This window comes from Pseudovibrio sp. Ad26, assembly GCF_001623285.1.
In the GTDB taxonomy this organism is placed as follows: Bacteria; Pseudomonadota; Alphaproteobacteria; order Rhizobiales; family Stappiaceae; genus Pseudovibrio; species Pseudovibrio ascidiaceicola.
Window position 1 is genome coordinate 169,824 of record NZ_LMCE01000095.1, and the last position, 57,671, is coordinate 227,494.

Consider the following 57,671-nt stretch of genomic DNA (forward strand, 5'->3'; position numbering starts at 1 on the left):
TTACAGCTTAGGCACGATCAGCTGATTTTCGCTCAGGTGGCTCACGCCAGCCGTTACGATCATCTCGCCGTCTTTCAAGCCCGAAAGCACTGGAATGAAGCTTCCAAGCACAGTTCCAAGCAGAACCTTACGACGACCAACCCGCTTTTCGCTTTCATCAACAACCCACACATAAGGGCTCTTATCTGGAGAAGACCCAACTGCAGATGTCGGTACGAAGAAGGCGGTGCTCTGAGCTTTATCAAGACCGTTGAGCTTAACTTTTACGCTCGCAGTCATGCCTGGAATGATGTTGTAACCATCGTCATTGTTCATAGCCAAAGTCACACGATAGGTCTGAGCAACCTTGTCTGCTTCCGTGCTGTGCTCGCGATATTCCAATGGGAACACCTTACCTGGATGGGAAGGGAACTCAGCAGTCATCTTAAGAACAGAGGATTCAGTCGCCTGAGCAAACAGAGTTTCAGGAACGTTGATATCGATGCGAACTTCACTCACATCCTGCAACCGGGCAATGCTGGTGCCAGCATTGATGATCGCATAATTATCAAGCGAACGAGAGGTCACGATTGCATCGTAAGGCGCAACGATCTTCGTATAACCAAGGTTTTGCTTGGCTTTATCAAGGGTCACTTCGGCAAGATCAAATGCAGTCTTTGCATTATCGTACTGACCTTCAGAGATAACCTGCTTGTCTTTCAGTGTTTCAAAGCGCTTCAGGTCTTTCTTCTTTTGTTCAAAGTTGACCTGAGCTTCGCGAACAGTGTTTTCGTAGTCAGTTGGATCAAGCGCGGCAATCAAATCGCCTTTTGCAATGCGTTGCCCTTCAATGATTGGCATTTCAACAAGCTGACCAGACACACGAAACGCCAGATCGACGGTCTGAACTGCATCGACACGACCAGTGAAATTACGCGTAAAGAGATCATCAATCTCAGAAACAACCATGACACGAGCAGGACGAGGAGCAACCGTTTTCGGCGCTTCAACAATTTCTTGCTCCTGACAACTTGCAAGCAGCAGAGCAAGTGCCCCAACAAAAACAGGAGCACTCAGGCGTCCTATTCTACTTTTTCCGCTTATTTTTTGCATTTTACCTTAGTTTCCAGCTTCAGCGTTCAATTTGGCGTACCGGTCATTCTGGGAGGTGATTTCCAACACGCGATCAATAAGTCCATCGATTTCGTCAGTGCTGCAGTGTTCAATGCCCAGCGCCTGGCGATAATAAAGTCCGTCAATTATGAGCAAACACATGTGGCCCATAACCGGGTCACTAACCTCACCACTGATTGCACGTCCGAACTCAGTACTCATATCCTGAAATTCAGCAACCAATTCGGGCTCTTGAGCTGCAAGAGCAAACAAGGCTTTCGGAGCAGTTTTCTCTCTGTATTCCTTGTAGATCTGGAAGCTTGCCCGCAAAATGGGACAGGCAACTCCCTGCTCTGTCAACTTGTCGCTCAGCGTGTACGTCCGTTCGCGAACCTCAGAGACAACTCTGCGGATCACACCCAGCAACAGCTCATGCTTGCTCCGGAAATTGTAAAGCACTCCGCCTTTGGACATGCCGGCCTCAGCCGCCACGGCATCAATGGTCAGCTTACGAGTTCCTTCAATGCAAACCAGACGCTCGACTGCATCCAGGATATGTTCTGCTGTTGTTTCCACGCTGGTATCCCTCTCCTCTAACCGGAGCCTGTACCGTCTGGTCGGTTTTTGTACCGTCCAGTCGGTTTTTGTACCGTCCGGTCGGTTTTAGAGGAAGACCAAAAAAAAGACAAGTTCGAATTTTGAGAAAATTGAGATAGCTGCCCGTGGGAAAACGCATATCAAGAATTAGTTCACGTAACTGTGACTTGAAACACAAAATGCCGACCCTTTTCAGAGCCGGCATTGTTTGTTTTCCGCCAATAACGAAGGTTATTCGGCTGCTTCTTTAAAGGTGACTGTTGTCGGGTCTTCTTCAAGTCTCCCAAGAAGCTCTTCGCGCCTGAGTTGCGCAAGCTTCAGGTTCTCGTCCTTGATCGGACCATAGCCCCGAATAGAATCGGGCAAATTGAGAAACTCACGTAACAATCCGTAATTGGCCGTACCAAGTTTTCCACCAGCCAAAAAGAGATCTTCCTGGTACTGCTTGAGCAATGCTCGCTCGTCTTTACGCTCCCGTGCATACCCAAATGGATCAAGCGCAGTACCGCGAAGGCTCCGCAGGGAAACAAGCATCTCGAATGCCTTGAAAATCCAAGGACCAAACGCCCGTTTCTGAGGTCGACCAGTCTTTGGATCTGACTTACCTGGCAGGAACGGAGGAGCCAGCATCAACTGCAACTCACCTGGATCCGCGAACTGGGTTTCAAGATTCTTACGAAATTCTGGTTCACTATAAAGACGTGCAACTTCATACTCGTCTTTGTAAGCCATCACCTTGTAAAGCATCTCAACCGCAGTATGCGTCACCTCAAGAGAGCCCGGACCAAACTCTTCATCCCGCGCTCTGATCTCTGAGATCTTGTCGAGATACTTATTGGCGTAGGCTTTGTTCTGGTAGGCGGTAAGCTCTTTCGCGAAGAAGGCAGTCTTCTCGTCCAGTGACATCACCTTCACAGCTTCCTGACGTGGAAGAGCTGCAAAAATAGCATCTGGATTGGAGTAAAGAACACGGCCTGCATGGAAGGCATTGATGTTCTTCTCAACAGCTGCACCATTCAATGAGATAGCATTCTCAATGGCTTGTGCTGTAATTGGCAAAGTACCAGCCTGATAAGCCAACCCGATGAGCATCATGTTGGTGTAGATCGTATCACCCAGCAGCTTCTCAGCAATGTTCGCCAGATCATGCGCTCTCAGATCAAGCGTCCCCTGTTCCAGCGTCCGCTTCATCTTATGCTCATCAAAGGAAAGCTGCTGCTTCATCACAAACTCAGAGGTCGGCGTGACGTTTGTATTCACAAAGCCATGCGTCCTGCTCTTATGATAAAGGGAAAGCTGCTCAGCCTTACTTGCAACCAGCATATCACTTGCAATCAGCACATCCAGCTGTGCAGGCGGCACACGCGGCCCTTCAATTGTGTCACTCGCAGCAGCAAAGCGCACATGGGACGTTACAGGTCCCCCCTTCTGAGCAAGACCAGTCATATCGAGCGTAGACGCTTTGATCCCGTCAATATGTGCCGCCATTGCGATAATCGCGGAAATGGTCGTAACACCCATACCACCGATACCGGCGACCAGCAGGTTGTGCGTGTTCTCCAGTGATGGCAGTTGAACGTCTGGCAGCTGCTTCACAAACTCATCAAGCGCGAAATCAGCAGGCTTTGCCTGACGCAGCTTCGAACCCTTCACATAAACAAAGGATGGGCAGAACCCCTTTACACAAGAGAAGTCCTTGTTACAGGAAGACTGATTGATACGGCGCTTTTCACCAAACACCGTCTCAACTGGCTCAACAGAAAGACAGTTGGACTGCACAGAACAATCACCACACCCTTCACAGACACGGTCATTGATGAACAAACGCAAATCCGGATCAGGGTACAACCCTCTCTTCCGGCGGCGGCGTTTCTCGGCAGCACAGGTCTGATCAAACACGATTGCAGAAACACCTTTGAACTCTTTGAGTTCGTTCTGCACCTTCATCAGATCATCACGGTGATGCACAGGCTCGGTAACGGCAAGATCCTGACGGCCAGAGTAGTCCTCTGGGTTCTCGCTAAGCAGAACAACCTTCTCAACCCCCTCAGCATGCAGCTGATTGAGAAGCTGCGGCACGGTAAGAGACCCATCGATCTCCTGACCACCCGTCATCGCGACAGCATCGTTGTAAAGGATCTTGAAGGTGATTGGCACACGCGCAGCAACGGCCTGACGGATCGACAGAATACCGGAGTGGAAATAAGTTCCATCCCCCATATTGGCAAACACATGCTCATCACGCGCAAAGTTCGCTTGTCCCACCCAGAGAGAACCTTCACCGCCCATGGCAATCTGGCCATCAGTGGTTCGGCCATTAATCTCGGTCATCGCATGACAGCCGATGCCCGGCATCGAGCGAGACCCTTCAGGCACCACAGTCGATGTGTTGTGAGGGCAACCAGAGCAAAAGTAAGGGGAACGCGCTGCAAGTTCGCCATTTCCCTGAGCCCACATCTGTTGACGCATCATGGAATCAGCAACAGAACGCATCTCGTCATTGACGTATTCCTGAGGCAGGAAATTCATGATCACGCGGATCATCTCATCAATGGATAGCTCCAGAACATCAGAGAGCAAAGGCTCCCCTTGTGCATCTTTCTTACCAAGGATCTTCGGCTGCTGATCACTCGGCCAGTTGTAAGCAATCTCTTTGATTTGTGGCTCAATAAACGCACGCTTGTGCTCCACTACCAAAATCTTTTCAACGCCACGCGCAAAACTTGAGAACGCTGTTGGCTCCAGCGGATAAGGCATACCAACCTTATAAACCGCCAGCCCAATCTCCTTGGCCCGCTGATCTGTAATTCCCATAAGGCGAAGCGCCTGACACAAATCACGAAACGCCTTACCTGTTGCAACCATGCCAATACGCGGCTTCTGCGCACCATAGGCAACATGGTCGAGACGATTCGCCTTTGCATACGCCAAAACCGCAGGCATGCGGATGTCACGCAATAGTCGTTCTGTCTCCAGCCTGTTGCCAAGCAACAGCACTCGGTTCAACTCAGCATTCTTACGTGGATCAAACGCAGCAGGGCGTGAGAATGCCATACGCCTTGGATCAACAGAAACAACACCAGATGCATCCATCGTATCTGCAAGGCAAATCAATGCACTCCACAGGCCGGTGTAACGGGACATCTCAAACCCATGTAAGCCAAAATCCAGAACTTCTTGAATGTCAGCCGGATTGAGAACCGGAATTTCTGCGTGCTGGAAAAAAAACTCGCTTTGAGCAGGCAAAATGGAAGATTTTGCCAGATGGTCATCGCCCGCAAGTGCCACAACTCCGCCATTTGGGTCGGTTCCAGAAGCACTTGCCTGATGCAGCACATCACCTGCTCTATCTACACCTGGTGCCTTCCCGTACCAGATGCCGTAGACGCCATCAAAGGCTGAGCCCTTGCCGTGCTGTCTGACTTTTTGAGATCCCCACACCGCTGTGGCGCCCAGTTCCTCATTCACTCCCGGTTGAAACTGAATATCCAGCGGATCGAGATATTGACGTGATCTTTGAAGCTCCGTGTCGTAACCAGCAATTGGAGAACCGCGGTATCCTGAAATAAAACCGCCTGTTTTCAATCCCTTAGCACGATCTAATCGACCGCGATCCAACGCCAGTCGTACCAGTGCCTGAATACCATTTAGGTAAACATTGCCTGTTTCAGCTGTGTATTTGTCATGTAAGCTGATCGGTGGCACACTTACGTTCATTCAATGAGCTCCTCTCCCATCATGGCTGTGGACGGTCCCCCCCGCCAAAACCAATTCTTTCGTCCTAACCCATAGTGATCCTTTTTTTGCGTGCTTTCTGTGCTATCCTACCGACAAATACGTACTCAGTCGAAAAATTATTCCTAAGAGGGCACATGAGCGAAAATTCCTTATTGGACCCATCCGACATCCGAGTTCTGCGGATTCTGCAAAAAGATGCATCCCAATCCATCGCAGATATCGCTAAAGAAGCCGGTATGAGCCAAACTCCTTGTTGGAGGCGAATTAAGAAACTCAAGGAGACTGGCGTTATCAAGCAGACGGCAGCGCTGGTTGATCGCGAAGCAGTCGGTCTTGGCTTTCTCGCATATGCTTTTGTTAAGCTCACTGTACCCAGCCGCGAGAACATGGAAACATTCGACAGGCTAATTGGGGTATGGCCCGAAGTTGTTACATGCGAACGCATCACCGGCGCAGTGGACTATCTCATCAAAGTGGTCGCCACAGATATAAAGTCCTATGACGACTTCCTCCGTTTGAAACTTCTGGACAACGCTCTGGTTTCAGATGTTCAGTCACGCATTGTAGTTTCGACAATTAAGGAAACAGTTGCGTTACCTCTTAAAGAGTTTGTCAGCTAAGGTTTCTTGTCCAACCTAATCGGAGTTAGTTTACGCGCAGTCGCCGAAACTCCGAAATGTTTGCTCAAACTCGACTGATATGGTTTAGTCGCGCGATCTCTTGCACTTAAGTTTTCGCGTGGACTAAACATTGCCTTCCCCCACATTCGTTATAAGCGGCCTCAAGCTGATCAACTCACTCCTGCGGTTTCTGGGGCGAAACGGCACCAATGCAGTCGCCATCTCTATCTTCCTTGGCCTTTTCCTGCCCGGAATTGCCGAAGCCCTGCGTATCCTTCTGACGCCCGCAATCTTTATTCTGCTAACCCTGAGCTTTATTCGTGTAGACAACGCGGCTATCGCGCAACAACTCACACACCCTCTTCCGGCAATTGCCGCAATGTTATGGCAAATGCTTATTCTTCCACTGTTGGCAACTCTCACCTGTCTGATGATCGGACTGGATCAGATCGACCTCGGAGTGCTCACAGCACTATTTATGGTGTCCGCAGCTCCACCCGTTATGTCTACGCCGATCTTTATCTGGATGTTTGGCCTCAACGGAGCCCTCGCCCTCACTATTTCAACCCTGTCATTGATCATCGCTCCACTCAGCACCGCTTTGTTTGCCTATCTATTGCTGCCGGATACACTTCAGGTCTCCCCATTATCACTGGCAACCAACCTGACGATGTTCCTGATCGGCTCTGCGGGGCTTGGGCGTCTCCTCTATTATCTTCTTGGTGCCAAGCGGATCACCGAGGCGACAGATCACATCAACGGACTAAACTGCATCGTTCTTTTTATCTTTGCGGTTGCAGCGATGGATGGTGTCACCAGCTTTGCACTCACTGCGCCTTTCAAAGCCGCTGCTCTGTTTGTCGGCGTATTTGCCATTGCCGCCCTGCAGTTGCTCGTGACCTTCCTGATCTTCTCACCAGCCGGACGGCAAACAGCATTCATCGCAGCTTATGGCACTGGAAGCCGTAATCTCGGTTTAATGGTTGCGGCACTCGGGGGGACAATTCCAGAATTGGCTTGGCTCTTCTTCGCCTTTGCTCAGTTCCCGATTTATCTGCTTCCATGGATCCTTAAACCCGTTGCGATACTCATTGGTAAGGCAGAGACGGCAACAACCTAGGCATAACGGGGGCAAGCTGCGCTGTTCGCACCACTTGCTTCTCATGTGTGTCCATGTTAGCCGCACAACAAATTGGGCACATCTAGGAGAATCCCTGCTATGGCACAGCCGCTCGTTATCGCCCCTTCCGTTCTCGCCTCAGACTTTTCTAAGCTGGGGCAAGAAGTTCGTGATGTTGTTGAAGCTGGAGCCGACTGGATCCATCTGGATGTCATGGATGGCCACTTCGTTCCAAACATCACGTTTGGTCCGGACGTCATTGCAAAGCTCCGCCCTCACACTGATAAGGTCTTCGACGCTCACCTTATGATTGAGCCATGTGATCCGTACCTTGAAGCCTTTGCAAAAGCAGGCTCGGACTACATCACAGTTCACGCCGAAGCCACCACCCACCTGCACCGCTCCCTGCAGGCAATCCGCAACCTGGGCAAAAAAGCAGGCGTTTCTCTAAACCCAGGTACACACGAAAGCTGCCTTGAGTACGTTCTGGACAGCGTTGACCTGATCCTCGTCATGACCGTGAACCCCGGCTTTGGCGGACAGAAGTTTATCCATTCTCAGATTGAGAAAGTCGAGCGCATCAAGAGCATGATCGGCGACCGCCCAATCCGTATCCAGATTGATGGTGGCATCACCCCTGAGACAGCTCCATTGGTCACAAAAGCTGGCGCTGACACACTGGTCGCAGGCTCCGCGGTCTTCAAAGGCGGCACTGTGGAGAGCTATCGCGAAAACATCGCAGCAATCCGCGCAGCTACCCAGGTCTGATTTTTTGATCCTGAAATGCAAAAGGCCGCCCCAGAGGCGGCCTTTTTTGTAGGTATAGTGACCTTCTTAATCCAATGAACTTGCAGCTTCTGCAGCCGCATTGATGAACAAGGTCGAATCCGTCCCAAAGGTCATAAACTGATAACCAGCCGCCTTTGAATGCTGAAGATGCCCTTTGGAAACACAATAGATCCCGGCAATCTTCCCAGCTGCACGAGTTTTCTCGGCTATATCTTTCTGCATTGCCAGAGAAGCATCAGAAACAGGTTCCACGCGCTTCCCGCCAGAAACAGTCAATGACAGGTCAGCAGGCCCAACAAAAATGCCATCCAAACCATCAACAGCCAGAATGTCTTCAAGCGCTTCATAGGCCTCTGGCGTCTCAATCATGGCAATTGCGAGCGTCTTTTCATCAGCCGCAGCGAAGTAATCATCCATGGAAACACCAGTTGCCATAGTTGCCCCAACAGCACCATAGCTACGCGCACCCAACGGCGGGTACTTGCAGAATTCCACCAGCTTCTTTGCGTCGTCCACTGAGTTGATCATCGGCGCGATAATCACTTCAGCACCCACATCCAACAACCAGCTGGCATTTTTAAAGTCGTCGACACAGATTCGTGCAACAGCATGCCCACCACCATTGATGACCTCTTTGATAGAATCACGTGCTTCAGCGGTGGTCAGCAAACCATGCTGCAAATCCAGCGTGATTGCTTTGTAGCCGCCTCTTAAAAACAGATCAGAAAAAATTGGAGAAGGCAGGCTTGCCCAAGCGCTTACAATGGTTTGCCCTGCTCTCAATTTCTCCGCCAGACACTTATTCTCAGTCATCCAATGCCTCATCTGATTAAGCACAGGCACCAACAAACCACGCAGCACCAGCTCTAAAACACAATTATCATTCAAACAAAAAAGCCGTCTCCCTGACAATATCAAGGGAAGACGGCAAATTCTCTAGTTAAGGGCTCTCTTAGTGAGCCTGCTTAAGAAGTGCAGCTTATGCTTCCTCAGCAACTTCCTTTTTCGCAACAGCCATCAGCTCTTCCATAGTGCGGCGAATCTGGTGTTCAGACTGCTCAACACTTGCATCTGCAAAATCTTTGGAAATACGAGCAAAAATGTCTTCGTCGCCTGGCTCTTTAAGATCCGTTTGGACGATCTTTTTGGCGTAATCTTCTGCGATGTCTCCGGCCAAACCAAGCTTCTCAGCAGCCCACTGGCCCAGCAGCTTATCGCGCCTTGCAGTAGCCTTGAAAGCAAGCTCAGAACCCATTGCGAAACTGCCTTCAAACGCATCAGCTCGTTTGTCAAACGTGCTCATCTATTCCCTCCTAGCTCAGACAATGTAAAAAGGTCCCTCCCCTCTTACAAGCCACGCTATAACTTACGTAAATCATTGTACGCAACTTCTATTTGCAGGTCAAAAGCCATTAGTTGTAGTCAGCAGCATTTCAGAGAGCGTTGACGCCATTCGAATTACCCATTTGTGCTTTATCAAAAAGTCGGTTAAGTTCCGCGCCGCATAGCGGGATCGCGATTTTCGCAATGACGAAAGATGCGAAAACCAGTGCTGGAGGGTCATTCGCAGCATTTTTGCTCGAATGTTTTGCAAGGCAAGTGGTTTTAGCCTCGACGTCACCCGTACGACTTGTTCTACAAACGCAATGGTAAGTGCCTATGAACCGCCGTCGGCGAATTTACGAAGGCAAGGCCAAGATTCTCTATGAGGGTCCTGAGCCGGGAACGCTGATTCAGCACTTCAAAGATGATGCTACAGCCTTCAACAACGAAAAGCATGAAGTCGTTGATGGAAAGGGTGTCCTGAACAACCGGATTTCTGAGTACATTTTCAACAATCTGAATAACATGGGCATTCCAACCCATTTTATTCGCCGGTTGAACATGCGCGAGCAGCTGATCCGTCAGGTCGAAATCATTCCGATCGAAGTCGTTATCCGCAACGTTGCTGCAGGTTCTCTGTGCAAACGCCTGGGATTGGAAGAAGGCACTCAGCTTCCACGCTCCATTATCGAGTTCTACTACAAGAACGACGAACTTGGAGATCCGCTGGTTTCTGAAGAACACATCACCGCTTTTGGTTGGGCCGCTCCTCAGGAGCTTGATGACATCATGGCACTCGCCATCCGCATCAACGACTTCCTGTCCGGTCTGTTCATGAGCGTCGGTATTCGCCTCGTTGATTTCAAGATCGAACTTGGACGTCAGATCGAAGGCGACATGATGCGTATCGTCCTCGCGGACGAGATCTCTCCAGACAGCTGTCGCTTGTGGGACACTTCCACAAACGACAAGATGGATAAGGACCGGTTCCGCCAGAACATGGGCGGCATGGTTGAAGCCTATCAGGAAGTAGCCCGCAGGCTTGGTATCCTGATCGACAACGACCGCCCGGGACATTCTGGACCAGTGCTAGTCAAATAATCAATGAACGGGCCCCTGCGGCCCGTTTTGCATTTTTGGGGCAAGCAAACTACCGCACGGGTATTGAACTATCTCACTACCTGCGCTCATTTTCACTTCCCCAGTATAGATTCCCGCGTTATGAACGCGCGCAAAGAACGGATTTTCGCGGCAGGCGCAATGCAAACCGCTTGAATCTCTCATTTTGGTAAGGAAGGACCAGTTAGAACCATGAAGGCACGTGTGACCGTCACTCTTAAGAACGGTGTTCTCGATCCCCAGGGCAAAGCAATCGAAGGCTCCCTTGGTTCTCTTGGTTTTGAAGGCGTTGAAGGCATCCGCCAGGGTAAAGTGTTTGACCTTGAACTGGCAGATCGCACCGATGCTCAGGCAAAAGCTGACATTGAAGCCATGTGCGAGCAGCTACTGGCAAACACCGTCATCGAAAATTACTCGATCGAGCTTCTCTAGAGCGCGTTCCATGTGATTGAACTCAATCACATGACAAGAATTCGCTCAAAAGTAAGTTGTAACCGATAGCAGAATCTGCGAGGGCATAAACGTGCAAGACGATACAGGCCGGATCATCCGGTTCATGGTTATCAAAGCGATCATCTTTATTGGCTTGCCCGCTGCCCTCTCTGTTCTTGCGGTGTTTTTACTTCTGTAAAATCTCGTCTGTAACAAGCGGCCCTCCATCCAAGAGGAAACATTCATGAAATCCGCAGTGATCCTATTCCCCGGTTCCAACCGGGATCGCGATATGATCAAAGCGCTGGAGCAGATCTCCGGCCAGTCTGTTGCCACGGTATGGCATACTGAAACTGAACTGCCAGAAGCAGACCTTTATGTCCTGCCAGGCGGCTTCTCTTACGGCGATTACCTGCGCTCAGGTGCGATTGCAGCACGCTCCCACATCATGCCAGCTCTCAAAACTGCAGCAGATCAGGGACGTCACGTTCTCGGCGTATGTAACGGTTTCCAGATGCTGACTGAGGCAGGCCTGTTGCCAGGTGCGCTGATGCGCAATGCATCCCTCCACTTCGTGTGTAAGGAAGTTATGCTGGAAACCACCAGCACCAACAGCGCCTTCACATCGCACATGGAAAAAGGCAAAGTTTGGCGCTGTCCGGTGGCACACCATGACGGTAACTACTTTACTGATGCTGAAACCCTGAAAGAACTTGAAGGCGAAGGCCGCGTCGCATTCCGCTATGCTGACGGTACCAACCCAAATGGTTCTCTCAACGACATTGCAGGCATCACCAGTGCCAAAGGCAACGTTCTCGGCATGATGCCTCACCCGGAAAATCTTATCGAAGATCTTCATGGTGGCCTCGAAGGCCGTGCTCTGTTTGAAAGCGTAATGCAAAGCCTCGCTGCTTAATCAGCAAAGCAAACAAGTTTTAGAACCCGGGATGCTCAGCACTCCGGGTTTTTTATTTTCTGAAGTCCTTAAATGAACGCAAAGCCAATCCCGGTCAGGCCGAGCAGCACCACAACCACCCATGGCGGCGACTTGAAGGAAACCAGCAGAACAAATCCGCAAAGCGCAGCTGCAAAGTCTTTCGCCTCAAGGATCGCACTGGTCCAGACAGGCGCATATAAGGCCGCTCCAAGAACACCAACAACAGCCGCATTTGCACCAGCCATGACGCCACGTGCAGAAGGTGTCTGACGCAGCACGGCCCAGTAAGGCAGACCGGCAATCAGAAGCAACGCCCCCGGCAGGAAGATGCCCAGCAACGCTATGCTTGCTCCAATCCACGCTGCATAGCCAGTCTGCATTTCAGCGCCCAGATATCCAGCAAATGTAAACAAAGGCCCCGGCACGGCTTGCGTCGCGCCGTACCCGGCAAGGAAAGAGCTCTCACTCACCAGCCCTTTACCAACCACCTCGGCTTCCAGCAGTGGCAACACCACATGCCCTCCACCAAACACGAGCGAACCAGAATGGTAAAAGCTGGCAAACACACCCAGCAACGGATCAACAATAACATCACTCAGAACGGGCAGACCAAAAAGCAACACAGCAAATAAAATGACAGAAAGCAGCCCAACCCGACGTCTAGGAGCAAATAGAACCTCATGCACCTCGGCTTTGGGTTCTGAGCGACAAAACAAGAAGCCTCCCAGCCCACCAGCCACAATCGCCGCGATCTGCCCGCCGGCACCACCGAAGGCAACAACAAGAACCACGGCCAAAACAGCCAGTCCGGCTCTGAGTTGATCCGCACAAAAATTGCGTGCCATCCCCCAGACAGCCTGAGCAACAACGGCAACTGCCACCAGTTTGAGGCCATGGATAAGCCCCATGCCGACAGGCCCTTCAAAAGCACTTGCCCAATAGGCGAATCCAAAGAGCAGCAACGCTGAAGGAGCCGTAAAAGCGAAGAAAGCAGCCAACGCGCCCAGAGGTCCGGCCCGCATAAGTCCAAGTCCAAACCCAACCTGACTGCTTGCCGGCCCCGGTAAGAATTGACACAAAGCAACCAGATCGCCATAGGCTTCTTCAGAAAGCCATTTCCTGCGCTTTACGATCTCTTCACGAAAATAACCCAGATGAGCAATCGGCCCACCAAATGAGGTTAAGCCCAGCTTGAGGAAGGCAAAAAAGACTTCCGATGCATGACCTTTGGCAGGTTCTTCCATCAGATTAGTTGGACGTTCTGTAAAACTCATGGACAGCTCAATCGTATTCTCAAAAGAAAGCGGAGCAGCATATAAAGCAGAGATGTGACATTAGGACAAACACGCAGAGTGCATCTGCACTAAGCAGCCACAACTGTTTTCAATGCAACATTGCGAGGAAGCTCATTGTAGCGCCGTTGATAGGCTCGCGACAACGCCGTCGGTGAGGCAAATCCAACCCTTGCAGCAACACTTTTCAAAGGGCGCCCAGCTTCCAGATCCAACTTAGCTAATGCCAGTCGCCAGTTACTCAAATACGACCCCGGCGTCTCACCCATGATCTCCTTGAAGTGCACAGCAAACTGTGTGCGCGACATGCCAGCAACCTCAGCAAGACTTTCCAGACGCCACTGCTTGGAAGGGTCTTCGTGGATCGCAACAAGCGCTTGCGCCAGATTGGGGTGAGCCAACCCGGCAATCAAACCACTGCAAGCAACACCGGATCGCACAGCATGCCGTAGCAACCGGATCACCACCACTTCACACAAGCGGTTGATCACGGCAGCACTTCCGCACCGCGGTGAAAGCACTTCTTCCACCACCAATGCAGCAAGGCTTTCCAATTCAGGTGCATCCTTGAGATAGATCTCCACGTAGTCAGGCAAAGCAGTGCTCAACTGAGATCCCGGCCCGCCGAACTCAACCCGAGCACCGGCAAGAACAACAGTATCCTCGCAGATGCGCTTAACTTCAGTGGGGTTGTGAGGGCTAGCAGGAAGAAACACAAGTTTCCGGAAACCTTGCATACACCGAAGAATAAAAAAGTTGCCCTGAAGCACTTCATCCTCAGTGTTTTTAAGAATATGAGCCTCCACCTTAAAGCGTTCAATAAGCGAAGAAAGGCGATCGTATCGCAGTTCTCTCGGTTTCACCTCAGCTAGCTCAGTGGCCATATCCGAACTCTCAGTCAGTTATTTCGAACAAAAAGCAATTAAACGTTCAATACCATATTAGGTACAAATCGACCACTGCTAATTGCCCTTTCAAAAAATCGAATTGAGCAAAGCTACAAAAAGAAAATTTAGCTCAGGAGAATAAAAATGCTTATCCCTCGCAAGCCAGTCCCAAGCTTATCTGCGAACCTCGTTGGTGGTGGTACATTCGATCTTTCAACCGACGCTTCTGACTTTGCCACTCTGGTTGTTTTTTACCGTGGCTTGCACTGTCCTATTTGTGCGACCTACCTGAAAGAACTGGAACGCCTCACACCAGAGTTTGAGGAACGTGGCGTAAAAACCATCGCCCTCTCAACCGATACAGAGGACCGCGCCCAGACATTTTCCAATGCGATTAAAGCAGACAAACTGCGCGTTGGTTATGGCGTTACTCTGACAAAAGCACGTGAATGGGGTCTGTTCATTTCAGCAGGTCGCGGAAAAACGTCTATCGGTATCGAAGAACCAGGTCTCTTTGCTGAACCAGGTCTGTTCTTTGTAAGGCCTGACGGCACACTCTACTTCGGGAATGTGCAGACTATGCCATTTGCACGTCCTGACTTTAAACCAATGCTCGGTGCTCTCGACTTCTGCATCAAGAATGATTATCCCGCTCGCGGTGAATACACCGGGGCTCTTTAATCAATTGTACCACAAACACTTTTCTTGATGCACAGAGAGGCTGCGATTTCGCAGTCTCTCTTTTTTATGGCCTTTTGGCTGCAGCCTTACGAGCCTTCTTGCGGTTTATATGCTCAATGTCAGGAAAATCTGCTCCCTGCCAGATACGAACAACAACCAGAACAATAATCGCAATAACAGCCCCCAAAATCACTCCAACAAGTCGGTCGATTACTTGATTGAAATTATCGACCGGTCCGGCAGAGGCCAGTGCCGCGATAACAAATGCATAACCACCCTGGGTACCTGCATAGGCCCAATAGCTCTTGCCATGATGCACCGATGCAAGAAAAAACAATCCAATTGCTAACAACAGGGCCCACCAGAAAAAAGATTGCAGCCCAAGACCGATGAGCCCAAATCCCATAAGCCCTCCAATGAAACAGCCTAGACATCGGTTCAGGGCAAATTTCTTCACTGACACCACCGGCCCGTAGAGCACGACAAGCGAAGTGATGATGATCTGCACCATGGCTGCTAAATCGTGTCCCACGTAAACAATTGGTGCAATCATCGCGACAGCCGCACCACTCAGGCACAGCGCAAACACCCAACTCTTGTCCATACTATCAATATTGGGTGTCAAAAAAGGACCAACGCCCACACCAATTGAGGTCTCTTCTAGGAAGAAATAGGAGACCACGGCCGCCGTAATAACGCCAATTGAAACTGTTATCGTCCGGTCAACCATCAAGTAGAACAGTCGATCAATTTCGATGAGCGAGATGTAGATAGCCAACATCGCAGTCACAATACCCATCAACCATGCATAGGCGTAGTTTGGACTCGCCATACGTTTATAAATCGCAAGTGCTGCCAAAGAACCTACCGCAATCATCTGAAAAATCTCGTAGTTTTTGACTGCAACTGCTATCCAGTATCCAGAAAACCCACCTGAAATCGTCCCAATGACACGCTGCATTCCTTTGCGCCATACATTGGTCCAGTCTGCATTCGCCACCGTCATGGCTGACATGGCAGCCCACCACGGATCATCTGCATCCACCAGCAGCGCGATGATAGAGGCCAGAGTAACCATCAGACTTGTGCGAATTCCAAAGGCATAATTGAAGAACATCGCGCCTCCCTAATGCAGAAGGAAGATGCGCGCATCTCCCCCATGCATTGGTTTGTGATCCTTCAAATACGCACCCATGTCGATCTCAACAGGAAATCTTTGTGAGAGTCTGATCCAATCAGTTGTCAGAGGAATATATGGCAGCACCCGCGGCCTCTCATCCATGCGCGAAACGCCTCGTCCAATGGACCTTACCGTACCTTTGTGGATGCGATAGGGATCACTGGAAACCTGGAAATAGACTGTCTGACCGGGTGTCAACCTTGCTGCATGTCGCTCAATCAGGTTAGCGATAATCCTCCAGTTGCTGTTTGTGATAAGTGCCAGTTGAGGCACACCTTCCAGCACATAGTTTCCAGGGTTAACCGAGTACTCGCTCACAACTCCATCAACCGGAGACAAAAGCGAAGATTTGCGAAGATTATATTGCGACAGAGCAGTGGCAGATTTTGTTGCGTCATAGGTGGACCGCATCACTTCAACCTGGTGTGTTGCTGCACGCAGCATATCTCTGGCAGAATCTGTTTCTGCATTCGCCTCTTCCAGAGAAAGTGTAATGTTGTCAAGACGTTGCTGGGTCACGAAGCCGTTGTCTGTCAGCTCTTCAAAACGCTGCTGTTGTGCAGATAGGTTAGCAACCTTTGCAACAGCTGCCGTCACAGATGCCTCAACAACCTGAACTTCCGCTTCAGAACGACGAAGGTTTGCAAGAGCAGTCGCTTCATCAGCACGGGCTTGTTGAACCGCCAGAGCGAATGGTTCCGGGTCAATCTGCATCAGCAGCTCACCCGCTCCCACTTTCTGGTTCCGGTCAACAGGAACTTCGGTAACAAACCCAGAGATTTCAGGAGATACCAAAACCACATCTGCGGAGACATAAGCATCAGCGGTGTAGGTGAAGAAGTAATCTATGATCATATAAGCGCCGATCAAGGCGCATGCGCCTATGATCACCTTGATCGGACCACTTATTTGATAAATGCCTCCAGGCACCCTTTATCTCCGCTCACCTGACACTACGCAAAACATAAATATCGGCGAATTCTTGTTAGACAAACCAGCGTTAAGCACCGGCAAAAGGCGCCCATTTGGAGGCACGAGAAAGCATCGCAAATGAGGGTTTTAAAAACGTGAAAACCATCCCTCTAAATTCAAAGTAGGTAGTAAATACAGCAATTTAACGAATATTTCTAAAGTGTAAATTTTAAACACACGCTCATTGCAAGCTACGAAACAGAAAGCTAACCAGCTCTCAAAGCTTCCATTGAAAACTGTTCAGTGGATGTGATTGCATCTGTCAAAGAGTATGCAGTTTACGGAAAACAACCCAACACCGAAGAAAGAAAACCAATGGCCCACTTTCGGAAGTCAGTCTCTGCATCATCAACGTTTGCAGCAGTGTTTTTCTTCTTGATAGCCTCATTGGTCTCCGCTCAAGCTGAGCAGATAGATGTTCGAGCAGCAAGTTTCGCACAGACAGGACAACTGGCGACTTTTGGACTCTATAACAACGCAATTATTACCGACCAACTCAACCTTAAACGCATCAACGCAGACTACGTTTTCATGGGGGCAAATCCTAAAGATCCGTTCGAGCTGGTTTCAGGTAGCTGCTTTGGTGGCGCACTCGTGCAGAATTCAAAAATTCAGGGCGGTGGCGTGTGCAGCCTTAAAGACAAAAATGGGGCCCCTTTTGCCATCAGCTTTGAAGTCTCCACGATTGAAGGTGGCAAATATTCCGGGACGTGGGCAATTCTGGGTGGCAGTGAAAAATGGGCCTCCGCTAAGGGCAGCGGTACCTGGAGCCGTTTCCAACTTCCCAACATGCACCTTTCCGTTACTGACTTAAAAGGCGAAGTCACTTTTTAAGGGTTACGCAACAGCACCTCTATGGTGAATAATTTTGCAGGTAGGTCAAAAGTTTGGCACTTGCATACTAAAGTACCTGAAGTGTACTTCCAGACATCATTTTATCGCGGTTCTGGCGCAAAAATCGCAAAAATTCGGTGTCCTGATGTTTCCTTTTCACTATGAATCCTGTTAAGCAGCCCGTGACATTTGGCCCCGGCGCACTGCGCCCAAATTTTCTGAGTGTGATGATCCAAAATAGCGTCAAGATCACCCCCGAACTCATTGAGGCCCACGGTCTTAAGGAAGATGAATATGCTCGCATCCTGGAGCTGATTGGCAGAGAGCCAACCTTCACCGAGCTTGGAATTTTCTCCGCAATGTGGAACGAGCATTGCTCCTACAAATCCTCCAAGAAATGGTTGAAGACACTCCCAACCACCGGACCTCGTGTTATTCAAGGACCGGGCGAAAACGCAGGCGTTGTTGACATCGATGATGGGCAGGCAGTCGTCTTTAAGATGGAAAGCCACAACCACCCATCCTACATCGAGCCATATCAGGGCGCGGCAACTGGCGTTGGTGGTATTCTGCGCGACGTGTTCACCATGGGTGCACGTCCGGTCGCAGCCATGAATGCCCTGCGCTTCGGTGAACCAGATCATCCACGTACCCGTCACCTCGTGTCAGGGGTTGTGTCTGGTGTAGGTGGATACGGCAACTCCTTCGGTGTCCCGACAGTGGGCGGTGAAGTTGAGTTCCACAAATCCTACAACGGAAACTGTCTCGTCAATGCATTCGCAGCTGGCCTTGCCGATTCCGACAAGATCTTCCTGTCTGAAGCAAAAGGTGTAGGCCTCCCGGTCGTGTACCTTGGTGCAAAGACAGGACGCGACGGCGTAGGCGGCGCCACAATGGCATCCGCTGAGTTCGACGATTCCATCGACGAGAAGCGTCCAACCGTTCAGGTCGGTGATCCATTCACTGAAAAGTGCCTGATGGAAGCCTGCCTTGAGCTGATGAAGACCGGCGCGGTCATCGCTATTCAGGATATGGGCGCTGCTGGCCTCACCTGCTCCGCTGTAGAGATGGGCGCGAAGGGCAACCTCGGCATTGATCTGGACCTCGACAAAGTCCCTGCCCGCGAAGAAAACATGACTGCCTACGAGATGATGCTCTCTGAAAGCCAGGAGCGGATGCTCATGGTTCTTGAGCCATCCAAGGAAAAGGAAGCCGAAGCCATCTTCACTAAGTGGGGACTGGACTTCGCAATCTGTGGCGTAACAACAGACACCCTACGCTTTGTAGTGAAGCAGCACGGTCAAGTCATGGCCGATCTGCCAATCAAAGAACTTGGTGACGAGGCTCCTGAATATGACCGTCCATGGACGCAGTGGGCTGAGCCAGAAGAACTTGCAGCTACCACCGTTGACGAACCAGCAGACTACAAAAAAGCCCTGCTGAAGCTTATCGGCGGAGCTAATGGCTCCTCCCGTCGCTGGGTCTATGAGCAATACGACACCCTCATTCAGGGCAACTCCGCAGCAACTCCGGGCGGCGATGCTGGTGTAATCCGCGTAGATGGCACTGATAAAGGCCTCGCATTCTCCGTAGATGTGAACCCGCGCTACTGCAACGCAAATCCTTATGAGGGCGGCAAGCAGGCGGTTGCAGAAACCTACCGCAACCTGTCAGCAGTTGGCTCCCTTCCGCTGGCAATCACTGATAACCTGAACTTCGGCAATCCTGAGAAGCCAGAGATCATGGGCCAGTTCGTTGGCTGCCTGAAGGGCATTGGTGAAGCGTGCGAAGTGCTGGAAACCCCAATCGTCTCCGGTAACGTGTCTTTGTACAACGAAACCTACGGCGAAGGTATTCTTCCAACACCTGCAATCGGTGGCGTTGGCCTGCTGAAAGACGTAACCAAACGCGTTGGCAGTGCATTCGTTAGCACTGGTGAAACAATCGTCGTGCTGGGTGGCAAAGGTAAACACCTCGGTTCATCTCAATATCTGCAGGAAATTCTGGGCAGCGATGAAGGCGCCCCTCCTCAGGTAGACCTTGAAGTTGAGAAGCTGACAGGTACGTTCGTACGCGAAGTTATCACCGAAGGCCGCATCACAGCAGCTCACGACATCTCATCTGGTGGTCTTGCTGTTGCACTTGCTGAAATGGCAATCAAAGGCAAGCTCGGCGCTGATGTAAAAATCACTGGCGAACATCCTCATGCCATTCTGTTTGGTGAAGATCAAAGTCGCTATGTTGTGACTGTGGCAGAGGAAAAGCTCGCTGCCTTCTTGGAAGATGCGATCGACGCTGGTATCAGCACAGAAGAAATCGGTAAGACAGGGGGTGATACTCTTGTTCTTGGTGATAAAATCAGTGCGTCAGTTGAAGAGCTGAACAATGCTTTCGAGGGATGGTTCCCGCATTTTATGCAGGCGAGCTGATACTCGTCCACCGAACTGCTAAACTGAGTTCTAAATAAGATTCGCTTCCCTCCTCATTTGGGTGAGGGAAGCAGCCAAACAGAAGTAACCCAGTCGGGCAAGGAGGCATACCCATGGCCATGGACGCAGGCGAACTACAAAACCTTATCAAAGAGGCTTTGCCAGACGCACACGTGGAAATCAGAGATCTGGCAGGTGACGGCGATCATTACGCCGCTGTCGTTATCTCGGAGAGTTTCCGCGGTAAATCCCGCGTACAGCAGCACCAGTTGGTGTATCAGGCTCTTAAGGGTAAAATGGGCGACGATTTGCACGCATTGGCGTTGCAGACCTCCGCTCCGGAATAACAAAACTAAGGCAGTGCGACCTTTTTCTTGCATTATCTCTGCAAGTTCCCATATGAGTGCCGCACTACGAACAATATACAATCACGGTCACCGGGCTTTGACCCCGGTCGAGCGAAAGGAACTCGACGACATGAGCGATATCCAAAGCTGGATCAAAAACGAAGTAGAAAACAACGATGTAGTGCTCTTTATGAAAGGCACTCCAAACTTCCCACAGTGTGGCTTTTCCGGCCAATCTGTGCAGATTTTGGATTACATCGGCGTAAAATACGTCGGTCATAACGTTCTGGAAGACGATAGCCTCCGTCAGGGCATCAAAGATTATAGCCAGTGGCCAACAATCCCACAGCTCTACGTCAAAGGCGAGTTCGTTGGTGGCTGTGATATTATCCGTGAGATGTTCCAGTCTCAGGAACTTCAGGCTCTGTTCTCAGAAAAAGGCATCGAGATCGCACCAGCTGCGTAAATCTCTGCTGAACATAAAATTCATAAAACGGGCCTTCCATTGAGGGCCCGTTTTTTGTTGTCAGACGATTGGAAATCGTTAGGCTATTCTACCAACTAGCTCAAATAAGCAGGCACCATATGTTTAAGACCATTGTTTTCGATCTGGACGGTACTATTTGCCACCACAAAGCGTCCTACCCTAAAATGTTCTTTGAGATTTTTGGCGAGCAGTTCAATAAGCACAGCGACACTTGGCTACGCCATATGTTGCACAATGGTGAGCACACGGGTTTTGAGGCTGTGCAATCCTGTTTCCCAGACATGCAAGCTGACAAACAGGTGCACGCGCTGGCAACGTTCACCCAGAGGTGGGCGGAAGCACAAGCTCCTTTCTCTGGCATTTTTGAAGCAATCGCACTTTTGAAGGCAAACTTTGATTGTCAGGTTGGTGTCATGACCAATGGCCCTTCAAGTTTCCAATGGGCTGTCATGAACAAGCTTGAAATTCTGGATCACGTCGACTTTGCTTACGCCAGTGGTGATACATTCCCAGCAGAGAGCAAACCAAGCGTGTCCCTTCTTCGCAAGCTTGAGAACAAACACGACTTTGTCGCAGAAACAGCTCTGTTCATTGGAGATAATCTGGAAAAAGACATCAAGCCCGCCCGCGAGGCAGGTTGGAGTGCACTCCATGTTGCTCCCCACGATCAAAAAACTGATTCACTGCCCCTGAAGAACTTCACAGAAGCAACAGCGCAGGCAGATTGCTTAGAGGTTAACTGGAGCAGCCTGACCACTTAACCTTCCTGAACGCTAAATGAACACACCTCTCAGAGCTCTCTCACATTCCCCTTGCTAAAACAGTCTCATCAACAGTTCATCGGGGGATGAGAGATGCAAGTTTATCTGAGAGTTTTGCTCCTAGGCGTAATCACAGGCACCACGATGGGTGCAGTCGCCGCTGGCATTACGCCAACCACGAGAGAAGGGCTCGCTCGCTACGAGTGCAACCACATAACCGTTTTTCAAAAACCGTCTCTACTGAACGGCCCTGATGCCTGTAAGTACTATGGGGGGATGAAGTGAGAACTCAGCTACACTCATACTGTTGCTTCACCACGGTAATAACACCGTCTCGTAAATTGAAGCGCTCAGTCAGCTTGCTGCAACGATCACATAATGGAACGATCTGAGCTCGACTTCCGCTCAGCCATCTTACGTGTGTTCCTTGGGTGGGTTTTTTGCCGCAATCTACGTTGCTGCATGTAGACGGCCAGTCCTGCTTGGAATGCCTGATCCAGTGCAGCTTCCAAGAGCCGCACCGACAGGACTGATCAGCAGTATCGCTCTGCTTTTTCCATCCAAGGCCGTTCAAGCCATCAATCACCATATTCATAGTTACCTCCAATGCCTTTGGTGGAAAATTCACATCGAGAAACTAAAAAATTATCGCCACGTTAAACCGAGGCCTGACCGTCGAAATGTCTGTCCTAATTCAACTTTAGTTATAGGGTCTGGATACAATCTTTATTGAATAGGTAAAATGACGTAGTTTTTGCAATTATTTCTCACAGTTTACGTATTTTTATTACCTAACAAGAATTTAAAATACCGCAGGGAATCCCCAGTAACATTGGAGATCAAACACCATTGAGACGGCGATACTGGTTGATTTGCTCTGCTATTTCTTCAGGAGACTGCTTGTAGGTGCCTGGCAGCACCCCATCAACACCCAACCCACGCACAGCTTGAGCATAAGGAAACTTCCGCTTTCCCTTCAAGTCCAGCACAACACGCTTGGCCAGCTTGATGCCCATAAAACTGAGTTGCTTTACATCCACACTTTCAATCTCACTCCAAGCCAGTCTACGCTTGATAAGAGCACGATGATAAACAATCCCGTCTTTTCCAATTTCGGCATAATTAAGTGAGGGAAGATAAAAGATGCAGGCAGTGCCAAGTGCGATCGTGATGCCAATCAGAAAGAACGTGGTGATGCTTATGCCAAGCACCTCCTCAAGCAGTGGGGAGAGATCTGCATATCCGCGGAACTGCGAGAACACTACAAACATCAGTGCGGTAAAAACGTTCTGCAGGACTATGGCTGTGTTGCGTGCCCGAAATCGAAGGGGTGTCATATCTCAATCCAATGCAGTCGATCAATCTATCGGGGAAAAGCAAAAAACCGCTCCATCACCGGATGCAACGGTAAAGCCAATTGCCTAAAACTCATTACCAAACAGCTTTTCAGTCATCGCATCAGCAGCGGCACAAGGTTCCTGATCACTCTCCCCCTGCTCACCCGTATTGGGGCGCAGGCCAACAAAGTCAAACGCCTGTGCATCATGTAAGTGAGATGGACGCACATGCGCCAGAGCACGAGCCATAATGCCCAGCCGACCCGGCGTCTCCTTCTCCCACTGTTGCAGCATCTTCTTCACTTGAACACGCTGCAAGCCATCCTGTGAGCCACACAGGTTGCAAGGAATAATTGGGAAGTCCATTGCCTTGGAGAACTTCTCGATATCCACTTCAGAGGAGTTCATCAGCGGACGCAGCACCATCAGGTCACCTTCATCATTCACCAGCTTTGGCGGCATGGAGGCCATACGTCCACCAAAGAACATATTCATCATAAAGGTTTCCAAAGCATCGTCCCGGTGATGCCCCAGCACAATTGCCTCACAGCCCAGCTCACGAGCAGTGCGATATAAAATACCGCGGCGTAGGCGAGAACACAGGGAACAATAAGTAGACGTTTCAGGCAGCTTGTCTGTCACAATGCCGTAGGTGTTTTCACGCACAATCTTGTTAGGGATTTGGTAGCGCTCAAAGAACTCAGGCAGAATGTGCTGCGGAAAATCTGGTTGGGACTGATCAAGGTTGCAGGCGATCAGGTCAACAGGAAGAAGACCGCGCCACTTCAGATCCATCAGAACAGCAAGCAGAGTATAGCTGTCTTTACCGCCAGAAAGGCAAATAAGCCATTTGGTTTTCTCCGGGCTCGCCCCATCCGGAATCATCTTATAGTCAGAAATTGCCTGACGAGTTTCACGCAGCAAACGTTTACGCAGTTTTTTGAACTCAACCGAACTTGGCACCTCACGGAAAAGTGGATGACACTCTGAATCGAAACTCTTGTCCTCAGCGGCTGTATCAGTGGCGTGTTCTGCGCTTAACTGGCTCATGGCGTTATCTTATCTTCACTCGTTCTCAATCAAAAATGGCGAATGCATTATGCTGCGGGAGGAATAGCACCACCAAAAGAAAAGGGCCACCCAAAGGGCAGCCCAAATCAAATCCGTCAGGATCAAACCTATTAGCGGGAATAGAATTCCACAACCAGGTTTGGTTCCATCTGAACTGGGTAAGGCACGTCGCCAAAAGCAGGAACACGAGCAAATGTCGCGGTCAGCTTGTTGGTGTCAACGTCAAGGTAGTCAGGAACGTCACGCTCAGCGGACTGTACTGCTTCCAGTACGATTGCCAGCTGCTTGGACTTTTCACGAACTTCAATAACGTCACCAGGCTTACACATGTAAGAACCGATGTTTACACGGCGACCGTTTACGTTCACATGACCGTGGTTGATGAACTGACGAGCAGCAAACACAGTGAGAACGAATTTTGCGCGGTAAACAACTGCGTCAAGACGGCACTCGAGAAGACCGATAAGGTTTTCAGAAGTATCACCGCGCTGACGGGAAGCTTCATCATAAGTCTTACGGAACTGTTTCTCAGAGATGTTGCCGTAGTAGCCTTTCAGCTTCTGCTTAGCGCGCAGCTGCACACCAAAGTCAGAAAGCTTACCCTTACGACGCTGACCGTGCTGGCCTGGGCCATATTCACGACGGTTAGCAGGGCTTTTAGGGCGACCCCAGATGTTTTCACCCATCCGACGGTCTAGTTTATACTTGGCGCTCTGGCGCTTAGACATCGCAGTTTCCTTAGCGTTTATCTGTAATTTTAAAGGAAACGCGCCCTCCTTTTCCTTCACAAACCCAAAGGCTCACAAAGATTGACAGCGATCCTGGCAAATAGCGCATGCCGAACCACACGGGTGCGTAAAATCAAAGCGGCCCCAAAGGAACCGCAATGAACAGCGCATTCCTATTGAAATTACACGTAAGAGTCAACGGAATATGACAGCAAGCACCTGAGAAATAAGAGCACTATCAATAGCGTTTTTGTGCTTCTTCACCACGCTCTTTGCTCCAGATCGTGGCATCAACCCCATCCGCAAGTTCAGGATGCTCGGCAATGTCAAACATTGGCTCCTTCCCTTCCTTCAGCTGCTTGATGTAGTCCTTGGTGATCAAAGTCACTTTTGGTGCCAGAAGCACAATCGCGACCAGATTGATAGTCGCCATCACAGCCATCGCAGCATCCGCTGCATTAAACACAGTGCCGACTGTCTGCAAGGTACCCCAAAACACCATTGCCAACGAGAGAAGGCGAAGGATTGTAAGCCCCGGTTTCCAGCCGTGCTCCAGATAAATCATGGCATTCTCCGCATAGGAGTAATTTGCCACGATCGAGGTAAATGCGAAGAAAAAGATCGCGATAGCGATGAAATAAACACCAAAATCACCCACATGCGCTTCTGCGGCTGATTGTGTCAGCGATATACCGGTCACACCTGTTGTTGGGTCGTAGATGCCGGAAAGCAGAATAATCAATGCAGTCGCAGTACAAATCACGATCGTATCGATGAAGACACCCAGCGCCTGTACAAAACCCTGAGAAGCAGGATGATGTGGGTCAGGAACGGCTGATGCGGCAATGTTTGGTGCAGATCCCATTCCAGCTTCATTTGAATAAAGACCACGGCGGACACCGTTCAACAGCGCTGCCATCACACCACCGGATATCCCGCCAACCGCTTCTTCAAGGCCAAAGGCGTGCGCAACAATACTCCACAAAACACCAGGCACTTCTTCGTAGTTCGCAGCCAGAATACCAAACGCAATCACCACATAAGCAATCGCCATAAACGGAACAACAACCTCTGCAAAATGAGCGATCTTCCTCAGACCACCAAAGATGACCAGCCCAGCCGCCAGAACAAGCACCACACCTGTGACGATCTCCGGCACATCAAAAGCGCTGCTCATAGCATCAGCGATGGAGTTGGACTGCACTGCGGAGAACACGATACCAAAAGCAAAAATCAAAGCAATTGCAAAGACATGACCAAGCAGCTTGCTCTTCAAGCCTGCTGCCATGTAGACCGCTGGACCACCGCGAAACTGGCCATCGTCATCTTCGACTTTATAAAGCTGGGCTAACGCGCTTTCGGCATAAGCCGTCGCCATACCAACCAGAGCAACCATCCACATCCAGAAGATTGCCCCCGGCCCGCCCAGCGTCAGCGCGACTGCAACGCCGGCGATGTTACCGGTACCAACTCGTGACGCCAGACTGGTACATAAGGCCTGAAACGGGCTGATCCCATTACGGTCCTCATGCCTCGATTTAAGAAGAACACTGAAACACTGTCCAAAATATCGAAACTGGATAAAGCCCAATCGGAACGTGAAAAACACGCCAACGGCAAGCAAGCCATAAAGCAACACGTAGTTCCAGAGGATGGTATTGGTGTAATCGACGACAGTATTGATAAGATCCAAGGCTTCGACTCCAGCAAATGCGCAGGTGCCGACTGGGTATCAAAACAAATTCAAGATCCGCCTAGAACAACCAATTAAATAAGAGAGGATTTGAGCTAAGGCGAGCAACACTCCAGCAACCTATACCTTACGAGGGAGAACCTCAGCTGGTCAGGAAAAACAGATCCTCAAACCCGGTCGCTACAGATTCCGGCTCCACCACCTGAACCAACCGTTTGGCAATCGCAGGCGCAGGATCAATCCACGTCACCGGCCAGGGAGCTACCCGCTCCATTTCTTCCTGCAAAAAAGGATAGTGCGTGCATCCAAGTACGATGCAGTCGGTACGCTGACCGTCTTTCTCGACAAAGCAAGGAGCAATTTCCTGCTGCAAACGATCAAGATCCACGACGCGACCTGCGAGCTTATCTTCTGCAAGCGCTGCAAGACCGGTTGCCCCAACAAGAGCGATATGGTGCTCAGGCGCAAACTCTATGATCAGGTCCTGCGTGTAGTCACGCTTCACAGTCCCTGGCGTGGCAAGCACTGCAAAAACGCCGCTTTGTGTTTGTTCAGCAGCAGGTTTAATTGCAGGAACCGTCCCAACCACAGGAACGCTCATAATCTCTCGCAAGCTCTTGAGCACAAGCGTCGAGGCCGTGTTGCAAGCGACCACAACCGCACTCGGTTGCCACACTTCACTAACGGACGCAACCAAGGCGCAGATGTGCTCACGCAGTGCCGCTGCATCCCAGTCGCCATAAGGGAAAGCAGCACGGTCCGCTAGATACAGCAGTGCAGCATCAGGGAGCATTCGTTTGATCTCACGCTGCACAGACAGCCCCCCGACACCACTATCCAAAACCAACACACGACCTGACGTATCCGCCTGCATGTGCATTTGTTGAAATGAAGTGACTAGGGAGCCGGCCAGCATCAATCTTTGTCCTTCACGCCATACTTCTCAAAGCAGGAAATCACACCACGCATGATACGCACTTCATTTTCGGTGAGATCTGCTTTCTGAAAGATGTTGCGCAGCCTACGAATTGTTACTGGCTTCTTTTCAATAGGACGGAAGAACCCGCGAGAATCCAGCCCTGCTTCCAGATGCTCAAACATCCGTTGAATGGACTCTTGTGTTGCCAGCTCACCATCATAATCATCCAAGGAGAAAGGCAGTGCACCTGCTGTCGCCACGCGGCGCCATTCATAGGCACATACCAAAACAGCCTGGGCAATATTCAAGGATGCATAAGTCGGATCAACCGGAAGGGTCACAATCTTATTTGCAAGCGCCACTTCATCATTATTCAGGCCCCAGCGTTCGCGGCCAAACATGTAACCGGACGGGATCCCTCGCACGCCCTGAGCAACACTCTCAGTCGCAGCCTCATCAGGTCCCACAACAGGTTTTGGAATGTCACGGCTACGTGCGGTCGTTGCAAAAACGAGTTTCAGATCGGCAACAGCTTCTTCAACACTGTCGAAAACCCGCGCGGCATCAATAACATGATGCGCCCGGCTGGAAGCTGAGCGTGCTTTTTCACTCGGCCAACCATCGCGTGGGTTGATCAGGCGCAGGTCGTGCAGACCAAAATTGGCCATAGCACGAGCAACCATACCGATGTTTTCGCCAAGTTGAGGTTCACAGAGAACGACAACGGGAGGGATGGCATTGTTTGTTTCAGGAGTGCTTTCAGACATGCGGATCCTCTAGCCGATCACACTGGAAATTACCAGAGCCGTTTTGCCTCCCAACAGTCTCAGCAAACGCAAATTCCTATCAAAATAAGCCTGTCGTTTTCCCTCGGCGACAAGTCACCACCTGCACCTCAGTCAGATGATATGGCGTAGGAACTCTGACCAATCACCTAAAGAGGGTAAAATTCGGCGAATTCAATCAAGAGTAAAGCTGTGTTTTGCTGTTACCTAGAGTGTTAGCCATTTCAATGCAGCCTCTGAATGGCATGACCCTCTATGAAGGAGACCCCGACGACAATGTCTGGACAAGAACCCAACGCAGGTGGCACCCCGCCTACAAATGTCCCGGACCTCACGCAGTTAGTGCGTGACAACTGGTTGAAGTTTCTGGTGCTCGGAGTACTGATGGTGATTGGTGGTACGATTGTGTTGGTCATACCATACGCGTCCTCCATCGCAGTAGCACTGGTAATTGGATTGGTTCTGATAGTCGTCGGGGTTCTTCAACTCTGGCACGCCATGCGGGTAAAAGAATGGGGAGGCTTCCTCGGACAGTCGCTGATTGGCATCATCGCGCTGGTTGGCGGGGTAGCAATCTATTATAATCCTGTCGCCGGAACAGAGGCACTAACACTCGTGCTCTCTGCTGTCTTCATAGCACAAGGCATTGCGCAGGCATTGTTCTCATTCCGTTTGCGACCTCACACCAGTTGGGGCTGGATTCTAGCCTCTGGTGTCATAGCAATCGCAGCCGGCTTGATGATCCTGCTCGACTTCCCTGCTTCCACCGCTTGGGCGCTCGGCCTTGTGGCCGGCATTTCCATCATGTTCAATGGTTGGAGTTATGTGGCCATCGCACTGGCTGCGCACAAGAAAGCTTAGCGCGCTTCAGATGAGAATTTGATCGACAGAACGCATCCAGAAAGACAGTGTGCCGCGCAATCAAAAAATGAGCGCGGCACAATCTTGTTGTAATCAGTAAGCCTGCATCTGCCATTCTTTGATGGCATCTAACGGGTAAACCAGCATGATCACATTGAGTGTGAGGTTATCCCTGATGATCGCCCCAACAATCAATTCCATGGCAAGGATAAGCACAACAGTCAGCCAAACCGGCAATCGTGAAGCAAGCCAGAAACCGAAAATCATCCAGATAATATCAAAGACGGAGTTCAGAACACTGTCGCCAAAGTAATCAAGGGCGATGGTCGCTTCACGGTAACGATTGATGATGTAGCTGGAGTTCTCGACAAGCTCCCAGGTCGCCTCAACAATAACCGACAGAACCAACCGAAAGCCCATAGGCCAACCTGCACCGCCAGTAAAGAGACGCCCCATCCACCAGAACAACGCATAAAACAACATGCCGTGGATGATGTGCGACGGCGTGTACCAATCAGAGATGTGCTGGCTGCTATCAGCACTGTTGGCATTACCCGCCCAGAGCTTGACCACCCCACATTTACAGATTGGTTCCCGCCCCATTGCAAGAAGGATAGCGGCAGTCGCGATCAGCAACAGAATGGTGATTAAAGCATAGTGCTTGTTGTTCAAACGGTTGAGCATCAATCAAACTTTCAAAATGAGCAGGAATTAAAATCATATCTGCGAAGGATGAACAGGACCTTCAAACAAGCCTGCATATATAAGCAACACCTAAATCAATCAACGCAAACTGCTAGAAACACGAGTTAAATTAGGTCAGTAAAGTGCAGCTAAAAGAACAATGTGGCAAAAAGAAAAGGCCCAGAGATCCCCTGAGCCTTTTCCAAAACTATGTTGTTGCCAACTGTCAGCTCGGCTTTCCGAAGATCAAGGAAGCATTCACCCCGCCAAAACCAAAGCCATTGGACATGACATATTTCAGGTCTTTCTCTTTGGAGGCATTCGCCACCAGATCAAACTGGGAAGCCTCATCATCAGGCTCTTCCAAGTTCAATGTCGGAGGAAGCACGCCTTCCCGCAGTGCCATAATAGAAGCAATTGCCTCAATAGCACCGGCAGCCCCCAAAAGGTGGCCCGTCGCAGACTTGGTTGAAGAAACAGCCAGATCCTTCCCGCGGTCACCAAACACAGCCTGAATACCTGCAATTTCTGCAGCGTCGCCAACTGGCGTCGATGTACTGTGGGCATTGATGTAATCAATATCGTCAGGATTAATCCCTGCCTGCTTCAAGGCCTTGCGCATCGCAGCTTGCCCACCTGCTCCATCTGGAGGGGATGCCGTCACATGGTGAGCATCAGCTGATGTGCCATAACCCAGAATCTCAGCAAGCGGTGTCGCACCGCGAGCAAGGGCATGGTCAAGCGTCTCAATCACCAACATCGCAGCTCCCTCACCCATGACAAATCCATCACGGTTTTTGTCAAAGGGACGAGAGGCTTTGCTAGGCTCATCATTATACCCGCTCGACAGCGCACGGGCTGCAGAAAAGCCCGCAAACGAGACAGCATCAATACAAGCCTCAGCACCACCAGCAAGGGCAACACTCGCCTCACCGCTCTTGATCATGCGCACCGCATCACCAATGGCCTGCACACTGGCAGCACATGCGGTCACAGGCGTTCCCAACGGGCCTTTAAACCCATTGGCAATCGAAACTTGACCCGCTGCAAGGTTTGCAAGAAAGCTCGGTACAATAAACGGCGACAAACGCCGCGGACCTTTGGTCTCAACGGTGCGTGTAGCTCCGGTCATCGCTGGAAAGCCACCAACCCCGGATGCAATGATCGTCGCGGTGCTCTCCTTCTCTTCGTCCGTTTCAGGACGCCAGCCAGCCTGTTCAACGGCTTCTTTGGCTGCAACCAGAGCATAATGGATAAACAAATCCATCTTCTTCTGGTCTTTAAAAGGAATAGCAACACTGGCATCAAAGCCAAATTCATCTTCGTCGATGGTTGGAACCTGTCCTGCCACCTGACAAGCATGCTCGCTTCCATCAAATCTGGTAAGAGCGCGAATACCACTTTCAGAAGCTACCAGTCTCTTCCAAAACGGGTTGATCCCAACACCTAGGGGCGAAACAACCCCCATACCGGTTACAACAATCCGCATCTTCCCTTACTCCTAAGTCAAAGAACGCAGCAACCGACTCCTGCGCGCTCTACAAAATGCTCGCGTCTCAATTATGACGCCATCAGGTCGCCAGAGTAATTGGATATGTTTTGAGAGTTAAGAACAAACTGCACAATTGCAACTCATAGTGGATAACATCTTGGGATTGCGGAGTAATCGGTTTTTGCGCCCTAAGCAGAATGTCCGACAATCCACTCGAAAAGGAGAAAGGCACAGCAAGATTATGGACAGCATCCCACACCATGTATGAGAGCAAATACAGTTGAAATTGCAGTTTGTTAGCAAACACAACTTCTGTGCGGCATACGAATTTGGTATTACAAGCCAACCGAGCTAGCATTTCCACTGGCATTAAATTGCGCACATGTGTATACACATGGTAATTCGAGCCGCTTCAGGCTCCATTTTCATGTACCTAAAAACACGAGGTCTACTAATATGGCGAAGATCAAGGTAGCAAATCCAGTCGTCGAGCTCGACGGCGATGAGATGACTCGCATCATTTGGCAGTTCATCAAGGACAAGCTGATCCATCCTTACCTGGACATCGATCTGAAGTACTACGACCTCGGCATTGAGTCTCGCGACGCAACAGACGATCAGATCACCGTTGATGCTGCAAACGCAATCAAAGAACACGGCGTTGGCGTTAAGTGTGCAACCATCACTCCAGATGAAGCACGCGTTGAAGAATTTGACCTGAAGCGCATGTACCGCTCTCCAAACGGCACCATCCGTAACATCCTGGGTGGCGTTATCTTCCGTGAGCCAATCATCATGTCCAACGTTCCGCGTCTGGTTCCAGGTTGGACTCAGCCAATCATCGTTGGCCGTCACGCATATGGTGATCAGTACCGCGCGACCGACTTTAAATTCCCTGGCAAAGGTAAACTGTCCATCAAATTCGTTGGTGACGACGGCGCTGAGATTGAGCACGAAGTATTCGATGCTCCTTCAGCAGGTATCGCAATGGCGATGTACAACCTGGATGATTCCATCCGCGACTTCGCCCGTGCATCCCTAAACTACGCACTGGGCCGCAAGGTTCCTTGTTACCTCTCCACCAAGAACACCATCCTCAAAGTATACGATGGCCGCTTCAAAGATATCTTCCAGGAAATCTATGAGGCTGAGTTCAAAGAGAAGTACGAAGCAGAAAAAATCTGGTACGAGCACCGCCTCATCGATGACATGGTTGCTGCATCCATGAAGTGGTCCGGTGGCTACGTTTGGGCTTGTAAGAACTACGACGGCGACGTTCAGTCCGACACCGTTGCACAAGGCTTCGGCTCTCTTGGCCTGATGACTTCCGTTCTCATGTCACCAGACGGCAAAACCGTTGAAGCAGAAGCTGCACACGGCACAGTGACCCGTCACTACCGTCAGCATGAAAAAGGTGAAGACACTTCCACAAACTCCATCGCATCTATCTTTGCATGGACCCGTGGCCTGGCTCACCGCGCGAAACTCGACGACAACGCTGAGCTGAAGAAGTTTGCTGAAACTCTTGAGCAGGTATGTATCGACACAGTTGAAAGCGGTCACATGACCAAAGATCTGGCCCTGCTCGTAGGTCCAGACCAGAAGTGGCTCACCACAACTGGCTTCCTCGACAAAGTCGACGAAAACCTCCAGAAAGCTATGGCTACTGCGTAAGCGCTGCCAAAGCTCTGATTTACGAAAAGGGTGCCTCTGGGCACCCTTTTTTGTGTGCGAAGCAATTACACAAGCCAGCCAAACCGATTGAAATTCCAGTACTCCCTTTAAATCAAGGGAGTACTGAACAATGCATCCTTCACGAATACGGCCTTACCGTAATCAAAAAGGATCCAGAGAATGAAACCACAACCCTTATTGTTACTGCTCGGTGCGGGCTTGGCAAACTTTGCTCAAGCTCAGGATAATGAAGCCATAACCGCCAAGAAAATTGGCCCGTACTTCCAGCTGGAAATACAAACGACAGCCCCTTCAGGTGAAAAAAAGAACTCGATCTTTGTGATGGACACAGGGTCAACCGGCATCGTTGGCTCTGCTGGATTTTTTATCCCCACGGCTCAAGAGCAGGCAAGTTCCACCTGCACCACCCTGTCCTACTCCAGCTCAGGGAACACCTATGCTGGATACATTATCAATCGTGATCTCTCGTATGGAACGCCCGGCAAGGCTCCTACAAAACACCTCAAAAACTTTCCGGTCTTTGCCGCTGTACAGCATTGTCCAAACAGTAAGAACAAGCCCACCTGTTCAAAGACACCCGCACCCACCTGCAATCACAATCCTAAGGTTTTCATGATGGGTGTTGGCTTTGACAGTCCCCACGGCATTTCCCAGGTGGATGCGGAGCAAGCCAATCCTACAAACCCATTCCTAAATCTTGTCGACAACAATGGCATCCCTTTCGAGGTCCAGAATTATGCCCTCACAAGCACACACTCAAACAGCAGCAGCATCGATGTCTATCTGGCATCTACTCAAAACCCACTCCCCAATCTGGGCAAAACGCTCACGCTTCCACTATCTACGTCACCAGCAAATCCAACGGTTTTGGTTGCACCTGTCCTCCCCTTTGCAATCACGAGCAAGTCCAACGATAAGGTCGTTTATCCGCCAACTGGTCCTCAACCAGCCCGCATTCTCCCGGATACAGGTATTTCATATGGCATAGTCTCAGTAGCTGAAAACACGCCCCCATGTTGTACTGCCAGCCCGAACAGTGGACAGATTGAAACGTCAGACTATGAGATGCAGCTTTACGTAAATGAGCAAAGCAAAGAGCCTCTGGTGGTACTAAGCTATGGGAGCAATCAGGCTCTCGGCCACTCAGCCAGATGGTCCTTAGGGCACAAGGATGTTAGTCCGATGCTATTTAACAGCGGCCAGCTGTTTTTTGAGCACTGCAATTACTTCTACTCCCCCGCAGAGAAGCAAGTGACCCTAAGCTGCGCTTCAGGAAAATAAGGCTAACAGGGAGCGGAACAGCAGCTCTGACGCTCCCTGACGAACCGACCGACCAGATCTCAACATGCATGTGCCTGATTACCGCAAAGTTCCCAAGGACTTCACCGGCACCTCGATGCCGAAATCTTGAGTACGCCAAAACAACGCCTAAGTGAGAACACATTAGGCTTTCAACCTAGGCGGACGGTCTCTGTTTCCAACCCGGCGCCTCTTATGTTTAAAAAGATTGTCCTGCTGCTCCTCCTCGTCTTTGCCGGGGTCTACCTCTACAACGCCTCATGGCTTTCAAGCCAACCCTTATCCGGCAAACCCAGGTTCATTGCTCATCGCGGTGTCCACCAAACCTATCATCGCAACGAGCTGACCAATCAGACTTGTACGGCAGAACGCATTGACACGCCTTCTCATTCCTATCTGGAAAACACAATTGCCTCTATGAAAGCCGCGTTTGAAGCTGGCGCAGATATTGTGGAGCTGGATGTACACCCAACAGCAGACAACAAACTCGCCGTCTTTCATGATTGGACACTGGACTGCCGGACCAATGGCCTAGGCATCACCAGATCTCATTCACTTGCAAAGCTCAAAGCACTGGACATCGGCTATGGCTACACTGCAGACGGCGGAAAAACCTATCCATTGAGGGGAACCGGCATAGGTGCCTTACCAGAACTTGAGGAGGTGTTCCGCGCCCTCCCCGGCAAGAAGTTCCTGATCAATTTCAAGGAGAAAGAACTACGCTCGGCAGAACTCCTTCAAGAGAAACTCAGCAGACATCCAGAATGGAAGAAGCAAATCTGGGGTGTCTATGGAGCTGCTGCCCCCACCTGGAGCATTGCAGATAGCAACGAGGAAATCGTAGGCTTCGACAAACGCCAAACCAAAGCCTGCCTAAAAACATACGTCGCTCTCGGCTGGAGTGGATACGTTCCACATGATTGCAGAGGCACCGTCATTGGTGTTCCCTCAAATTACACATGGGCTGTGTGGGGCTGGCCACATAAATTCCAACAAAGGCTCAAGGAATATGGCAGCGAAGTCATCGCATCGGGCCCATTCAAATCACAGGGTGCAGGTGGCGGCATAGATACAACCGAACAGCTTGCTGCAGTGCCTGATAATTTTGATGGCTACATCTGGACCAATAAGATCGAAATGCTAACACCGTACATCCAGCGCCAGACTACGAAGTAAACTCCACATCCGTATGATGGCTCTTGCGCTCGTCAATAGCTTCATCAATGATCTTCCTGGCAACAGCCGGCTTGCGATCCATGAAGCGGCGCAGGTCTTCCATCTTGAGCACCATAAGCTGTACCGATGTGCGCGCTACAGCGCTGGCCGTTCGCTTGCGATGAGCAAACAACGATGCCTCACCAAAGTGCTCCCCCTCACCATGCAAAACACGGTGATCATCAAACACTTCTTCCACTTCACCAGATGCAATCAGGTGAAGGCTGTCTCCATCCTCCCCTTTCTCGCAAATGGTCTGCCCAGCAGGCACACTGTGCGAATGTAAAAGCTCAGTCACAGCGGCGATCTCAACTGCAGACAAGCGCTCAAACAACGGAATAGTGGCCACCATTCCCCAGGTGATAACAAAGTCCCTGCTATGGATTTCACGCGCAAACGCGGTGCCAACAATGCCAACCGGCAGCGCAAACAGGCAGTACCCCATCAACATCACAACACTTGCAATGGTTTTGCCCACGGCAGTGACAGGCACAACATCGCCATAACCCACCGTAGTGAGTGTAGAAAACGCCCACCACAACGCACTTGGAATGGTGCCGAAATGCTCTGGCTGGACAGCGTGTTCAACACTGTAAAGCAGCGTAGCGGCTACAAGAGCAACACCCAGAATCAGCACTAGACTGCCCACAATCGCCCTCTGCTCAGCAACCACAGCAGAAATCAAAGAACGAACAGCAGGCGAATACCGCGCAATCTTCAAGAACCGCAACAAACGCAGAATAACAAGCGACTTCCAACTGATGCTGGCAAAAAACAACGAAAGCCAGAAGGGCAGAACAGCTATAAAATCAACTAATGAGAGCGGCTGTACCGCATAAACTGCACGCGCTTTGAGTGGTCCGTATTTCCTCAAAGGTGGATGCAGGTCCGAAACCCAGAGCCGCAGCAGATACTCTATGGCAAAGATTGAACCGGCAACAAAATCCAGCAAAAAAATCTGCCAGACATACACCTCTCCAATGCTGGGCTCGGTTTCGAGAACAGCAAGTCCCACATTCAAAACGATGAAGACGATAAGAATAGCGTCGATCTGCTTGGCAAGCCGATTACCGGCACTGCTGCGCTCCAGCAGATTATAAACTTTCAACTTAATGGAGTGTGCCACCAAAGCCCCCAATACAATTCCCGCGCGCTTGAAGAAACAGATAAAGCAAACCCAAGAGTAACAAACCTCCCCTCACCATTTTGCAGGCCCACGCAAACCGCAAAAAGAGGCACTCAGCGAAAGTAACTGGCAAAAAATAAAGGGGAGATTAAATCCCCCCTTTGCAAATCTTAGATCTTTGGTTCGGTATTAAAGCGTTTCAAGGTGAGCCTTGATCGCAGCAATCGCCTCATCAGCCTTGCTTGCATCTGGGCCACCAGCCTGCGCCATGTCCGGACGGCCACCGCCACCACGACCACCAAGAGCAGCAGAACCAATGCGAACAAGCTCAATCGCACTGGCCGTCTCACTCACATCCTTGGTCGAGCCAACAACGATCGCAGCCTTACCGTCTTCCGCTTTGCTGATCAGCACAACAACACCGGAACCAATCGCAGTTTTGCCTTCATCTGCAACAGACTTAAGGTCTTTCGGGTTAATGCCTTCAAGAACGCGAGCCATAAGCTTGAATTTACCTGCTTCAGTAACACCAGCATCCCCATCGGAACTGCCACCGCCCATCGCGAGTTTCTTCTTCGCGTCCGTCAGTTCACGCTCAAGCTTCTTACGCTCATCCAGCAAGCTTGCAATGCGAGCAGGAACGTCAGCCGCAGCAACCTTAAGCAGACCAGCAGTCTCACGCATCAGCGCATCCTGCTCTGCCAGATACTTACGTGCTTCATCACCCGTAAGTGCTTCAATACGGCGAACACCAGCAGCAACAGCACCTTCAGAAACAACAGTCACAAGACCAATGTCACCAGTGCGTTTCACATGCGTGCCGCCGCAAAGTTCCACGGAGTAAGACTTACCGGCTTTTTCGCCAGTGGTTGCCGTACCCATAGAAACCACACGGACTTCATCGCCATACTTCTCACCGAACAGAGCCATCGCGCCAGCTTCAATCGCCTCATCAACTTCCATCAAAGAAGTCTCAACAGCTCCATTCTGCAGCACAATCTCATTGGCCAGAGCCTCAACCCGTACAGTTTCTTCAGCACTGACAGGCTTTGGATGCGAAAAGTCAAAACGCAGACGCTCAGGCGTAACCAAAGAGCCCTTCTGAGCAACGTGAGTACCCAGCACTTCACGCAAAGCTTCGTGAACAAGGTGTGTCGCAGAGTGGTTGGACCGAATTGCACTGCGGCGAGAATGGTCAACAACCAACTCAAGCGCGTCATCCACATTAACTTCACCGCTCTCAACACGAACAGCATGGACGAACAGCCCATCCGCTTTCTTCTGCGTGTTCGTCACAGCAAGAGAAACACCATCAGCAACCATGGTACCGCAGTCGCCAACCTGACCACCGGATTCGCCATAAAACGGTGTCTGGTTAAGGATCAAGGATCCCTCTTCACCTTGCTTCAGAGAAGTGACTTCTTCACCATCCTTCACAAGGTTCAGAACAACCGCTTCTGCCTTCTCAGTCTCATAACCAAGGAACTCAGTCGCGCCTGCTTTTTCCTTAATAGAGAACCAGATCGCATCGGTTGCAGCATCGCCAGAACCGGACCACGCCGCACGAGCTTCAGCACGCTGGCGCTCCATGGCAGTGTTGAACCCATCGGTATCAACCGCAATCTCACGGCTGCGCAATGCATCCTGTGTCAGATCGAGCGGGAAGCCGAAGGTGTCATAAAGCTTAAACGCTGTTTCACCATCAAGTTGATCACCGGAGCCCAGAGAACTGGTTGCATCTTCCAGTAGGCCAAGACCGCGCTCAAGAGTTTTGATGAAACGCTTTTCTTCCAGCTGAACAGTCTCTTCAATGAGCTTTTCTGCACGTGGCAGCTCAGGGAACGCCTGGCCCATTTCACGAACCAGAGTAGGCAGCATCTTGAAGATAACTGGCTCTTGCGCACCCAGAAGGTTTGCATGGCGCATCGCGCGGCGCATGATGCGGCGCAGAACGTAACCACGGCCTTCATTGGACGGCAGAACACCATCAGCAATCAGGAAGGCCATAGACCGCAAGTGATCTGCAATCACTCGGTGGCTCGCCTGTGCTTTGCCAACAGCTTCTACGCCAGTGAGATGTACAGAGCTCGCAATCAGAGCCTTGAAGAGATCGATCTCGTAGTTGTTATGTACGCCCTGCATAATCGCAGCAAAACGCTCAAGCCCCATGCCTGTATCGATGGATGGACGTGGCAGATCGATACGCTTTTCTGGCAGCTGCTCGTACTGCATGAACACGAGGTTCCAGATCTCGATAAAGCGATCACCATCTTCTTCAGGGGAGCCTGGAGGGCCACCCCAGATATGCTCACCGTGATCGTAGAAGATCTCAGAACATGGGCCACAAGGGCCGGTATCACCCATGGCCCAGAAGTTATCTGAGGTTGGAATGCGGATGATCTTCTCATCAGCAAAACCGGTCAGCTTCTTCCAGATTTTGAAGGCTTCTTCATCCTCGGAATAAACCGTGATCAACAGCTTGTCAGCCGGCAACCCGTATTCTTTGGTGATCAGATTCCACGCCAGCTCAATAGCGTTTTCCTTGAAGTAATCACCAAAGGAAAAGTTGCCCAGCATTTCAAAAAAGGTGTGGTGACGCGCAGTGTAGCCAACATTATCCAGATCGTTGTGCTTACCGCCAGCGCGAACACACTTTTGCGAGGATGTTGCACGCACGTAATCCCGTTTTTCCAAACCGGTGAATACGTTCTTGAATGGCACCATACCCGCATTTGTAAACATCAATGTCGGATCATTGCGTGGCACCAGTGGACTGGAAGGAACAACTTCGTGTCCGTTCTTTGCAAAGTAGTCGAGAAAAGCCGACCGAATTTCATTGACGCCACTCATAGATCTTGATGTCCGTCTCATTTTCTAGTGGTCAGCTACTTCAACAATCACAGCCGCCAAATTGCAGGGTATGCGCATCAAAAACGATGCAGCAAAAAATTAGTATCTGCCGCGTTTTAGCCATATGCAGCAAATCTGTCCATAAAACCCTACAAAAAAAGAGGCTGGATAAATCCAGCCCCTCTAAACTCTATTGGTTTTCCGCAGCTTTTTCTGGATCATCAATCGCTTCAGCGATCAAACCTGCATTCTGTCGGATGGCAAGTTCAATCTCGTCTGCCAGTTCAGGATTCTCTTTCAGGAAGGTTTTCGAGTTCTCTCGCCCCTGCCCCAGCCGCTGGCTGTTGTAGGAGAACCACGCACCTGACTTCTCAACAATGCCGCCTTTCACACCAAGGTCCAGCAATTCCCCCATTTTGGAGATGCCTTCACCGTAGATGATGTCAAACTCAACCTGCTTGAATGGAGGCGCCAGCTTATTCTTCACCACTTTCACGCGGGTCTGGTTACCAACAATCTCGTCACGATCTTTAATCGCACCGATACGGCGGATATCCAAACGCACAGAAGCATAGAACTTGAGCGCGTTACCACCAGTTGTCGTCTCAGGCGAACCAAACATCACACCGATCTTCATACGGATCTGGTTGATGAAGATCACCATAGTGTTGGATTTGGAAATGGAAGCGGTCAGCTTGCGCAGTGCCTGACTCATCAAACGAGCTTGCAGGCCTGGGAGCGAATCGCCCATCTCCCCTTCAAGTTCAGCTTTTGGTGTCAGCGCAGCAACGGAATCGATCACCAGCACATCAATCGCACCAGAACGAACCAGTGTATCGGCGATCTCAAGCGCCTGTTCACCAGCATCCGGCTGAGAGATGAGCAGGTCATCAATATTCACACCAAGCTTGCGTGCATAAATCGGATCCAGCGCATGTTCAGCATCAATAAAGGCGCAAATTCCACCTCCTTGCTGCGCACAGGCAACTGTGTGCAAAGCCAGTGTGGTTTTACCGGAGCTTTCAGGTCCATAGATCTCAACGATACGCCCTTTTGGAAGTCCGCCGATTCCAAGACCGATATCAAGACTGAGAGAACCAGTCGAGACGCTCTGGATTTCTACGGCCTGCCCCTGGCCCATGCGCATAATGGAGCCTTTACCAAAGGCTCGTTCAATTTGGGAAAGCGCTGCATCCAGTGCTTTATTCTTGTCCATCTGATTGCCCTCAACAAGGCGAAGTGAAGTTTGTGCCATACGTTCTCATCCCTTATTTCACGATGGACGCGCAGTTTCAAAGCCAGTTATTTGTACTCACTTTGTTCCAACTTCGCAATACCTGATAACTAACTAATAAAAATGAATTAATTTCAATGTGTTCTCTTATTGTTCAACATGTAGATAACTTTTCCCGACACACGCTTGGAGGAATGCATCTGGAATCAGACAGTAAAAGTGCACTTTTGATACATCACCCACAGTCTGTATTTGCTCGTAGCTTGCTTTGGCCAACCACATTGCATATCAACTGTCTTTCGATGTCGGGAGGAAGAATTGGTTATGTCCACTAAACAGGTCGGAGTAATCGGAGCAGTCCATCTGGACAGGATTGCCCACGCAGATCGACCATTCAAGCCGGACACTTCAACACCCGGGAAAATAATGTCCCGTGCTGGAGGTGTTGGAGCAAACATTGCACGCGCAATGGCCCGGCTGGGCATGCAACCAACAATGCATGGATGTCTGGGGGACGATGCAGACGGAGCATTCCTCGCAAAAAGTCTGACAGAGTGCGGGATTGATACTTCCAGTATCACCACTGTCGCAGACGGGAGAACCGGATCCTATCTGGCACTTCACAATCCGGATGGCACGTTATTCTCAGCTATTTCGGATAGTGAAATCACAGCAATGGTGAGTTTCTCACAGGCCCATCCGATCCCGCAGGCTCTGCTGGACTGCGATATCTGGCTCTGCGAAACCAATCTGGAAGAAGCAACACTTCTCTCACTCGCCGATGCCAAGGAGCATCGCCTTCTCGCAGCAGACACTGTCTCAATTGCGAAGGCGCCCAAACTGCGTTCCCTCCTCTCAAAAATCGACATTCTTTTTACCAACACAGATGAAGCCACAGCTCTTTTGGAGTGCAAACCAGGAGAATTCTCAGCAGAAGAACTAGCTCAAAAGCTGGCATCTGCGGGCATTCCAATTGTTCTGGTCAGCAATTCCAACAAACCACTGGCTCTTCACTGTGCAGGCAGCACAAGCTCGCACACTCCATTTTCTGTTGTTCCCGTGGATGTCACCGGCGCAGGTGATGCCTTCATTGCAGGCTTTCTTTATGCAAGTTGCCTCAATGAAGCCCCGGTTTCAGCAGTAAAAAGCGGCCTTGCTTCTGCATCAATTACAGTGGAAGCGACTGGCGCCGCGCCAGAAACGCTTTCACCCCAATCGCTTAAAGCTCGTTTATTAGAACATGCCTAAGCACCAACAACATACGAAAGACTGGGAAAACCATGGGAAGTTCAATTAAAATCCATCATTCAAAAGAAGTTGCAGATGCTCTGAGCAATGGCGCCCCTATTGTTGCGCTGGAGTCCACCATCATTACCCATGGCATGCCGTATCCGCAAAACGTTGAGACTGCCCGCGAAGTAGAACAGATCATCCGCGACGGTGGCGCGGTCCCTGCAACAATCGCAGTGTTGAATGGTGAACTTCACGTAGGTCTGGAAGACAGCACTCTGGAAGAACTGGCAAACGCCAAAGACGTCATGAAGTGCTCCCGCGCAGATCTGTCCTTCGCTATGGCACTGGGTAAAAACGGTTCCACAACCGTAGCCGCAACCATGATGGCAGCACACGCAGCTGGCATCCGCGTATTCGCAACCGGCGGCATCGGCGGTGTCCACAAGGGCGCAGAAACCAGCTTCGATATCTCAGCTGATCTGGATGAGCTGTCCCGCACTCCAGTTTGCGTTGTTTCCGCAGGCGCAAAAGCCCTGCTCGACATTCCAAAGACACTTGAAGTTCTGGAAACACGCGGCGTTCCAGTCATTGGGTTCAATTGTGAAAACGTACCAGCCTTCTGGTCTCGCGATTCAAAGATCAAAGCGCCTTACAGCCTGGACGATGCTTCCGACATCTCCAAACTGATCAAGTTCCGCGAAACATTTGGCGATCACGGCGGCATGCTGGTCACCAACCCGGTACCTGCAGAAGATGAAATTCCATCTGACGAAATGCAGGTGTTCATTGATGCATCCATTCAGGCAGCTGAAGAACAGAACGTCACCGGCAAGGAAGTAACACCGTTCGTGCTGCAAGACATTTTCGAGCGCACCAAGGGCCGCAGCCTTGCAACAAACATTGCGTTGGTTAAAAACAACGCAAAGCTTGCAACAAAAATTGCCTGTGGTTTGACTGCATAAGCAGCTTTTAAACCAAACAGAAATGCAAATCCGGGCTGGTCAATCCAACCCGGATTTTTTTTATGCGCAATCTGCGTTGTTTCTCGGGATCCCCCCCTGGCACTTTCAATCAACTCAAATCATGCAGAGACGTTCACACCTCTTTGATCGAAAGATTCCGTTGTTTTTCGGTCCCGATTATTTTAGGTGTTCTAAAGCTATAGAACTTTACATCTCTGTGTTTCTATTGGCGCATCTGCATCTTGTGGTCATAGAGTGCTCATCAAAACGCCATCAGGCGGGCATATGCGAGAAAGGCCAATCCCATTTAGTGGGTGGCTCCATTGAAATCACGCCAAACAGAATTTCGCGGTTGGCGGCAGCTGCTTCTGTTTTTGTCACCCGCAGGATTTACGCTATGAAGAAACTTATTTTTATCGGATTAACAGCAGCTCTCGCAGCTTGCCAAAGCGGCCCATCCAATCGCAGCGGCCAGCCTGCCATTCGTGCAGACGCAGATTCTCAAACCATCCAGATCAACGCATCACCTGAAACTGTTCGCAATACACTGGTAGACAGCGCAAGCGCACGAGGCACCATCGTGCAGCAGAATGAACCAAACATGGTGGTGATGGAAAGTTATCTGCGCGGCGAAAACGCTGTGTTCGATAACGAATTCGGCCCTTCTGATGCTGGCGAGCGCGCCTATCGCATTCGCGTACGCTTCTCCGGCTCTCAGTGCTCTACAAATGTTGTTCAAGATATTGCATTGGTCAACAACATCTACACGCCCGAGGAACGCGCGTTCCAAGTTCCAGCAAACTCTGCCTCCATGCAAAATCTGCAACGTTTGAAGGCCAATGCGGAATCATCTTCGGGCTGCTAAGCATCCAAGATTCAAAAAAGGCCGGAAAGCTTCCCAGCTCTCCAGCCTTTTGCATTAAAGAGCAAGAAACTAAGCACGCTCTTGCGTTTTGGCTTCCAGCGTTTCTTTCACAGTTGTTGCAAGCTGTTTAAGCGTGAACGGCTTCGGCAAGAAGGTGAAACTCTCCTCAGCTGGCAAGTTCTTCTCAAACGCATCCTCAGCATAGCCAGAGATAAAGATGATCTTCAGGTCTGGACGCGTCTTGCGCAGCTCAATAAGCAGGCTTGGCCCATCCATTTCCGGCATCACCACGTCAGAAACCACAAGGTCAATCGCCCCGCCTGTTTCTTCCATCACTTCCAATGCTTCAGTGCCGGAACCTGCTTCATAAACCTCATAGCCGCGGCCACCTAATGCACGCGCAGCAAAGGCTCGCACAGCCTCCTCATCCTCAACAAGAAGAATGGTTGCAGAACCAGTCAGGTCAGCCTCTGTCACTTCCTGTTCCGTCTTAACCTCAACCACCTCTTCCTTCTCAGTGGAGATGTGACGCGGCAGGAAGATGCGGAACGTGGTACCCACACCAACTTCACTGGTGCAGAACACATAGCCACCAGTCTGCTTCACAATGCCATAAACAGTGGAAAGCCCAAGACCCGTTCCTTTGCCAACATCTTTGGTCGAGAAGAACGGCTCAAAGATCTTGTCCATCACGTCCTGAGACATACCATGGCCATTATCAGCCACCTCGATCAGAACATACTCACCCGGTGGCATACCGCGCGTGTTTTCATAGGTTTTGGAAACAGCCTCTTCCACATTAAGCGTACGGATGGAGACTTCGCCTCCACCTTCCATCGCATCACGGGCGTTCACGGCAAGGTTGACGATCACCTGCTCAAGCTGGTTCACATCCGCCATCACAGGCCACAGCTCCCGGCCATGTACCAACTTCAGCTCAATCTTCTCACCAAGCAGACGGTCCAGCAAAATGGAAACATCAGCCAGCACATCCGCAAGTGCCAGCTCTTGCGGACGCAAGGTCTGACGGCGGGAGAACGCGAGCAGCTGACGCACAAGACCAGCGGCCCTGTTCGCATTCTGCTTGATGTTCATGATATCCTGGAACGCCGGATCTGTAGGCCGGTGGCTTGCCAGCAGCAGATCAGAGAACCCGATAATCGCGGTCAGAACGTTGTTGAAATCATGCGCAACACCGCCAGCCAGCTGACCGATCGCCTGCATCTTCTGGCTCTGGGCAAACTGAGCTTCAAGCGCACGCTGCTGGGTGGTTTCCAGAACATAAATCACCGCAGCATCTTCACCGGCCTGACTGTCCTGCACAGCTGAAACGTAGAAGGTCGCGGAGCGCGGATCGCCATTCCCTTTAAGCGAGACATCAAGCGGCGCAATCTCGCTCTTGCCCAGCGCAGCTTCCTCCAGCGCGCTTTGCAGAGCAACGCGGTCAGTTTCAACGACGAACTCGGTGAGCTTCACATCCTTGCCAAGGCCTTCACCCTGCTCGAACAAACGCATGAACGGACCATTGGTGCGCTCCACAAGGCCATTCTTGTCGATAGAGGCAATCGCGACAGGTGTGTTGTTGAAGAAGCGTGAGAAGCGAACCTCGGCAGCCCGCAGCGCTTCTTCATCATCATTGCCCGCAGAGCGATTGATCACAAGCGTACGACTGTCACCAGCAAGCCCATCAGCTCCAAACGGCACACGGTGTACAAGGCGCACAGGCAGACCGGTGCCATTGCGGGTCACTAGATCAATATCAAAGCTCTCGGTCTTAACTTCACCCTCAGAGCCCAGCAGCGCCTCAACAAGAGCTGCCCCTTCTCCGCGCACGATGTCTTTCAAAGACAGTTCGCCGGAGATGAATTGGGTCAGATCATAGCCAAGCCAGTCAGCAAGTGTCGCATTCAGGTAGACCAGCTTGCCGGTGCTGTCAGAGGAAAAGAAACCGCAGGGCGCATGGTCAAGGAAATTGATAACCCTCTGCAGCTCCTGGAAGGAGTTTTCCTGTTCGGTACGGTCACGCGTAATATCGGAGACCTGCCAGATGGTAATGCCGCTTTCAACGCCAACCGCTGCATCCTGATCCAGCGGTCGCACACTGATGCGATACCAACGCGCTCCGCTGGCAACCTCACCAACCGCATTCGGCAGGCGCACTTCTTCTGTTGCATATCGTCCGCTCCGCACCGCTTGCGACAGCCGAAATATGGCATCAGCAGCGTCCGGGTCTGACGAAAACACCCGCTCCACCGTGCGCACATCCGCAGGTCCACGGGCCCCAGTCAACTCAGCATAGGACTGGTTGGCGTAAATGATGCGGCCATTGTGATCAGCGAGAAGCACGCCATCATCCAGCGAGTTCATGAAGGATTCAGCAAGCGGATTGCGATGGGTTTTGGAGATAAACCGCAAAAGCCCGATAGCCATAGCAAAGAGAGAAAACACCCCGACAACGGCCAGAACACCCAGGAGCCCCAAAATATAGGGCTCCGCCTGTTCCTTGCGCATCAACGCGAAGGCGGCTGTCGCTGCAACAAGGCCTAATGCAAGCAGCATCAAGGCCCCAAGGCTGCCTCCCTTGTCTGTCCTGTCTATCACCGGCTCAGGTCGCCGCGCTTCGGTCTTCGTCATCTTACCCTCTCTACGGCTGCCCCGCAGACGATTTGACTCCATCGCGCCATGAGAATAGTCCGCTCCAAAGCCGACACTCCGACACGTAAATGCCGTTAAGACCGCCAGCTCTTCTTTTTACGCAGCTGCATGACATAACCAATCACCTTAGCAACCGCGGCGTAGTGCTCCTCAGGCACATAATCATTCAATTCTATCGTTGCATACAACGCACGTGCCAGTGGTGGGTTCTCCACGATCGGCACATCAGATTCTTTCGCAACCTCTCGTATGCGGAGCGCCAGTTCATCCACCCCAAGCGCAACACATTGCGGTGCTCCCATGCCCTCTTCATAACTCAGGGCAACCGCGTAGTGGGTCGGGTTTGTAATAACAACCGTCGCATCCGGCACACTTGCCATCATTCTGTTGCGTGAACGCTGAAGGCGCAACTCTCGAATTTTGGCTTTAATCTTGGGATCACCCTCAGATTGCTTGTATTCCTCTTTCACTTCCTGCTGGGTCATCTTTTGCTTTTCGAACCATTTTTTCCGTTGCCACACCAAATCGGCTCCGGCAACAACAGTCATAAGCGCAAGAATTGCTCCAATCACCATAATAGCAAGTTCGCGGACCTCCTCCAGCACAAGGCCCGTTTCTCTGAACACCACTGTATCCAGACGGTCTCTTTCCGGCCACAGCACCAGAAAGACAACCACAGCAACCGCAATGATCTTCACGAGCCCTTTCAGAAAGTTCGCAAGGCTGTCTTTAGAGAACAACCTCTTCATTCCTGAAAGCGGCGAGATCTTGTTCAACTTCGGCTTCAACCGTTCAGCTGTCCAAAGTGGTTTGTGTTGAACCACATTGCCAACAACGGCAAGCACCAGAAGTGTGAGCAACGGCAATGCCACCACACCAAGTATTTCGGGCCCAGTTATTTCTAAAAGGAAAACAAGAGCGCCCGGATCAACAGCAATCGTGTCTGCATGGGCAAAAAAGCCCTTTAAAACTGTAGAAATGCCCCCAACCATCGCAGGAGCAAGGAAAGAAATCACCAAAGCAGTTCCCAACAACGAGAACCAGGCACTCACTTCCTGCGATTTCGGTATGTCCCCTTTCTCGAATGCATCATCGAGCCGTTTTTGGGTGGGGTCCTCGGTTTTCTCCGAATCGTCGGTATCGTCAGCCATTACATCCCTCGTTAATTCAGCAGGAACGGCTGAAGCGCATTTCGGAACTCTGTCAGGTAGAAACCCATCAGCGTTGAAAGCAGCAACAGGAAGATACCAAACCCGATCAGAATATTAACCGGCATGGCGATGAAGAAGATCTGCATCTGTGGCATCAGCTTGTTCAACAGGCCCAGACTGAAGTAAAACACGATCCCGACTACGATGAACGGGGCACCCATGCGAAGGGCGACAGAAAACATGTGCGACACCGTCGCAATCGCCTGTGCTGAGAGGTCGCCAACCGGCAGCGGATTACCCGGAGGGAACAGTGTGAAACTGTCTTGCATGGCAGCAATCATCACGTAATGCAGGTTGGTCACAAACACCATGCAGATGCCAAGCACATTCAGGAAGTTGCCCATCAACGCGCCCTGCTGACCAGAGTTCGTTGCATCACCCCCCATCGCAAAAGCAAGGCCGGATTGGTTGGCCATGATCGTACCAGCAGTAGAAAGGGCGTAGGAAATCAGCTTCATCGACAGACCGATGAAGAATCCAACCAAAAGCTCCCCACCCAGCAAACCCAGCAGGCGCGGCAGACTGCTCATGGCATCTGGCGGATAAAGATCAGCATTGATGGGGGCCAGCACGTAAGTCATCAAAAGCGCGATGGTCAAACGGACACGAACTGGAATGAAGGATTCGCCAAAGGCAGGCACGAGCATAAACATTGTGCCGATACGCGCAAACATCAGCAGGAAACCCATAACGATCACCGGTAGAAAATCCAGATTGACCGTCACAAATTTGCCCCCAGAATGCGCGCTACCCTGCGCTGTATCTCGCTCAATATCCGGAGATAATCAACCCGGCAATGCGGTTTGTAAAAGAATTCATCAACTCCCCCATGAAAGGAAGTGTCACGAGCAAAGCAATAAAAATACTCAGGATCTTAGGAACAAACACCAGCGTCTGCTCCTGAATTTGTGTCAGCGCCTGAAACAGCGCCACAATCACACCAACCAGAAGCCCGATAAGCATCACAGGAGACGACACCAGAATAAGCGTCCATATGCCCTCGCTGGCAATATCCAGCACTTCTGCTCCGCTCATCCTGCTCTAACCACCCTCTCGCTCACCATCTTAGCACTGACACATATAGCCAAGCTGTTAGATTGGCATCCGCATAATTTCTTCATACGCAGAAATAACACGGTCACGAACTGAAACAACGGTCTCCAGCGCAAGCTCAGTCTCAGCAACCGCTGTCACCACATCCACCACGTTGGCCTTGCCCTGCAACAGGTTAAGAGACTGCACGTCAGCAACCTGACCACCTTCATTGATCTCGCTGATTGCAGACTGAACCATATTGCCAAAAGCACCGCTTTTGTCACCGCTCTCACTGGCAGCTTCAAGTGGATTGCTCAGTTTTGCTGTGTTTGCATAAGCACTTGCAGCAATAGAAGCATTAGACATGATTGTATCTCCTTCCGGTGTCAGCCAACCGGTCATCAACCTCTAAGAATATCGAGCGTTTTTTGCATCATGGAGCGCGAAGACTTCACCACATTCAGGTTCGCTTCATAAGAGCGGGTCGCTTCCTGCATATCCGCCATCTCAACCAGCGTACTTACATTCGGCATCTTCACGTAGCCTTTGTCATTGGCCGCCGGGTGGTCCGGCTCATACCGAAGCTTGAACTCACTCTGGTCTTCACGCACCTTGCCAAGCTTCACCAGCTCAGCTTCCACCTTGCTGTCAAAGCTGTTTGTGAATGTGGGAACCTTGCGACGATACGGATCCTCACCCGGTGTCTGGCCGGTGGAATCTGCGTTGGCAATGTTTTCTGCGATCACCCGCATGCGACCTGTCTGAGCCTTCAGCCCGGACGCCGCAATAAACATCGACTTAATAAAATCCATGGGTTCCTCCCACATTAACCTCTGTGCTCATCACATCAAGGCAACTGCTCTCACTCATCGTCTAAGCGCGGTCTTGAACATGCCAAGGCTGCGCGTATAGAGGCTTGTTGCTGTCTGATAGTCGATCTGGTTCTCGGCAATCTTCATCATCTGCTCTTCAAGAACCACACTGTTGCCGTCTGGGGTTCTTTCAAAGCTGGAAGCCTTGCTTACTTTCGTCTCGACACCAGCGCTGATCCCACCACTTGTGATGTGCCCGGCATTGGTTGCCACAGGGCGCAAGGCTCCAGCTCCAGCCTCGGCCTGGACCATGTCACCAAAGCTCAGATCCTTCAGGTCCTTGCTGCGGTAACCCGGCGTATCTGCATTGGCAACATTTTCCGCCAGTACACCCTGACGTTGTTGGTGCCACTGCATCTTTTGGCGCAATGCCTGAAACATCGGAAGATCAGTTAAGGCCATCTGACAGCACAACCTATGAGAACAGATTTGGTAAATTAAACTAGGTAGAAAGTGCCTAGGAAATGGTTAACAAAAAGTTAATATTAAGGTTCTATTAATATTTACACACCGAAGAATCCTTAAAAAGCAGAGCACTACCAAAATTCCGAGCACATCAGAGCACTGAAAAGAATCATAGGCTTTAGCACCTATTAAGAATTGTGACCTGAGAAGTGGAAAAATTTGCCGAGCCAGCAAAATTCACCCGTCCAAAAGCGGAATTTCGTGATTTTCGCGTAAAAACTCGGGTAACGCCACCAACTTCATCCCTGTGAACTGTTCATTCTACATAAACTATAGGTTACAAATGCGCGCATGAGTTAATGCGGGGATTCGTACCCCAATTCCGGGCTGTTTAGTCTAAAGAGCAGTCCGCTGAATGTTGAATACGAGTTGAGGAACATTCATGCCTGACTGGCTGGCCCAAACCACTGGTATGTCGCAGGGAAGCGCCCAGCTTCTTGCTGTCGTACTGGCGATGTTGATTATCGCGGTTCTCATTGCGGTCTGCATCCCGCTTTTGAAGCGCTTAGCAAGAACCAGTTACAAGGGGTCGCGAAGTCGCCAACCTCGTCTTGCAATCATGGATGCGACCGATATTGATGCGCGGCGCAGATTACTGCTTGTCCGCCGAGACAATGTTGAGCACCTCATTATGATTGGGGGCGCTAACGACGTTGTTGTTGAACAAGGCATCATCCGCGGCATGCCGGTCTCGGCCCCGCCTCGCGGGCAGATGTTTACTGGCAACGGGCAAGTCGGAAACACACCGGCAACATCAGAACAAACACCCTCTTCAGAAGAACCAACAGCGCGCTTGAACTGGGGTGAAGAAGCAACACCTGCAACGGCAGAGGTGAAACCTGTGCTTGCAAGCCGCCCTGCCCCAAAGCAGCAGCCTGAAGTAAAGGCACCTGCACAACCTGTCGCGACAGCACCTGCCCCGGCACCAGCAGCAATCAAAGAAAAAGTTGCTACTGTGCCTCAGGCAGCGCCAATCCCTCAAGCTGCAACAACAGGGCACATGGCATCTGCGCGTCCGGCAAGACCAGCTGCCCCAGCACCGGCAACCGCGCCAGCAGGCAGGCCTGCCGCGTTGCAGACGCCAACCATCGGCGGCGCACGTGGTGTTCAAAAAGTAGCGGCACGGCCAATCACAGCACGCCCGTCTCCAGCGCGTCCGGCCTCACCACGCTCACTCAGCCCGTCACAGCCAAGCCCCGCCGTGAAGCAGGCGGAGCCGATCGCGCCAGTACCAGAGAAAACTGCAGAAAAACCTGCGCCTAAACCGGAAGCGCCACAGCCAGAAGCACCGGCAGCATCCAAGCCTATTCCAAAAGCAGCAATGAAACCGCCTTTGAATGGTCCGGCAGCAAACGCAGCAAGTGCCTTCATGCGCCCACGGGTAACTGAGACGCCAGCCAAAGTGCAGGAAGAAAAGAAAGACGCGCCAAAGCCTGAGGCTGCTGCCGAAAAGCCTGTCGCAAAAGCTGAAGCTGCCGCTGAAAAGCCTGTGCTGAAGCCAGAAGAGACAAAAGCTGACGCAGCACCAGCAGCTATTCCAGCTGAAAAAGCAGAGGCCGCGCCAACTCCTGCTGCAGAGCAGAAGCCTGAGCCAGCCAAGGCAAAGGAAAAAGCCGCCAGCAAAGCAAAAGCCAAGAAGCCAGCTAAGCCGGAAAAGGCACCTGAAGCTGAGAAACCAGCAAAGCAGGAAGAGAAGGCAGAAAAGCCGGTAGCTTCCGAAACTGCTCCTAAAAAAGCAGAGAAAACATCACCTAAAGATGATCCCAGCGAAGCCGCCGATGGCATCGCAAAGGAAATGGCAGACCTGCTAGATGACATTGAGGCCAACACAAAATAATTTAGCAGGAATGGTGAAAGCAAAGCTGAGCGAAAACAAAGGCCGATTGGGGCTTTTGGGTTTCGCTCTCTTGCTTTTCTGGTTCGGTCCTGCTGCTGCTCAAAGCATTTCAATTGATTTTGGAGGCGGAGAAGGCAACTCGGTAACAGAGCGTGCTGTTCAGCTGGTCATGCTGCTCACAGTGCTCTCACTGGCGCCGAGCATCCTAATCATGGTGACAAGCTTCACACGTATCGTTGTGGTTCTTTCACTGCTCCGCTCTGCAATCGGGCTTCAGACTGCACCGCCAAACGCGGTCATGCTATCCCTTGCCATGTTCCTGACAGCCTTCGTCATGGCCCCAGCCTTTGAAACTGCATGGGATCTGGGCGCAAAGCCCATGATTGAAGGCACCATCGACCCGCAAGAAGCATTCAACCGGGCATCCGAACCCTTTCACCAGTTCATGCGCCAACAAGTACGCGAAACTGATCTCCTGCTCTTTCAGGAACTTGCAAAGGCCCCTGCCCCGGAAACTCCTGAAGAGCTGAGCCTGCGTGTTCTCGTGCCAGCCTTCATGATCAGTGAGTTGCGCCGCGCCTTTGAAATCGGCTTCCTGCTCTACCTGCCGTTCCTCATCATCGATCTCGTGATTGCATCAGTCCTGATGTCCATGGGCATGATGATGCTGCCACCAATCGTGATCTCGCTGCCATTCAAGCTCATCTTCTTTGTGCTCGTAGACGGTTGGCAATTGATCACAGGCAGCTTGGTCCGAAGTTTCGGCGGTTAGCCTCTTCACCAACCTACCTTTTCAGGTGAACTCCAAACAAAAAAACACCGCATGAGCGATCATGCGGTGCAAAAACTGTTCCTACAACGAAGCTGCTTAAGCAGCTCCCCCATCGCCATCCTCAGGATAAAGCCATGCTTCCTCAGTCGGAATAATCGGCGTTGCTGAGAGGTATTGGCGTCTGTACTCCTCAAGGAAGGAGACCAGACTATCCCCTCCGCCAACCGACTTGGCAACATTCAGGAACTCGACGCCGCGATCATCGATAGGCCGCGTCACAATCTCAAATGTTTCAGCCTGCGGAGATTCGCTCATTTTCTGCGAGTACTTCTGGCGCAGTCGCTCAAGACCCAAGCTGTCTTCAGCCAGCGTATAGGCAATCGCCGCGCGGATAACATCAACACGCTCATGGTCCGCAAGCGGTACCTCATCAGACCAGCGACTTCCGTTCATCTGCTCCAGCTGCTCGCCAGCCTTACGCCAGGACCGCGCCGACCAAAGCGTATCAGCCCGCAAACGATCCACGTCAGAGCCAGACATGTTACGCACCAGCTCCAGAGCAAGATCAGGACGTCCGCTCTCACTCAAAGCACGCGCCTCTACAATATTTCGCTGGCGCTGCAAAGCAGCCGGCAATTGCCCCTGACGCGTTTGCGAAAGCACCCGCAGCGCTTCTTCCGGCTTCCGGTTCAGCAGATAAACAACAGCCAGATCAGCAGCGATCTGCGCCCGCGCAGCACCTTTCAGGCGCTTGTCGATCTGATGCCGCAAAACAGAGGCAGCCTGATCCAGCAGATCCATATCAATCAGACGACTGGCCAGCATCCGCGCCATCTCATCACCTTGACGGCCAGCTGGCACCAATTCACGGAAATCATAAAACAGCGCAAGCGCCTTCACAGGCTCCAGAGCTTGTGCCCTGCCTTCAAGGAACAGCGTCGCAAAGACAGATCCCATTTCCTGCTGAATGTTCGAAGTGATTTCCGCGCCTGCATCAGATTGCACAGCCTGAGACATCGCCTCAAAGGCCCGGCGGTAATTACCTTCCTGCGCATGCAGCTGAGCCATCAGCCGCAGTGTTTTCAGCTCAGTTTCATCACCACGCCACGACGCAGCAAGTCCCTCCAGTTCGGAGAGAGCTTCATCCGCGTCAATCAAACCATCCCGGTACCGCAGCTTCACACTCAGGAACTTGGCTTCAGCAGCCTCCGGCCCATCACTGGAGCGCACCACCAGATCATACACATCCAGCGCTTCCTGCGAGCGGCCAGAAGCATCCGCAATCCGTCCGCGTAGCAAGTCATACTGAATGGCCTGCTCTTCATTCACATCAGAAGGCTCAATCTGCGACAAAGCCCCCAACGCCCGACCATAGTTGCCAAGAGCCAGATGCGTCTTGGCAGCCGCAAGGTTGAAGTACACCTGCAACATCACCGGATAATTGGCCATAACAGCCAACCCGCGCCCAAGATTTGCATGAGCACCCTGCCAGTCCCCCAGTGAGGAATGCGCAAAGGTCCGCCACACCGCTGCATCAGGACTGCTGGCAAGTTCAGGAGCCGCAAGATACTCGAGTGCCTCACCCGGTCGCGACGCCAACATCTGCGCGGCACCCATCATCACGTTGAAGGTGGCGTCTTTCTCAATGAGAGGATCATCCTCTTCCATGATGCGCAAGGTGCCAATGGCCTCCTGCGCAAACCCGCTGGAGAGGAAAAACCGTGCCATGTCCAGCCGCGGACCACTCAACTGCTCCGGATCAGCCTTCGCAATCGCATCTTCATGCGCCCGAAGGCCCTGCATGTAATCCTCAGGCTTTTGCTGGTCTAGCTGTGCAAATTCAATCAGGCCCGGCTGTGTCGGGTCCTTAACATGAGCGCCAATCGTGGTGCCTTTGGAAAGACCACGGTTCGAAATCTTCAATCCGTCAGGTCTGGAGATCACGAGATCTTCGCCCGACAACTCAACATCAATGCCATCAGCACTTGGAACAACGGCAAGCCCTTGAGAGCTGCGCAGAATCTGAACCTGAGGGAACCGGTGCGATTTCAAAATGCCACGAACAGGCGCTGGACCACTGACCACATAAATCCGGTCGCCGACACTCTTGTCAGTCAGCACATGCAATCGTCCACTCGCACCAAATGGCAGGCGCAGAACATTCGAGCCATCACCCTGCACGTTCCGCTCAACATCAACTTGTTCAGTCTTTGTCGAGATCGACGGCCCCAAAGTGATCGCCCAGGCATCATCCTGATACTCGATGGAAATCAACGTGGTCCGCTTCAGGTCAAACCGCAGCACCTGCGCGCCATCAACTTCATCAAGTTCCACCTTGCGTGCAAGATCGCTCAAAACAGCAGGAATACCGCGACCGTCCAGATTTTCTTCGCTATCAAACACCGCCCAGACTTTTTCATCGCGGCGGAAGACAGCAGCGCCAACTTCATTCTCAAACGGAAACACCAGACGAACGGTATCACCAATGCGGTACGTTTCAACGCCAACAACACGCGCTGCTACATCATTTTCTTCCTGAATGATTGATTCAGCAGAAGCACGACGCGCAATCGGCAACTCATCGTCAGCGTCAGCAACAACAGTTGCCGTAGCCGGAACAGCAGCCGCGCTTCCTTCCTGCTCAGAAGCTAGTGTCACTGGTATTGAGGTCTGCCCGCCTGCATTCACAACCTCGGCAATGAGGTCGCCTTCCGGAATGATTTCAGCAGCAGGTGCCACACTGGCTTTAGGCGCAGGTTCCGGTTTCACACGGCGAACAGGTTGCGCATTAACGACAACAGCTTCAACAGGATCTGGCTCTTTGTTAACCTCAGCCCGCAGATCCTCTTTTGAAGGCTTTGATTGAGGAATGTCTGCTGGAGCCAACCGGTCAACCGGCTCACCTATGCGTTCCAGTTCCGGCTTTTCAACTGGCAACGGCATCGGCGGAAAATCAAGACCATCATTCACGCTGGTTTGAGCAGTCTGTACAGGTTGAGGCGTTGGAAACAGACTGCCCGGAGCAGCAACCGGAGCCTGATCAACAGCAGCAGACACGGCAGGCGCAGTTGCAGCGGGTGCTGCATCTTTATTACCAAGCGTGTTTATGACATTCGAAGCACCTCGTGGCACATCCCCATTGCCAAAAAGCTCATCGCGAACTTCAGAAACCCGTGGATCCAACTGGCCGATGTCTTCAGGTGTGACATCAACAATCAGCTGCTTCCCCTCCTGAAAAGATCGCACATCAACACTCGGATCAACAATCATGTTGAAGATCAGATCATTATCACGGGTTTGGGAGCCAACATCCAACACAGTACCCGGTAGACTTGCTTTGAACTGAGACAAATCCAGATCAGCTGTCTGATCAAACTTGACGCGAATATTGTTTCCGTTGCGCTCAAACGCACTGCCAACCTTCACATTCCAATCGAAGATCAGGCGCGTAAATGTTGGATGCGTACCAACCCGCAGCTTGACCTTGATCTCCTGATCTTCAAGCGCGTTCGCTTCTTCCAGCACACGAATACGTTCAAGAGCTTCCGCAGCCCGTCGGGCAAGCTCATCGACCACATCCTGTGGTAAAGACGGGGGACGGCCTTCGTAATTGGCGGGAAGCAGATCAATAAAGAGCTTCTCACCAGCTTCCATACTGTTGATGTTAACCGGCTGCCGTAATGCAAAACGCAGCGCAGCACCATCAGGATCAGCACGAGCAATGGAGATGTAGTCCATCAAAGCTTCCGGCACATCATCAACATCCGCTGCAATGCCTTCCGGAAAGGAAATGCGCAGGACACTGGTGGAAATGGAAGCCTCATAGGGCGGCAACAATGAGCGATCCGGGAACGTGATCACCATGCGAGCAAAGTTGCCGGTGTCTTCAACTTCAAGAACAGCAGAGGCTGGCTCAGCCCAAGCACTTAAAACACTGCCCCCTAAAGCAGTCGTGGCGAGCATGAAGGAGACAAGCCAAGCCTTACCCTTTACCCTCACAATGCGTGCTCCATGCAATGCACGGCGCGGCACAAAAGGTAAAGTGGCGCGCAGAAAGGAACGCTTCTGCTTATCTTTAAGGTCGCCCCCAAAATCGCCCATGCCTGAGTCTTACTCCTAAAATTAATTAGGTATCTGTAACAATTGGCTATTAACGCAAGCTTACAGACTCCTGAGCCAAGAGCGAAAAATCGCCAATTTACTCAGCTAATTCCCCTGAATCTTCGGAAGAATTGTAGAAGTCGTCTTCACATTGCGGCTCTCGCCTGCTGCCAGTGCAATTGTCAGCTGCTCTGCCATTTCCGGATCCATCTCAGAAAGCACATCCGCCATCTTCCGCGGCTGCATCTCCTTCACAACCTTCAGCATGATGTCCAGATCCAGACGGTTGAAGATCCGAGCGGCGTTTTTAGCCTTCATGCTTTCATAGATCTTCACCAGATCCAGGATCTCTTCCGCAGCCTGCATTTCCTTGCGCTCAACTTCTGAATCGATCTTCGCTTCAAGTGCCTTAAGCTCCTGAAAGCGCTTATTAAAACGCGCCTCAGCAGCTGCAAGAACCTGCTCGCGAAGCTCCAGATCACTTTCACGCTGGTTCAGCACATCGCGGCGATTGCCAAGACTATTGAGAACGGCAAGTTCAGAAACGGAGTTCGTTGGAACACCACTTTCCTTCACACCACTTGTATTCTGAGCGACCTGGATCTTCCGTACGCCGGATGGATTGGGAAGAACGTTTGGAGTAGCAGGTGCCTCTTCCTCAGCCTTCGCCACTTCCGACTGCTGAGCATCAGCAACACGAACAGCACCAATCGGATAAGTATCACCTAGAAAGAAACCAAGAAGTTTCAAAACCAAAAGGGCACTACCAGCAAAAACGACAATCGGAAGGAGCCTTAGTTTCATGCTACGCGGTCCTGCGCTTGTCTGCGGAAGCGCTCAAGACGCGCGGCTGATTCATTTGCAGCTTCACGAATGTCGCGGGTCACAGAACGGGTCGCAGCTTTAGGAGCTGGTGCACTGCGCGTTTCAGCCGGATGCATCGTTTCCTGTTCCGCAATGATCCCGGCAGCAAGTCCCTCCGCTGCGGTTTCATAAGTGCGGGACATTGGAGCTGCTGGTGCGGCCACACGGGTATC

At 51.2% G+C, this 57,671-nt stretch carries 52 protein-coding genes (1 of these 52 only partly in view); 22 read left to right on the forward strand and 30 right to left on the reverse strand.

Annotated elements, in window-relative coordinates:
- The 3 genes from PsAD26_RS22130 to PsAD26_RS22140 all read right to left on the reverse strand — a co-directional run bounded on the left by PsAD26_RS22130 (nt 1) and on the right by PsAD26_RS22140 (nt 5,406).
- Entirely contained in the window at nt 1-1,092 is a 1,092-nt protein-coding gene (locus PsAD26_RS22130; protein WP_063312154.1) for an efflux RND transporter periplasmic adaptor subunit, read from the reverse strand.
- Between the two features lie 6 nt (nt 1,093-1,098).
- Nucleotides 1,099-1,668, reverse strand: a complete 570-nt coding sequence (locus tag PsAD26_RS22135) for a TetR/AcrR family transcriptional regulator (protein WP_063312155.1) — start codon at nt 1,666-1,668, stop codon at nt 1,099-1,101.
- A 252-nt stretch (nt 1,669-1,920) separates the two neighbouring features.
- Nucleotides 1,921-5,406 (reverse strand): indolepyruvate ferredoxin oxidoreductase family protein, encoded by a 3,486-nt coding sequence (locus tag PsAD26_RS22140; RefSeq protein WP_063312156.1) that lies wholly within the window; start codon nt 5,404-5,406, stop codon nt 1,921-1,923.
- 155 nt (nt 5,407-5,561) lie between these two features.
- On the opposite strand from PsAD26_RS22140, the gene PsAD26_RS22145 reads away from it, so the two are divergent.
- From PsAD26_RS22145 to rpe, 3 genes are all read left to right on the forward strand, one after another.
- Nucleotides 5,562-6,047, forward strand: a complete 486-nt coding sequence (locus tag PsAD26_RS22145; protein WP_008547660.1) for an Lrp/AsnC family transcriptional regulator — start codon at nt 5,562-5,564, stop codon at nt 6,045-6,047.
- 130 nt (nt 6,048-6,177) lie between these two features.
- Nucleotides 6,178-7,167 (forward strand): hypothetical protein, encoded by a 990-nt coding sequence (locus PsAD26_RS22150; protein WP_063312157.1) that lies wholly within the window; start codon nt 6,178-6,180, stop codon nt 7,165-7,167.
- A gap of 99 nt (nt 7,168-7,266) precedes the next feature.
- Entirely contained in the window at nt 7,267-7,935 is a 669-nt protein-coding gene (gene rpe, locus PsAD26_RS22155) for a ribulose-phosphate 3-epimerase (protein ID WP_063312158.1), read from the forward strand.
- Nucleotides 7,936-8,001: 66 nt separating this feature from the next.
- Here the strand turns inward: rpe and PsAD26_RS22160 are convergent, their stop codons facing one another.
- Both PsAD26_RS22160 and PsAD26_RS22165 read right to left on the reverse strand, forming a co-directional pair.
- Nucleotides 8,002-8,769 carry an aldolase/citrate lyase family protein gene (locus tag PsAD26_RS22160; protein WP_063312159.1) on the reverse strand — a complete coding sequence of 256 codons (768 nt, stop codon included), beginning with the start codon at nt 8,767-8,769 and terminating at the stop codon, nt 8,002-8,004.
- A 166-nt stretch (nt 8,770-8,935) separates the two neighbouring features.
- Nucleotides 8,936-9,259 carry a DUF1476 domain-containing protein gene (locus PsAD26_RS22165; protein ID WP_063292757.1) on the reverse strand — a complete coding sequence of 108 codons (324 nt, stop codon included), beginning with the start codon at nt 9,257-9,259 and terminating at the stop codon, nt 8,936-8,938.
- A 356-nt stretch (nt 9,260-9,615) separates the two neighbouring features.
- On the opposite strand from PsAD26_RS22165, the gene purC reads away from it, so the two are divergent.
- The 4 genes from purC (at nt 9,616) to purQ (ending at nt 11,746) form a co-directional block, all read left to right on the forward strand.
- Nucleotides 9,616-10,380, forward strand: coding sequence for a phosphoribosylaminoimidazolesuccinocarboxamide synthase (purC, locus tag PsAD26_RS22170; RefSeq protein WP_008548091.1), 765 nt, complete (start codon nt 9,616-9,618; stop codon nt 10,378-10,380).
- Nucleotides 10,381-10,590: 210 nt separating this feature from the next.
- Nucleotides 10,591-10,830: a phosphoribosylformylglycinamidine synthase subunit PurS gene (gene purS / locus PsAD26_RS22175; RefSeq protein WP_057462573.1), complete on the forward strand. Its 240-nt coding sequence runs from the start codon at nt 10,591-10,593 to the stop codon at nt 10,828-10,830.
- Nucleotides 10,831-10,921: 91 nt separating this feature from the next.
- On the forward strand, nt 10,922-11,029 hold the full coding sequence (locus PsAD26_RS30265; protein ID WP_193757775.1) for a phosphoribosylformylglycinamidine synthase-associated small membrane protein: 108 nt from the start codon (nt 10,922-10,924) through the stop codon (nt 11,027-11,029).
- A 45-nt stretch (nt 11,030-11,074) separates the two neighbouring features.
- On the forward strand, nt 11,075-11,746 hold the full coding sequence (gene purQ / locus PsAD26_RS22180) for a phosphoribosylformylglycinamidine synthase subunit PurQ (RefSeq protein ID WP_063292758.1): 672 nt from the start codon (nt 11,075-11,077) through the stop codon (nt 11,744-11,746).
- Nucleotides 11,747-11,814: 68 nt separating this feature from the next.
- Here the strand turns inward: purQ and chrA are convergent, their stop codons facing one another.
- Together chrA and PsAD26_RS22190 are read right to left on the reverse strand one after the other, a co-directional pair.
- Complete coding sequence (gene chrA, locus PsAD26_RS22185) at nt 11,815-13,041, reverse strand: chromate efflux transporter (protein WP_063312160.1); 1,227 nt, start codon at nt 13,039-13,041, stop codon at nt 11,815-11,817.
- Nucleotides 13,042-13,130: 89 nt separating this feature from the next.
- Entirely contained in the window at nt 13,131-13,943 is an 813-nt protein-coding gene (locus tag PsAD26_RS22190) for an AraC family transcriptional regulator (protein WP_063312161.1), read from the reverse strand.
- Between the two features lie 147 nt (nt 13,944-14,090).
- Between PsAD26_RS22190 and PsAD26_RS22195 the strand changes: the two genes are divergently transcribed.
- The gene (locus PsAD26_RS22195; RefSeq protein ID WP_063312162.1) at nt 14,091-14,627 is read left to right on the forward strand and encodes a peroxiredoxin-like family protein; all 537 of its coding nucleotides are present in this window, start codon (nt 14,091-14,093) and stop codon (nt 14,625-14,627) included.
- Nucleotides 14,628-14,691: 64 nt separating this feature from the next.
- On the opposite strand, the gene PsAD26_RS22200 is transcribed toward PsAD26_RS22195, so the two are convergent.
- Both PsAD26_RS22200 and PsAD26_RS22205 read right to left on the reverse strand, forming a co-directional pair.
- Complete coding sequence (locus PsAD26_RS22200) at nt 14,692-15,744, reverse strand: FUSC family protein (RefSeq protein ID WP_063312163.1); 1,053 nt, start codon at nt 15,742-15,744, stop codon at nt 14,692-14,694.
- Between the two features lie 9 nt (nt 15,745-15,753).
- Nucleotides 15,754-16,737, reverse strand: coding sequence for an HlyD family secretion protein (locus PsAD26_RS22205; protein WP_208985808.1), 984 nt, complete (start codon nt 16,735-16,737; stop codon nt 15,754-15,756).
- Between the two features lie 285 nt (nt 16,738-17,022).
- Here PsAD26_RS22205 and PsAD26_RS22210 point away from each other — a divergent pair, with 285 nt between their 5' ends.
- From PsAD26_RS22210 to PsAD26_RS22230, 5 genes are all read left to right on the forward strand, one after another.
- Nucleotides 17,023-17,613, forward strand: a complete 591-nt coding sequence (locus PsAD26_RS22210; protein WP_208985809.1) for a hypothetical protein — start codon at nt 17,023-17,025, stop codon at nt 17,611-17,613.
- A gap of 224 nt (nt 17,614-17,837) precedes the next feature.
- Nucleotides 17,838-20,042: a phosphoribosylformylglycinamidine synthase subunit PurL gene (gene purL / locus PsAD26_RS22215; protein ID WP_063312243.1), complete on the forward strand. Its 2,205-nt coding sequence runs from the start codon at nt 17,838-17,840 to the stop codon at nt 20,040-20,042.
- 113 nt (nt 20,043-20,155) lie between these two features.
- Nucleotides 20,156-20,389 (forward strand): BolA family transcriptional regulator, encoded by a 234-nt coding sequence (locus tag PsAD26_RS22220; protein ID WP_057462580.1) that lies wholly within the window; start codon nt 20,156-20,158, stop codon nt 20,387-20,389.
- A 130-nt stretch (nt 20,390-20,519) separates the two neighbouring features.
- Complete coding sequence (gene grxD, locus PsAD26_RS22225; protein ID WP_063292763.1) at nt 20,520-20,855, forward strand: Grx4 family monothiol glutaredoxin; 336 nt, start codon at nt 20,520-20,522, stop codon at nt 20,853-20,855.
- Between the two features lie 119 nt (nt 20,856-20,974).
- Nucleotides 20,975-21,637, forward strand: a complete 663-nt coding sequence (locus PsAD26_RS22230; RefSeq protein ID WP_063312164.1) for an HAD family hydrolase — start codon at nt 20,975-20,977, stop codon at nt 21,635-21,637.
- A gap of 839 nt (nt 21,638-22,476) precedes the next feature.
- Here the strand turns inward: PsAD26_RS22230 and PsAD26_RS22240 are convergent.
- The 6 genes from PsAD26_RS22240 to PsAD26_RS22265 all read right to left on the reverse strand — a co-directional run bounded on the left by PsAD26_RS22240 (nt 22,477) and on the right by PsAD26_RS22265 (nt 28,152).
- A complete protein-coding gene (locus PsAD26_RS22240) occupies nt 22,477-22,974 on the reverse strand; it encodes a hypothetical protein (RefSeq protein ID WP_063312166.1) in 498 nt (165 codons plus the stop codon).
- A gap of 84 nt (nt 22,975-23,058) precedes the next feature.
- Nucleotides 23,059-24,024, reverse strand: a complete 966-nt coding sequence (ttcA, locus tag PsAD26_RS22245; RefSeq protein ID WP_063312167.1) for a tRNA 2-thiocytidine(32) synthetase TtcA — start codon at nt 24,022-24,024, stop codon at nt 23,059-23,061.
- Nucleotides 24,025-24,155: 131 nt separating this feature from the next.
- Complete coding sequence (gene rpsD, locus PsAD26_RS22250) at nt 24,156-24,773, reverse strand: 30S ribosomal protein S4 (protein WP_057462588.1); 618 nt, start codon at nt 24,771-24,773, stop codon at nt 24,156-24,158.
- Nucleotides 24,774-25,011: 238 nt separating this feature from the next.
- The gene (locus tag PsAD26_RS22255) at nt 25,012-26,457 is read right to left on the reverse strand and encodes a sodium:alanine symporter family protein (protein ID WP_193758333.1); all 1,446 of its coding nucleotides are present in this window, start codon (nt 26,455-26,457) and stop codon (nt 25,012-25,014) included.
- A 151-nt stretch (nt 26,458-26,608) separates the two neighbouring features.
- The gene (gene murI, locus PsAD26_RS22260) at nt 26,609-27,382 is read right to left on the reverse strand and encodes a glutamate racemase (RefSeq protein ID WP_063312169.1); all 774 of its coding nucleotides are present in this window, start codon (nt 27,380-27,382) and stop codon (nt 26,609-26,611) included.
- Nucleotides 27,382-28,152: an RNA methyltransferase gene (locus tag PsAD26_RS22265; protein WP_063292767.1), complete on the reverse strand. Its 771-nt coding sequence runs from the start codon at nt 28,150-28,152 to the stop codon at nt 27,382-27,384. Before PsAD26_RS22265 ends, murI begins: the two co-directional genes overlap by 1 nt.
- 294 nt (nt 28,153-28,446) lie before the next feature.
- Between PsAD26_RS22265 and PsAD26_RS22270 the strand changes: the two genes are divergently transcribed.
- Nucleotides 28,447-29,031 (forward strand): HdeD family acid-resistance protein, encoded by a 585-nt coding sequence (locus PsAD26_RS22270; RefSeq protein WP_063312170.1) that lies wholly within the window; start codon nt 28,447-28,449, stop codon nt 29,029-29,031.
- Nucleotides 29,032-29,124: 93 nt separating this feature from the next.
- On the opposite strand, the gene PsAD26_RS22275 is transcribed toward PsAD26_RS22270, so the two are convergent.
- Nucleotides 29,125-29,715: a DUF2585 domain-containing protein gene (locus PsAD26_RS22275; RefSeq protein ID WP_063312171.1), complete on the reverse strand. Its 591-nt coding sequence runs from the start codon at nt 29,713-29,715 to the stop codon at nt 29,125-29,127.
- Nucleotides 29,716-29,941: 226 nt separating this feature from the next.
- Entirely contained in the window at nt 29,942-31,204 is a 1,263-nt protein-coding gene (gene fabF, locus PsAD26_RS22280) for a beta-ketoacyl-ACP synthase II (RefSeq protein WP_063312172.1), read from the reverse strand.
- Nucleotides 31,205-31,663: 459 nt separating this feature from the next.
- Between fabF and PsAD26_RS22285 the strand changes: the two genes are divergently transcribed.
- The 3 genes from PsAD26_RS22285 to PsAD26_RS22295 all read left to right on the forward strand — a co-directional run bounded on the left by PsAD26_RS22285 (nt 31,664) and on the right by PsAD26_RS22295 (nt 35,377).
- Nucleotides 31,664-32,881 carry an NADP-dependent isocitrate dehydrogenase gene (locus tag PsAD26_RS22285; RefSeq protein ID WP_063312173.1) on the forward strand — a complete coding sequence of 406 codons (1,218 nt, stop codon included), beginning with the start codon at nt 31,664-31,666 and terminating at the stop codon, nt 32,879-32,881.
- A gap of 180 nt (nt 32,882-33,061) precedes the next feature.
- Nucleotides 33,062-34,183: a hypothetical protein gene (locus PsAD26_RS22290; RefSeq protein ID WP_063312174.1), complete on the forward strand. Its 1,122-nt coding sequence runs from the start codon at nt 33,062-33,064 to the stop codon at nt 34,181-34,183.
- A gap of 213 nt (nt 34,184-34,396) precedes the next feature.
- Complete coding sequence (locus PsAD26_RS22295; protein WP_063312175.1) at nt 34,397-35,377, forward strand: glycerophosphodiester phosphodiesterase family protein; 981 nt, start codon at nt 34,397-34,399, stop codon at nt 35,375-35,377.
- Here PsAD26_RS22295 and PsAD26_RS22300 read toward each other — a convergent pair.
- The 3 genes from PsAD26_RS22300 to recA form a co-directional block, all read right to left on the reverse strand.
- On the reverse strand, nt 35,367-36,542 hold the full coding sequence (locus tag PsAD26_RS22300; protein ID WP_063312176.1) for a cyclic nucleotide-gated ion channel: 1,176 nt from the start codon (nt 36,540-36,542) through the stop codon (nt 35,367-35,369). The two genes, PsAD26_RS22295 and PsAD26_RS22300, sit on opposite strands and share 11 nt — an antisense overlap.
- Before the next feature lie 189 nt (nt 36,543-36,731).
- Nucleotides 36,732-39,392 (reverse strand): alanine--tRNA ligase, encoded by a 2,661-nt coding sequence (alaS, locus tag PsAD26_RS22305; RefSeq protein WP_063312177.1) that lies wholly within the window; start codon nt 39,390-39,392, stop codon nt 36,732-36,734.
- 190 nt (nt 39,393-39,582) lie between these two features.
- On the reverse strand, nt 39,583-40,647 hold the full coding sequence (gene recA, locus PsAD26_RS22310; RefSeq protein WP_057462600.1) for a recombinase RecA: 1,065 nt from the start codon (nt 40,645-40,647) through the stop codon (nt 39,583-39,585).
- Nucleotides 40,648-40,950: 303 nt separating this feature from the next.
- On the opposite strand from recA, the gene PsAD26_RS22315 reads away from it, so the two are divergent.
- The 3 genes from PsAD26_RS22315 to PsAD26_RS22325 all read left to right on the forward strand — a co-directional run bounded on the left by PsAD26_RS22315 (nt 40,951) and on the right by PsAD26_RS22325 (nt 43,686).
- Entirely contained in the window at nt 40,951-41,874 is a 924-nt protein-coding gene (locus PsAD26_RS22315) for a PfkB family carbohydrate kinase (protein WP_063312178.1), read from the forward strand.
- A gap of 32 nt (nt 41,875-41,906) precedes the next feature.
- A complete protein-coding gene (locus PsAD26_RS22320; RefSeq protein ID WP_063312179.1) occupies nt 41,907-42,821 on the forward strand; it encodes a pseudouridine-5'-phosphate glycosidase in 915 nt (304 codons plus the stop codon).
- A 397-nt stretch (nt 42,822-43,218) separates the two neighbouring features.
- The gene (locus tag PsAD26_RS22325; RefSeq protein ID WP_063312244.1) at nt 43,219-43,686 is read left to right on the forward strand and encodes a hypothetical protein; all 468 of its coding nucleotides are present in this window, start codon (nt 43,219-43,221) and stop codon (nt 43,684-43,686) included.
- Between the two features lie 69 nt (nt 43,687-43,755).
- Here the strand turns inward: PsAD26_RS22325 and PsAD26_RS22330 are convergent, their stop codons facing one another.
- The 7 genes from PsAD26_RS22330 to flgB all read right to left on the reverse strand — a co-directional run bounded on the left by PsAD26_RS22330 (nt 43,756) and on the right by flgB (nt 49,861).
- Nucleotides 43,756-46,320 carry an ATP-binding protein gene (locus tag PsAD26_RS22330; RefSeq protein WP_063312180.1) on the reverse strand — a complete coding sequence of 855 codons (2,565 nt, stop codon included), beginning with the start codon at nt 46,318-46,320 and terminating at the stop codon, nt 43,756-43,758.
- 95 nt (nt 46,321-46,415) lie between these two features.
- Entirely contained in the window at nt 46,416-47,492 is a 1,077-nt protein-coding gene (gene flhB / locus PsAD26_RS22335; protein ID WP_063312181.1) for a flagellar biosynthesis protein FlhB, read from the reverse strand.
- Between the two features lie 11 nt (nt 47,493-47,503).
- Nucleotides 47,504-48,277 carry a flagellar biosynthetic protein FliR gene (fliR, locus tag PsAD26_RS22340; protein ID WP_063289596.1) on the reverse strand — a complete coding sequence of 258 codons (774 nt, stop codon included), beginning with the start codon at nt 48,275-48,277 and terminating at the stop codon, nt 47,504-47,506.
- 43 nt (nt 48,278-48,320) lie between these two features.
- Entirely contained in the window at nt 48,321-48,587 is a 267-nt protein-coding gene (fliQ, locus tag PsAD26_RS22345; protein WP_057462613.1) for a flagellar biosynthesis protein FliQ, read from the reverse strand.
- 57 nt (nt 48,588-48,644) lie between these two features.
- A complete protein-coding gene (locus PsAD26_RS22350; RefSeq protein ID WP_208860463.1) occupies nt 48,645-48,953 on the reverse strand; it encodes a flagellar hook-basal body complex protein FliE in 309 nt (102 codons plus the stop codon).
- A 35-nt stretch (nt 48,954-48,988) separates the two neighbouring features.
- Nucleotides 48,989-49,399, reverse strand: a complete 411-nt coding sequence (flgC, locus tag PsAD26_RS22355) for a flagellar basal body rod protein FlgC (protein WP_108818255.1) — start codon at nt 49,397-49,399, stop codon at nt 48,989-48,991.
- Nucleotides 49,400-49,453: 54 nt separating this feature from the next.
- Nucleotides 49,454-49,861 (reverse strand): flagellar basal body rod protein FlgB, encoded by a 408-nt coding sequence (gene flgB / locus PsAD26_RS22360; protein ID WP_084403778.1) that lies wholly within the window; start codon nt 49,859-49,861, stop codon nt 49,454-49,456.
- Between the two features lie 445 nt (nt 49,862-50,306).
- On the opposite strand from flgB, the gene PsAD26_RS22365 reads away from it, so the two are divergent.
- Together PsAD26_RS22365 and fliP are read left to right on the forward strand one after the other, a co-directional pair.
- A complete protein-coding gene (locus PsAD26_RS22365) occupies nt 50,307-51,761 on the forward strand; it encodes a flagellar biosynthetic protein FliO (RefSeq protein ID WP_063312183.1) in 1,455 nt (484 codons plus the stop codon).
- 10 nt (nt 51,762-51,771) lie between these two features.
- Nucleotides 51,772-52,533, forward strand: a complete 762-nt coding sequence (gene fliP / locus PsAD26_RS22370; RefSeq protein WP_084403779.1) for a flagellar type III secretion system pore protein FliP — start codon at nt 51,772-51,774, stop codon at nt 52,531-52,533.
- Between the two features lie 96 nt (nt 52,534-52,629).
- Here the strand turns inward: fliP and PsAD26_RS22375 are convergent, their stop codons facing one another.
- From PsAD26_RS22375 to PsAD26_RS22385, 3 genes are all read right to left on the reverse strand, one after another.
- Entirely contained in the window at nt 52,630-56,634 is a 4,005-nt protein-coding gene (locus PsAD26_RS22375) for a hypothetical protein (protein WP_208985810.1), read from the reverse strand.
- 105 nt (nt 56,635-56,739) lie between these two features.
- The gene (locus PsAD26_RS22380; protein ID WP_063312184.1) at nt 56,740-57,438 is read right to left on the reverse strand and encodes a FlaA; all 699 of its coding nucleotides are present in this window, start codon (nt 57,436-57,438) and stop codon (nt 56,740-56,742) included.
- Nucleotides 57,435-57,671 carry the 3' end of a DUF6468 domain-containing protein gene (locus PsAD26_RS22385; RefSeq protein WP_063292779.1) on the reverse strand. Its footprint extends 330 nt past the window's final position, so 237 of the gene's 567 nt are visible here — the last part of the coding sequence; the start codon falls outside the window, past its right edge — the gene reads right to left on this strand; its stop codon occupies nt 57,435-57,437. Before PsAD26_RS22385 ends, PsAD26_RS22380 begins: the two co-directional genes overlap by 4 nt.

Excerpts from the sequence above, each read along its gene's own strand:
- PsAD26_RS22130 (WP_063312154.1), bottom strand. The coding sequence starts at position 1,092 with ATGCAAAAAATAAGCGGAAAAAGTAGAATAGGACGCCTGAGTGCTCCT.
- PsAD26_RS22140 (WP_063312156.1), bottom strand. The coding sequence starts at position 5,406 with ATGAACGTAAGTGTGCCACCGATCAGCTTACATGACAAATACACAGCT.
- PsAD26_RS22145 (WP_008547660.1), top strand. The coding sequence starts at position 5,562 with ATGAGCGAAAATTCCTTATTGGACCCATCCGACATCCGAGTTCTGCGG.
- rpe (WP_063312158.1), top strand. The coding sequence starts at position 7,267 with ATGGCACAGCCGCTCGTTATCGCCCCTTCCGTTCTCGCCTCAGACTTT.
- PsAD26_RS22160 (WP_063312159.1), bottom strand. The coding sequence starts at position 8,769 with ATGACTGAGAATAAGTGTCTGGCGGAGAAATTGAGAGCAGGGCAAACC.
- PsAD26_RS22165 (WP_063292757.1), bottom strand. The coding sequence starts at position 9,259 with ATGAGCACGTTTGACAAACGAGCTGATGCGTTTGAAGGCAGTTTCGCA.
- purC (WP_008548091.1), top strand. The coding sequence starts at position 9,616 with ATGAACCGCCGTCGGCGAATTTACGAAGGCAAGGCCAAGATTCTCTAT.
- purS (WP_057462573.1), top strand. The coding sequence starts at position 10,591 with ATGAAGGCACGTGTGACCGTCACTCTTAAGAACGGTGTTCTCGATCCC.
- purQ (WP_063292758.1), top strand. The coding sequence starts at position 11,075 with ATGAAATCCGCAGTGATCCTATTCCCCGGTTCCAACCGGGATCGCGAT.
- chrA (WP_063312160.1), bottom strand. The coding sequence starts at position 13,041 with ATGAGTTTTACAGAACGTCCAACTAATCTGATGGAAGAACCTGCCAAA.
- PsAD26_RS22190 (WP_063312161.1), bottom strand. The coding sequence starts at position 13,943 with ATGGCCACTGAGCTAGCTGAGGTGAAACCGAGAGAACTGCGATACGAT.
- PsAD26_RS22195 (WP_063312162.1), top strand. The coding sequence starts at position 14,091 with ATGCTTATCCCTCGCAAGCCAGTCCCAAGCTTATCTGCGAACCTCGTT.
- PsAD26_RS22200 (WP_063312163.1), bottom strand. The coding sequence starts at position 15,744 with ATGTTCTTCAATTATGCCTTTGGAATTCGCACAAGTCTGATGGTTACT.
- PsAD26_RS22220 (WP_057462580.1), top strand. The coding sequence starts at position 20,156 with ATGGCCATGGACGCAGGCGAACTACAAAACCTTATCAAAGAGGCTTTG.
- grxD (WP_063292763.1), top strand. The coding sequence starts at position 20,520 with ATGAGCGATATCCAAAGCTGGATCAAAAACGAAGTAGAAAACAACGAT.
- PsAD26_RS22230 (WP_063312164.1), top strand. The coding sequence starts at position 20,975 with ATGTTTAAGACCATTGTTTTCGATCTGGACGGTACTATTTGCCACCAC.
- PsAD26_RS22240 (WP_063312166.1), bottom strand. The coding sequence starts at position 22,974 with ATGACACCCCTTCGATTTCGGGCACGCAACACAGCCATAGTCCTGCAG.
- ttcA (WP_063312167.1), bottom strand. The coding sequence starts at position 24,024 with ATGAGCCAGTTAAGCGCAGAACACGCCACTGATACAGCCGCTGAGGAC.
- rpsD (WP_057462588.1), bottom strand. The coding sequence starts at position 24,773 with ATGTCTAAGCGCCAGAGCGCCAAGTATAAACTAGACCGTCGGATGGGT.
- murI (WP_063312169.1), bottom strand. The coding sequence starts at position 27,382 with ATGCTGGCCGGCTCCCTAGTCACTTCATTTCAACAAATGCACATGCAG.
- PsAD26_RS22265 (WP_063292767.1), bottom strand. The coding sequence starts at position 28,152 with ATGTCTGAAAGCACTCCTGAAACAAACAATGCCATCCCTCCCGTTGTC.
- PsAD26_RS22270 (WP_063312170.1), top strand. The coding sequence starts at position 28,447 with ATGTCTGGACAAGAACCCAACGCAGGTGGCACCCCGCCTACAAATGTC.
- PsAD26_RS22275 (WP_063312171.1), bottom strand. The coding sequence starts at position 29,715 with ATGCTCAACCGTTTGAACAACAAGCACTATGCTTTAATCACCATTCTG.
- fabF (WP_063312172.1), bottom strand. The coding sequence starts at position 31,204 with ATGCGGATTGTTGTAACCGGTATGGGGGTTGTTTCGCCCCTAGGTGTT.
- PsAD26_RS22285 (WP_063312173.1), top strand. The coding sequence starts at position 31,664 with ATGGCGAAGATCAAGGTAGCAAATCCAGTCGTCGAGCTCGACGGCGAT.
- PsAD26_RS22290 (WP_063312174.1), top strand. The coding sequence starts at position 33,062 with ATGAAACCACAACCCTTATTGTTACTGCTCGGTGCGGGCTTGGCAAAC.
- PsAD26_RS22295 (WP_063312175.1), top strand. The coding sequence starts at position 34,397 with ATGTTTAAAAAGATTGTCCTGCTGCTCCTCCTCGTCTTTGCCGGGGTC.
- alaS (WP_063312177.1), bottom strand. The coding sequence starts at position 39,392 with ATGAGTGGCGTCAATGAAATTCGGTCGGCTTTTCTCGACTACTTTGCA.
- recA (WP_057462600.1), bottom strand. The coding sequence starts at position 40,647 with ATGGCACAAACTTCACTTCGCCTTGTTGAGGGCAATCAGATGGACAAG.
- PsAD26_RS22315 (WP_063312178.1), top strand. The coding sequence starts at position 40,951 with ATGTCCACTAAACAGGTCGGAGTAATCGGAGCAGTCCATCTGGACAGG.
- PsAD26_RS22320 (WP_063312179.1), top strand. The coding sequence starts at position 41,907 with ATGGGAAGTTCAATTAAAATCCATCATTCAAAAGAAGTTGCAGATGCT.
- PsAD26_RS22325 (WP_063312244.1), top strand. The coding sequence starts at position 43,219 with ATGAAGAAACTTATTTTTATCGGATTAACAGCAGCTCTCGCAGCTTGC.
- PsAD26_RS22330 (WP_063312180.1), bottom strand. The coding sequence starts at position 46,320 with ATGACGAAGACCGAAGCGCGGCGACCTGAGCCGGTGATAGACAGGACA.
- flhB (WP_063312181.1), bottom strand. The coding sequence starts at position 47,492 with ATGGCTGACGATACCGACGATTCGGAGAAAACCGAGGACCCCACCCAA.
- fliQ (WP_057462613.1), bottom strand. The coding sequence starts at position 48,587 with ATGAGCGGAGCAGAAGTGCTGGATATTGCCAGCGAGGGCATATGGACG.
- PsAD26_RS22350 (WP_208860463.1), bottom strand. The coding sequence starts at position 48,953 with ATGTCTAATGCTTCTATTGCTGCAAGTGCTTATGCAAACACAGCAAAA.
- flgC (WP_108818255.1), bottom strand. The coding sequence starts at position 49,399 with ATGGATTTTATTAAGTCGATGTTTATTGCGGCGTCCGGGCTGAAGGCT.
- flgB (WP_084403778.1), bottom strand. The coding sequence starts at position 49,861 with ATGGCCTTAACTGATCTTCCGATGTTTCAGGCATTGCGCCAAAAGATG.
- PsAD26_RS22365 (WP_063312183.1), top strand. The coding sequence starts at position 50,307 with ATGCCTGACTGGCTGGCCCAAACCACTGGTATGTCGCAGGGAAGCGCC.
- fliP (WP_084403779.1), top strand. The coding sequence starts at position 51,772 with ATGGTGAAAGCAAAGCTGAGCGAAAACAAAGGCCGATTGGGGCTTTTG.
- PsAD26_RS22375 (WP_208985810.1), bottom strand. The coding sequence starts at position 56,634 with ATGGGCGATTTTGGGGGCGACCTTAAAGATAAGCAGAAGCGTTCCTTT.
- PsAD26_RS22380 (WP_063312184.1), bottom strand. The coding sequence starts at position 57,438 with ATGAAACTAAGGCTCCTTCCGATTGTCGTTTTTGCTGGTAGTGCCCTT.